This is a genomic window from Actinoplanes sp. NPDC051343 (genome assembly GCF_044455125.1).
GTDB lineage: Bacteria > Actinomycetota > Actinomycetes > Mycobacteriales > Micromonosporaceae > Actinoplanes.
Genome location: NZ_JBITEL010000014.1, coordinates 1 through 57,477 on the forward strand (window position 1 = coordinate 1; position 57,477 = coordinate 57,477).

The following is a 57,477-nucleotide window of genomic DNA, read 5'->3' on the forward strand; positions in this document are numbered from 1 at the left end:
CACGCTCACGCAGCTCGTCGGGGTACTTCTTCGGTGCCGGCATAGCTAAATCTTCTCCCAGGTTTCGATGTCTCCATCAAACCCGGGGCGAAACAATCTGCTCAGCGGCTTGTTCGCCGGCCCGGCCGGCGGGGCCACGGGTTGACCGGCTGCCGTTGTCGTTCCAGCGATCCGCGGCACTGGCCGTGAAGATGCTGAGGTGTTCCTAAGGTTCGCCGACGGAAGTATGAAGGCTGCCTTGTTGAGCTTGAGGTGTGGCGGGGCAGAACCCGCCACAACCCAACACGAGGGAGTCCCATGCGTACCAGAAGGATGTTGGCGACCGTCGCTGCGGCGACCGTCGCGGTGGTCGCCGTGACCGGTGGGTCCGCGGCCTCCGCCGCCACCGGGTCCCAGCCGGCCGGGAAGGGCTCGGTGGCCGTTGCGGCGAATGCGAAGCCCGGGCCGGACAAGGGCGACCAGGACAGGCTCCTGCGCAAGATCGCGGCGAGCCTGCACGTGAGCCTGGCGAAGCTGGAGAACGCGCTGCGCGACATGAAAATGACCAGCCTTCGGCTGGGTGCCGATCCGACCGACCCGCGGGTGGTCGCCGTGTTCGCCAAGGATCTCGGCATCAGCGACGCCAAGGCTCGGGCGGTGGTCAAGGAGATCGTCGGTCAGCCCGGACCGGGCAGGTCCGGCAAGCCGGAGAAGGGCAGCGACCAGGACGCCCTCCTGCGCAAGATTGCGGCGAGCCTGCACGTGAGTCTGGCGGCTCTGGACAACGCGCTGCGCGACATGAAGATTGCCAGCGGCAAGCTCGGCGCCGACCCGACCGACCCGCGGGTGGTCGCGGTGTTCGCCAAGGACCTGCACATCGGCGACGCTCAGGCACTCAAGATCCTCAAGGAGATCGTGGGTCAGCCCGGTCCGGTGAAGCCGCCGTCCGGTAAGACCCCGCCTGGAAAGACTCCGCCGAGCAAATCGCCGTCGCCCGCGCCGTCGGGTAAGGCGTGACGTCACAATAAGTCGTGCACGTTCTGATAGTCGACGACGATGAAGCGGTGCGGCGGGCGCTGATGCACGCGCTGCGCCGCGACGGCTACGGCGTGGCCGAGGCGGCCGACGGGGGTGCCGCGCTCGAGCATGCGGCGGCCGGCGGCCTTCAAGCGATCGTGCTCGACGTCCTGATGCCCGAGCCGAACGGCCTGGAGGTCTGCCGCATCCTGCGCGAACGCGGCGACGAGACGCCGATCCTCATGCTGACGGCCCGCGACCTGGTCGCCGACCGGGTCGCCGGGCTCGATGCCGGGGCCGACGACTACCTCGTCAAGCCGTTCGCCCTGGATGAGCTGCGGGCCCGGCTGCGCGCCCTGCTCCGGCGCGGCGGCCAGACCCGCGACACGCTCGCCTTCGCCGACCTGGAGCTCGACCTGGCCGCATGCCGGGCCCGGCGCGGCGAGCGCGTGCTGTCGCTGACCCGAACCGAGTACGCGGTGCTCGAACTGTTCCTGCGCAACCCGCGCCGGGTGCTCAGCCGCACCGCGATCTTCGAGGCGGTCTGGGGCTACGACTTCGGTCCCGGCTCCAACGCGTTGTGGGTCTACATCAGCTATCTGCGGTCCAAACTGGAGGCCGGCGGCGAGGCGCGGCTCATCCAGACCGTACGCGGCCTCGGATACGTGCTGCGGGAGGAGCCGTGACCCTCCGCGCCCGGGTCTCGCTGGTCTGCGGCCTGGCCGTGTTCGTCGCCCTGTTCGCGGCGGCGCTCGTGGTCTACCTGGCCGCCAACCGTGACCTGCACAACCAACTGGACAACTCGCTGGTGTCGACCGCGTCCAACGCGCCGGACTTCGCCAAGAAGCTCAAGCTGCAGGCCATCGAAACGGGCACGCCCTCACCCGACGGGGTGCTGGTCGTCGGTGACACGGTGCTCCAGTTCGTCTCGTTCGACGAGGTGAAGCAAACGGCCCAGCCGACCGTGCTCGGTCCCTCGAGCGGACTCGGTCCGCTGACCAATGAAGATGTGGAGGTCGCCCACGGCGGGCAGAGCCCGTACTTCTCCTCGATGACCTACCAGGGCCGACCGTACCGGATGTATACCGCGTCCTGGCTCCAGCCCGACGGACTGGTCCGGGTCGCCCGCCCCGAGTCGGCCGCCATCGTGCTGCTCGAACGGCTGGCTCTCATCCTGGCCGCGCTGATACTCGGCGGCACGCTCGCCGTGGCCCTCGGCGCCCGGCTGCTGGCCGGGCGGGTGCTGCGGCCGGTGCAGGCGCTGACCGAGACCGTCGAGCACGTGACCGCGACCCAGGACCTGGCGCTCGATCTCCAGGGGCGCGTGGACATGCACGGCCGCGACGAGATCGCCCGGCTGGCCCGGTCCTTCGCCGCGATGATGGCCACCCTCGACGACGCCGTACAGACCCAACGCCGGCTGGTCGCCGACGCCTCGCACGAGCTGCGCACCCCGCTGACCAGCCTGACCACCAACCTCGAACTCCTCGCCGAGGAGGGCGGCCTGGCCGACCCGCAGGCGCCGGCGCTGCTCGGCTCGGCCCGGGAGCAGAGCGGCGAACTCCGCGCCTTGATCAACGACCTGGTAGACCTGGCCCGCTACGGCCAGGCCGAGACCCACCGCGAGGACGTACGCCTGGACCTGCTTGCCGACGCCGTGCTCCAGCGGGCCGCCAAGCGTGCACCACGCACCCGCTTCGAGACCCACCTCGACGAGTGCTTCGTACACGCCGACCCCGACGCGATCGAGCGAGCAATCGGCAACCTGGTAGACAACGCGGTGAAGTGGAGCCCACCCGACGGCGTAGTCACCGTCACCGTCACCGCCGACGACCAAGAGGTAGCAGTAAGCGTCGCCGACGAGGGCGCCGGCATTCCCCCCGACGACCTCCCACACATCTTCGACCGCTTCTACCGTTCTCCGGCCGCCCGCTCAAAACCCGGCTCCGGCCTGGGCCTGTCGATAGTCCGCCAGATAGCCGACAACCACGCCGGCCGAGTCCTGGCCCACCCGACCCCCGCCGGCACCGAAATGCGCCTAATCCTCCCACTAGGTCCCGTCCCCTAGACCCCGGCGGCCGGGTACGGCGCGGAGCAAGAAATGAGCCCAGGTCGTCGACCAAGGCCCGCCCGAGCGCCCTCTTCCGCCCGTGAGCAGCCCGTTCGCTGCGGAACCAATACGGCCGAGCGGCCGCCCATGAGGCCACGCCGAGAAGGAAGCCGGGGCCGTCGCTGATGATTGCCACAGTCGCGCACGATTCCCGCTCCGGTGGACCGGACCGGCGTGTACGTCAGCGATAGCGCATAGCAATTCGCGGCTTCAAGTCCGTCCTGGTCGAACGCATGGCGGGTACGGCGTTCGTGGTATGTCGACGGGTCTGGCACCCCGGCGGCTGGGCCGGAGCCGTCGACGCCCACGCTCGATCGGCTGCCCGCCCTGGCCGCATCGACCGGTGCCGTCGTGATCTGTGACGGCGAGCCGCGCGTCTTGCCGCGGGCCGTGGAAACCACCGCTTACCGCATCGTCCAGGAAGCAGTGACGAACGCGTTGCGGCACGCCGGCCCGGCCCGGATAGAGGTGCGTATCGGATACCGTCCGGACGGACTGTCGGTGACCGTGCGCGACAACGGGCGGGGTGGCGTTCCGGCGGCCGGCAACGGACTGCGTGGCATGGCTGAGCGCGCCACTGGGCTGGGTGGGTGGCTTCGGGCGGGGCCGGCCGACGACGGAGGCTTCGAGGTGCGGGGGTGGCTGCCGGTATGACGGTTCGGGTCCTGTTGGCCGACGACCAGAGACTTGTGCGGGCGGGCTTACGGGTTCTGCTGGAGCGGGATCCGGACATCGAGGTTGTCGCGGAGGCAACCGACGGGGACGAGGCGATCGCCCTTACCCGAGCGCATCGGCCGGATGTCGTGCTGATGGACATCCGGATGCCCGGCACGGACGGTTTGACGGCCGCTCGGCGCATCCTCGCCGATGCGAGGTTGCCTGACGTACGCGTTGTCGTGCTCACCACGTTCGAGTTGGACGAGTACGTCTTCGCGGCGCTGCAGGCAGGAGCCAGCGGGTTCCTGCTCAAGGATCTGGAGCCGGACGAGCTGCGCCGGGCGGTACGCGTGGTCGCGGCCGGTGACGCGCTGCTGGCGCCCGCCGTGACCGCGGTAGTCAGCGGCCCTCCTATGGCGGATCCGGTGCGGGTACGCCGCTCGTAGCGTTCCGCTCATGTTTCTCATCTTGGGTCCGGCGCTGAATCTGCTCGCCGGCTTCTTCTGGCAGAACGACACTCAAGGCATCACCGCCGGCACGATCATCGTGTTGTCGACTGCGTGCTGGCTCATCGGGCTGATCGGGTTGTTCGAGCGGCTGCGGCCTACCGCTCCGAAGTACGTAGCTGTCGGGTTGCCGGTGGCGGTATTCGGCGCCGTCGGTGGGGGTGGCTTACGGAGTACAGAGTATTCATGAGGGACTGTTCGCCGTGTCCCACGCCGACGCGATCGAACGACTCGGCGAGCACCCGTTCGCCGCATTCGCGGTGTACTGGACGTGCGGGCCGCTGTTTCCCATCAGCATGTTCGTCTTGGGCCTGGTGATGGCGAAGATGCGGGCGGCGCCGCTTCCGGCCGGCATCATGATCAGTCTGGGTGCGGTCGTGTTCCCGCTGAGCCGCATCACCCGGGAGGCGTCCATCGCGCACCTGGCGGACCTGTTCCTGCTGGTGCCGTTCCTCTACCTGGGTCTGCGATCGATGTTCGGGTCCAGGGGCCTACCAGGGCCGCTCGGCGACCGCGATGCCGTGGGTTCCTAGCACAGCGCTCGCCGCACTGGTGAGGCGGGCTCCGCGTTCGTCACCGAAGGCGCGGCGGCCTTGCCGACCTATTTGGCCTTTGAGCCGTCGGGACCCACGGCGAACCAGGTGCCTTGCACGCCCTGACCCTTGAGGTCGCCAGGCTTGGAGTCCTTCGAGAAGCGGTAGATCGGGTGGTTGCCGACCGTCAGCTGGATCGTCCCGTCCGTACGCTGGATCGCGCCGACCTTGCTCGGTTCCACACCCGAGAGGTAGACCTTGCCGCCCTTCGCGACCGTGACCGGCGGCCACGTCTGGGCGCACGTGTCGTAGCAGTTCGACTTGGGGTCGGAGCCGCTGTGGTCCTTGTCGAAGCGGTACAGCGACGCCTGGTTGATGTTGACCAGGTGCGGGGCGCTCAGCGTCTTCGACGTCACTGCCGTGACCTGCACCCACCTCGGCGGCTCTTCCTGGATCGTGACGCCGGTCACGGTGCCGCCGTTGCCGGTCTTGCCGTCCTCGGCCGCGGTCTGGTCGACGACCCGGAGCGGACCGTCGGCGGGCGGGGCCGAGGTCGCCGCGGACGTCGCCGGTGCGGCCGGGGGCGGCGCCTGCTTGTTCGAACTCGAGTCACCGATCGTGATCGTCTTACCGCAACCGGAGACGAGCACGGCCGCACACAACGCCACCGCGGTGGCTCGCAAAGCACGGGTCATGGTGCATACACGGGATAGGGGGTCGAAAAGGTTCAGGTGAACCTTTGGCTGCTCCGGCCCCGTGTGTCCCTCAGCGCATTGGGAGGCCGGCGCGATACAGGAGGGCGAGATGGCGGAAGACGTCTTCATACCGGGCGATGACCTGCAACAGGCCGAGGACATGCTGAACTTCATCGACAACTTCATCGACATCGATCGGAACCAGTTCGACTTCGACGCCGCGTTCGGGCCGGGCCAGTTGCTCAAGTCGGCCAACAACTTCGAGAAGAAGTGGAACGACGGGCGGACGCAGCTGAAGAGGGAAGTCGGCGGGGTGAAGGACGCCGTCCAGAACATCCTCGACTCGTTCAGCAAGACCGATCAGGACGCCGCCAGCAACCTCAGCGATTCGTAAGGGTGACCGCCTTGACCACGACCGCGTCCGCGAACCGATTCCTCATCGACATCCCCAGCCTGTGGAACCAGGTCGACCTCACCGGTGAGCACCTGGCTCAGGTACGCGCACAGGCGCTGGCCGCGACCACCTCCCCGCGCGAGCGGATGGAGATCAACGACATGTTCCGCCAGGGGCGCGATATCAGCCGGGCCGCCCGCAAGCAGGGCGCGTTGCTGGCCGCCGGAACGGCGACGATGTACGACGACGGCCTGTTCATGGCGTACGGCATGGTGTTCGCCGTGACCACGCCGAAGGGTCAGGAACTGACCCTGCCGGTGCTCTCGGCCCAGCTGGGCGCCTCGTCGGACGGCTCAGCCCCCAAGGACCGGGTCATCGCGTCGGCCGAGGTGCCGCACGTCGGCACGGTAGCCCGGGTGACCGGCACCGAGACCACCCGCCTGACCGCCGACATCGACGTCAAGTTGCTGGTCATGCACACGATGATGCCGGTGCCGGGCCGCTCCGAGGATTTCCTGGTCGTCACGCTGGCCAGCCCCAACCTGCCGCTGAAGAACGATGTCTACGACCTGTTCGACGCGATCACCAGCACCTTCCGCTTCGTCACCGAGGACGGCCAGGCGATCAAGGCATGAGCCGAGGACGGCCCGCCGGCACCGACGGGCCGTCCTCGTCCAAAACTAAACCGCCGGCACCTGCACCGAGACCAGCCGCCCGTCGCCCAGATGCAGCAGGCCGCGGCCAGGCTGCGGCGCCTGGCCCACGTAGCCCCGGCTCAGCTTCACGCCGATGATCTCGCCGTCGCTCAGGCCCTGCGGCGAGAGCAGCATGCCGGTCCGGTTGCGTTTGACCTGCCCCATCCACCCGGCCAGGCTGAGCGCCAGCGACTCGGCGTTGCCACCCGCGATGATGCCCCAGCCGTTGCCCTGCGCGCCGCGCGCCAGCATGGCCAGGTCGCTGTCGATGTCGGCACCCATCAGCAACTCCGCGTCGTCGATGACGATCACCGCGTTGTCCTCGGGGATGTCGCCCAGCACCGAACGGAAGTCGGTCACCGTCACCTCGGGATCGTTGATCACCGCGGCCACACCGGGACGCCCCTCGAGCCCGCGTAGCGGTGAGCGGCGCGGGGCGAGCACGACCACGCCCGTGCCCTCGGCCAGCAGCGATTCCGCTGCCGCGAGCAACGCCGTGCTACGGCCCGTCCGCGGTGGCCCGGCGATGACGAACGTCGGCACGTCGGCCAGGTCGGGTCCGAGCGAGGTGAGGCTGTCGCCGCCGATTGCCACCAGCGGGCGCATCGGGCCCCGGTTGACGTGCAGCGCCATCGCGTCGGCGTACGAGATGAGGTCGGGCAGCACGTCGAGCCTCAGCGCCCGTCGGACCGCGGGAACCGCGGCCTCTCGCTTGGTCAGTTCGTCGCCGAGCGCGAGCAGCACCTGGGCCTGACCCGTGCCGGACAGGTCGTTGTCGAGGACCGCGATCTGCACCTCGCTGAGGTCCTTGGTCCGCATCGCGCGGCCGGGCGCCATGTCGGTCGGTGCCGAACGGGTCGGGATGCCGACCGACGAGTAGTCCTGCTTGTCGTTGAGGCGCAGCACGAACTTGTCCTCGGTGGTGCCGGAGTAGCGACCGCTGCCCAGCACCTTGTCACCGGCCAGGACCACGTGGACGCCGACGCCGGCGCCGTCGCGGAGTAGACGGACCATCCGTTCGATGAAGCTGCCGTTGTCGTAGTTGACGAACTCCCGGTCGAACACCTCGAACCGGTCGACCATCAGCACGATCTGCGGCAGCCGCTGCTCGGGCGCCTGCGAGCGGCGAAGCTCGGTCAGGTCGGCCGTTCCGTTCGCGCCGAGGATCGCCTGCCGGGACGTCAGTTCGGCGTTGAGGCGGTCGAGGAGCCGGCCCAGTCGCTCGACCTGGTTCTTGTCGACCACGGCGCCGGTGTGGGGCAGCGCGGTGAGGGCGTTGAGCGCGCCGTTGCCGCAGTCGACGCCGTAGAGGTGGACGTCGTCGGCACCGTGTGCCGTGGCGAGCGCGGCGGCCAGCGTACGCAAAGCCTGCGACCGTCCGCTGCGGGGCGATCCGACGATGTGCAGGTGGCCGGACCGGTCGAGGTCGAACGTCAGCGGCATCCGGCTCTGCTCGGCCGGCAGGTCGACCAGGCCCCACTCGACCGGAGGCAGCGCCGCGGCGCGGACCTCGACCGGCTGCGGGTCCGGTGGCCGGGTCCAGACCAGCAGGTTGGGCAGCGCGGGCAGCCAGGGGCTGGGCTGCCTGGCCACGCCGGCCAGTTCGGCCGCCTCGGCGACGGCGCTGACGAGGACGGCCAGGTCGGTCACGGCCTGGGTGGGTGACTGTCCCGAGCGGCCGGACGATGTCTTGGCCGGCAGCGGCCCGCCGAGGTCCTTCCAGGACACTGTGGACGCCTTGACCGCGATCGGCGTGTTCTCCGGCCCGGCGCCGCCCGGGCGCCGGCCGCCGACGCGGGCGGACTGGAACGGCAGCAGGACCGACGGGCCGAGCCGGGCGTACGCGCGTCCGGGGTTGGCCGACGAGATCTCGCCCGCGTCGGGCGCGTCGATGATGTCCCGGCTCTCGCTGGTGTCGGTCGTCCGCAGCGCGATCCGCAGGTTGGTGTTGGCCCGGATGTCCGGGGTGACCGCGCCGCCCGGCCGCTGGGTGGCCAGGATCAGGTGGATGCCGAGCGAGCGTCCCCGCTGGGCGATGTTGACCAGGCCGGAGATGAAGTCGGGCAGTTCCCGCACCATCGACGCGAACTCGTCGATCACGAGCAGCAGCCGGGGAAGTGGCGCCAGCGTGTTTCCCCCGCGGGCCCGTTTGTCGAGGTAGTCGATGATGTCCTTCGCCCCGGCGACGGCGAGCATGGTCTCGCGCCGCTTGAGCTCGGCGCCCAGCGACACCAGCGCCCGCTCGACCAGGTGGGTGTCGAGGTCGGTGACCAGGCCGACGGTGTGCGGCAGTTCGGCGGCCTCGGCGAAGGCGCTCCCGCCCTTGTAGTCGACCAGCACGAAGGTCATCTCGTCCGGCCGGTTGACCACGGCGAGCGTCGCCACCAGGGTCTGCAGCAGCTCGGACTTGCCGGAACCGGTGGTGCCGGCGATCAGGCCGTGCGGACCGTCGCGGACCAGGTCGATCGAGAACGGGCCGTCGTAGCCGGCGCCCAGCACGGCGGTGGTGCTGCGGCCGCCGAGCGACCACCCGGCGACCAGGGCCTGCGCGGAGGGCGGTTCGACATTCAGGAGGTCGAGCAAGCGTACGGATCCGGGCAGCACGCTGTCGTCGCCGTCCCCGACTCCGCGCAGCGGGGCCAGGGCCCGGCCGAACGGCTCGTACCAGCCGACGTCGGGCGAGTCGGTGCGGATCTGGTCCAGCGGGGTGCCGACGCCGGATCGCAGCGTCGACATGTTCCGCGGGCCGGCCTCGGTCACGACGACGGCTCCGCACTCCTCGGGAAGAAGCCGCTCCTCGTGGTCGAGACAGATCACGTAGACGCCGACCGACGGGCCGTCCCTCAACAGCGCGATGACACCGGGCAGCGAGCGCGCCCGCCGAGCCTGCTCGAGCACGACGAGCACGTCCGGGTAGCCGTTGACGCCGCCCCGGATCAGCTCCGGGCCGGCCGCCAGGCGGGCGGTGACCAGCTGGCCGAGCTCACCGACGCGCCGCGCCAGCGAGTCGACGGTGCTGCCCACCAGCGCGTACGCGTCCTCACTCTGCGTCTGCGCGTGCGGCAGCCACCGGGTCCAGGACCAGCCGCGCTCGCCGTCCGGTCCGGCCAGGATGACCGTACGGAGGTCGGCCGGGCTGTGCAGCGCCGCTGCCTGGGCGACGAGCCAGCGCGCGAGGTCGTCGGCCTCGGGACCGGTGATCCCGACGACACCGGCCCTGCGGATCGGCAGGGCGACCGGCACCTCGTTCAGGGCGGGCACCGTGGTCCGCCGGTGCTCCTCCTGCTGCGGGTCGTCGAGGCTGACCGACGACGGCAGGTCGGTGGTGCCGATGCGGACCGACAGGAAGTCGGGGTCCTGCCAGCGCCGCTCCCACAGCCGCTCGGACGGCTGCATGGCCATCTGCAGCAGCGAGGCCGGGTCGGGCAGGGAGAGGCGCAGGTTGTGCTGCTCGTCGGCCAGGGCGGCCTGCACGTCGGCCTCGATGGTCGCCTTCTTCTCCTCGTACGCCTTGAAGTCCTCGCGGTATTTGGTCATCGCCTGTTTGCGTCCGCCGAACTGGCTGACCAGCGCGGCGATGGGGGAGAGCAGGGCGATGAAGACGAACGTCCACTTGCCGGTGGCGATGATCGTCACGATCGCGCTGCCGATCGGCAGGAGCAGGATCGGCAGCAGCGGGATCGGCCGCTTGGACGGCTTGATCGGCGGGTTGGGCAGGCGGAACTTCGCTCCGGAGGCTGGCGGCAGGAACCGCGGCGGCCGGTTGAACTCGAGTCCGAGCCCGTCCGCGGCCGGTGTCAGCGGCGCCCGGTTGGACTGCCGCGACGTTAGTTCGAGCAGGATGTCGCCGACCGTGACGAGGTTGCCCTCGCGCCACTTCGCGCCGGCGTCCGCCTTCTTGCCGTCGAGCAGCGCGTGGTCGGCGGCCAGCAGCTCGGCCGTTCCGTCGAGCCGCACCCGCACCCGGGCCGCTTTGGCCGGGGTGGTGCCGTCCTCCGAGGCCAGTCGCACGCGGCAACTCGCAGCGCTGCCGATCTCGTAGTCGCCGGGCAGCAGCCGAAAGATGGTGCCGGCTCCGGGCCCGGAGACCACCCGGATCTCCGTACGCCCCTCGGCCTCGGGCTCGGCCGGCAGTGGTGTGCCGAGCCCGAGGTCGACGCCGTCCCGAATTCCGGCCGCGGCCAGCGTCGCCTGTGGATCCACCGGTTCCGAGCCCAGGTAGACCCGCGGTTCGGTGGCGCCGAGGCCGACCGCGCGAGCCAGTTCGGTCGCGAGGCTGCCGGCCGTCGCCTCCGGCTCGGTGTCGACGACGACGGTGGTGGAGTCTCCCTCCACCTGAGGATCTCGGACGCTGAGGTTGATTCGCACGGTTGACGACCTTCGCTCGGGATTTCGGGAGGGATCAGTTGAGGTTCGAGCCGAGCTCGTCGTCGGTCTGCGAGAACGCGTCGCCGACGCTCTTGACGTACTGGCCGATGCCCTGCAGACCCTGATTGACCTGGTCGAACCCCTTGGCGAACTCGTCGAAGAACGGCGAGAACTTCTGCTGCGCGGCCGGGGTGCTGTAGCCGTTGGCGAGCAGGCTGGAAATCTTGCCCTTGACCTCGGTCAGCTTGTCCTGCAGCTGCGAGAAGTCGTTGAGCAGGGCCTGCGACGTCGAGGCGGTCTCATCGGAGTTGACCTTGTAATCGGGCATGGTGATGCTCCCTTGTGGTGTTGCGGTTCATCCCCTCGGTCGAGGGGAGGTCTTTTCCGCGGCGTTCGCGCACCGCTCTTCACCGACGCTTGGGTCCCTTGGGGGCGGAGGCATGACCCCGGTGGGGATGGCGGCGGCGTCGGCTCCGGCGGGGGTGGCGGGTGCCGGGCCGTTTGATCCCGATCATGGAAGTCGGGTCTGACCTCATACCGACGACTCCGATGTTGGCCTGGCTCGCGTGCTGCCTCGCCATCCCTACCTCTCCCGGACCGGTCGGCGGCCACGCACCCGGCCGATGCGCACTACACGGAACCTCCCCGGCAAAAGGTTCAGAGATTTCTTCGAACCCTTCCGGCCCCCGCCCCCGTGTACTGGGCGAGCGAGGCACCACCGACGAGCTACCGAGGCGGGCATATGAAGAGGCGAAGAGTGTTGGGCGCCGCGGTCGCCGCGATGCTGGCCTGCTGGGTCGCACTGATGGCTGCCGCACCGGCGCAGGCCGCGCCGGGCGACCTGGTCAAGGTGTTCGTCGTGACCGATCCGGGCCAGACGCTGCAGACGATCGCGCAGGACACCCTCGGGAACAGCGGCCGAGCCGGGGAGATCTTCACGCTCAACAAGGGAAGGCCGCAGCCGGACGGCGCCGCGCTGACCGACCCGAACCAGCCTCTGCACGTCGGCTGGGTGCTGAAGCTGCCCGACGACGCCGCGGGCCCGGACGTCAAGCAGGCGCAGGAGTCCGGCACCCAGCACCAGACGGGCGCCGCCGCGCCGCCGGCCACGACCGGCACGGTGGTGGCGTTCCCGCTGACCGCCGCGATCGCGGTCGTCGTCGCCGTGCTGCTCGCGTTCGTAACCGCCGGGATCCTGAGCCGCCGCCGGGTGGCCGCCTCGTTGGGCCGGGTACTCGCCAAGCTCGGCGAGGCGGGCCGGCGGCGCCGCCTCCTGGCCGAGCGGCGCGCGCTCGCCCAGCGGTTCGCGGCCGACGGCGAGTCGGTGCGACGGGCGTACGAGACGATCGGCGAGGCGGCGGTCGCGGCCGAGAGCGACGATGGCCCGGTGCACGCGGTGCGGCTGGACCGGACCGGCGCCAGCGTATGGCTGTCCGCCTCGGACGCGCTGCGCGAACCGTGGGAGCAGGTCGACAGCACGCAGTGGCGCCGCCCGACCAACGGTTCGATCGATCGCCTGACCCCGGCCCAGATGCCGCGGGCCCGGGCCGAGCAGTCGACCGCCTGCCTCGTACGCGCGGGTAGCGACCCGGCCGGCGAACCGATCTTCGTGGACCTGACCCGGCTCGACGGCGTGCTGAGCGTGACCGGCGACCGTACGGTGGCACGCGACATCGTGCAGAACCTGCTCAGCGAGGTCTCCCGCCTGCGGCCCGATATGCCGGTCTTCTTGTTCCCGGTCGCCGCGGCCGGGTTGCCGCTCACCGTCCCGCCCGGTCTGAAGGTGCTTTCCCAGGTGCCGATGCCCCAACCGGGCGGTGAGCAGGCGAGCCCGGTACGCGGCACAGCCGCGCGTCATTCCGTACGCGGTCTGATCGTCGCGACCGGAAACCTCGACGAAAGGGAGGCCGCCGATCTGCTCGCGTTCTGCGGCAGCCGCGGTGGTGGCTGGACCGGCCTGGTCTGCGGTGAGGTCGGCGGCGGCGCTCACTGGTGGTGGCGTGCGGACGCGGCCGGCACGGTCGACATCCCGGTTCTCGGCGTGGACCTCACCGTTCCGGCGTGAATCCTCCTGCGGAGTTGGGCGAGCGCGTAGTGCTGACGGGACTTCACCGTGCCGACCGGCACGCCTAGCGCACGCGCCGCCTCCGCCGCGGTTCGGCCGCCCAGCGCGGTATGCAGGAGGACGGCGGTGTGCTCGGCCGACAGCTCGCGAAGAAGCCGAACTGCCTCGTCATAGGCGACGACGGCGTCGGCGTGATCCGGCTGCGCCATGTCCCGGTCCTGCGTCCCGATGCTCTCGTGCCGGGCCGACGCGCTGCGCCGCCAGTCGATCGCCAGGTTCCGCGCTACGGTAAGTAACCACCCTCGGACCGATCCCTCGTTGGCGTAGAGCGCTTCGATGTGGTGCCAGGCCCGGACCAACGTCTCCTGCACAATGTCCTCGGCGAGGTGGTGGTCGTCGAGCAGGGTGCGGGTATAGCTGAGCAAAGCCTTGGAGTGGGCCGATATCAGCAGCTCTAACTGCTTCTGGCGAGCAGCGACATCGTCAATAGGAGGGATCACGACAGAGGGAACGGCTAATCGCGACAGTGTCTCATTTCGCCCGAAAAGTGTGACCTGGATCTCAACCATGATCACGACGACCGGCAGGCGAATCGCCGCTCAGTGACATTGATCAAGCCGATGCGGGCCTCTAGGCACCGACTCGGCTGTTCCCAACGTCGCCGACGCCTGCACCCGAGCTCAATCGGCCGACGCCCCCGCGGCCCAGTAGCCGCTCGACCCGATGGCGGGCACCACAAGCAGATCAGGCTCCGGTCGATCCTTTGAACGGGATGCCTGGCCCCGGGTCTGCCGACCCCGCCGTGCCATCGGCGCCGGCATCCGCCGGCCCCGGGGGCTGGTCGCCGTCCGCCGGAACATCCTTCCGTGCGAGTACTTCAACGATGTTGAGCAGCCACTTCCGCATGGTGATCTCGTCATATGCGGGGTCGTAATAAGCGCCGGCGTCTTCGAGCCAGATCCGAGAAAGGTCCTCCTCGGTGGCGTCGGACTCGATCAGCGTGACGATCTCGGCCCGCAGGGCCTCGGCCACCTCGGCAGGCTCGCTGTCGCGGAACCTTTCCACAATCTCAATAGGATCGTCAGCCTCTTCCTGGAAATCCTGGTGGAAGTAGGACTGAGCAAGGTGCGCAATGTTTGTGTACAAGTTTACGGCTCCGGGTACGAAGTGATGATTTTGAATCCGCCAGGGGCGGTGGGATCCTTTTCCAGGACGGTCGTTACTTTGGACACGCCGATCTGGCTGATTGTGCCGGGGGTCGGATTGTTTATATTTCTCGGTCCCAATCGAGTGATTCCATCGGTCGGAGGTATCGCATTTTGGATGGTAATCCTTGCCGGCCCTCTGCCGGGCGCGCCGGGGGCGCCGAGGAAAGTGGCAATCGTCGCCTGATTGGCTGAAATATTATCAGAGGTTGCCCTTTCGGCCACCGTGAGGTCATTGAACGTTGAAGCGGTCGGGATGGGCCTTACCGCTTTAACGCCCGGAGCCGCCGGCGTTCCGGTCAGGCGCTGGTCCAGATCAGCTGGGGTCTTCCCCACATGTCTGGCGATTGCATGCCCGCCCTGCAATTCTTGCGCATTGAGATCGATGCCCCCGTTGGCATTCAGGGGGATTCCCAGATGAGTCGGCACAGTTCCCGGCGGCGGGGGCAGCGCCGGGGCCGGGGTCGGTGGCGAGGGATTTGACGTGGACGGAGGTGGTGCGGCGGCCGATCCAGTTCCGCCGGGCAAGCTGCGGGAGCCGGTGCCGCCCTGTCCAGACTTGACGGGGATGCCGCCCGGCCCAGTTGACGATGCCGACTTCTTCCTGCCTCCACCACCGCCGGTCAGGATGCCGGCCGCACCCGCGCCGGCGATCTGCCTCGCGTCGAGCCCGTCACCGTTGAGTGCCTCGGTGGCAGCCTCGTCGGCCGCCCCCTCACCGAAGTTCTTGACCACCGCCCCGGCGAACTTCCCGCCGACGCTGTTGGTGAGCGGCCCGATCGTCTTGCTGGCGGTGATCGATGCCTTGATTCCGGCGATACTGCCCTTGGCCGTCTTAGCGAGGTTCGGCACGATCTTTGCCACGACCCCGGCTCCGGCCTTGAAGGCCCCGCCGGCGAGCTTCAGCACCGAGGCGCCCGGGATGAGCCCGACCAGCCCGACGAGGAAGTCGCCCAACTTGAAGTTTCCGCTGGTTATGGCAGCTATCTGAGTGATCGCGAACAGCGCGGCGCCGAGGATCGCGCCGACGACCGGGAAGAACACCGAGACGATGGCGATGAGCGCGCCGAGGAGGATCTGCACGAACGGGAAGTCGGCGAAGAAGTCGGCGATCTTCTGGAAGATGTTGCGTTCCGGGATCGCCTCGCCGGCCGCGTGATCGAGCGCCTCGGCACAGGTCCGCGCGGCTGCATCCCGCATACTCTTGGCCTGCTCGGCCAGCCCTTTGGCTGCCGAGAGCCGGCTGTTCGCGTTGTCGATGTCGTTCTGCTGCTTGGTCGCGGCCGCCTTGTCGTCATCAGTTGCATCTGCCGCCAACGCGGGAACCGTCTGAGACGCCTGAGCGGCTACCCCCTGCGCCTGTTCGACCGCCTCGTCGAAGGTCTCCTGCGCCTGGCTCAACTGCGGGATGTACGCCCGGTAGGCGTCGGCAGCGTCTTGATAGGACCGGGCGGTCTTGGACAGCTTGTCCGGCAGGTCGTCGCCGACCTTCTTCCGCAGGGCGTCCATCGCCGCACCACGGCCGGTCGAGATCGAGCCGTCCTTCCTCAGGACATTGAGCGCTTTCTCAGCCGCGTCCCCGATGTCGCCGTAGCGCTGCACCACACCTTGGATCTGATCGGGATCACCGGGCACCGGGTCTGAGCTCATGCCGACCAACTCGAAGTCCGCGGACGTCGCGTGCTTTCGCGCCATGCTTCACCTCTCGCCGGGTCGGCCGTAGACGCGAGTAACACGGGACGGAGTCGCCGAAAGGTTCAGATCATCAACGCGGATGCCGGGCGCGAGGCTCCCGCTGTCGAACGATCACATCCACGACACCGACAGGTCCGGTCAAGGGGTCTGGCGTCGAACTGCCGGCACCCACGTTACGAAGAGACCTACCCGACACGCGGGCGGCCGGGTCTTTATCAGCTGTCCGTCGACGCCACCCGGCCCGGCGACAACACCCCCGGATCATGCGTACGACAGGGGGCAAGAGCCATACCGGACCGGTGACCGAGATCCCCAGCTGGGGACTCATCAGGTAACGGAGCACCCGCCTGGCAACGTCCTTCCGAACGCAGCCAGACAGGATGCAGACCGTACACGCTGGCATATCGCACTGCCGCTCAGCACAGGTCGCACGACGGCGGGGAACGCGGACGAAACCGCAACCAGTCGGTCCTCGGCGCGAAAACGCCACCGGTCAGGCCGAACCAAGAATGCGCCAGGCTGCCGTCAGTGGAACGTCTACGCCTTGTCCCGGGCCGACCCAACCCGCTCCGCGGCCAATGCCCGCTGACGTTCCGCGAGCCATATGTTCGAGAGCTCACCGAAGTCGGCCGATTCGTTGACGTGGGGGAATTCCTCATCAGGAACCGGCACGCCGAGGAAGTCGCAGAGCGGCTGCCAGCCCTCGCTCACCTCGAATATCAACAACTTTTCAGCTGACACGGTGGCTTTCACCTCGGCGATGTGCCGGTTGAAGACCTCGACGGCCTCATCCTCGTCCATCTCGTTCAATGGTCGGTCGCCGCCGACGTCGAAGATGCGGGGCAGCAACTCCTCGAACGTGAAACGGCCGAACGCGATGGCGTCCGGATCCGGCTCCCCTGACTGCGGCGGGGGTTCGGGAAGGGCGAAAATGGTGCGCTTGGCGCTTTGGTACCAGCTGTGCGGGTCCCGAACGGTCAGCACGACTTTGGCCTCAGGCCACGCCTCCATCTGCTCGCGCCAGTAGACACAGCCAGGGAAGTCCACCGTCGTCCGATATCCCTCGAACACCTTGCGGACGTCCACCGGGTCACTGGCGAACGCCTCCTGCCAGAGTGGCATCTGCCGAGGTTTTGTAACCACTTCGACCATGTGGTGACACGGACCGAACCCAAGTGCCTCAAATGCGGCGCGCAAAGATAAAGTCCCGGTACGGCCGAGTCCTGCGCCGATAATATCGATGCCCATTGCAACCTCTCGTGCGGAGAGCCATTCCCTGCGCGCGCCACAATATGGCAACACATCGATCTCGTTAGTATCTTGAGTGCTAGATCACTCAGGTGATCCCTGAGATCAAGTTGTTCGGGGTTGGTGCCTCGGATGCCCGGGTCGACGGGGTGTGACTGATCGCTTTTGTTGAGCGGCTTGCCGAGCGGGGACAGGCGCCGTGGCAGCCGTCAGCTGGCGATGGTCTTCCAGAAGTCACACCGGTGTTCCTGGGCGAGATCGGCCGGTTCCGTCTTCCCCGGTTGCAGCGACTGGACGTGCTCGCCTGTTCCAAATCGGGGCCAGGGCGCCGCGCCGTCGCCGTTCGGGTCGCCCATGTAGGCGAACTGGGCCCAGTAGCGCACCATCGTGTCCGCCAGTTGGTGCTGAGCGGGTGTGGCCGGACCGGGGAGCTGCTCGTCGGCGAAGAGATACTGCAGCTCGCTCCCGTGGAACGCCCCGGTTGGGAAATTGGGTTTCTTGAGGGTGCTGAACCAGGGGGCTTGGTCGTCGTCGAACTCGTAGGCGTAGGTCGGCACTTGCCGGTCCAGGGTCCGATCCCGGTCGAGGGCCGTGCACCCCCAGGCCCAATCGCTGATGACGGCGGACAGCGCCTCACCAGGGGACTGGAAACGGTCGGCGGGGTAGCGGGCGAGGACGCGGGCCGCGTCGGTGGAGGTGAAGAGCGTCCGGATCTGCTGCCGGTAGCCTGCGTCGGTCGTGGTCTGGCCGGTCACGGCTTCGATGGCCGCGGTGAACAGGCGATGTTCGTCTCGAGTGGTTCCCTGGATGATGGGGACCCGGTTGAAGCGACCGGTGGCGAACGCCTGTTCCGGGGTCATGGGCAGTATGCCGGCGCCGACCGTTGGTCCGGACCCGAGTCCGTAGTCAGACCACTTGACGAGTTCCGCCACGGGTTCGGCGCGTAGACAGGCCGCTGCTGTCCGGAGGTCGGAGCAGCCGACCTTGGCCGCGACGTCAAGCCCGTGCCGCTCACGCTCCGCGCGCGGCAGCGGGAACCAGGTCGGCGGACCCGGTGACCATTTGCGTCCTGTGCACTGGGCGCTTTGCAGGATCGCCTTTTGGAAGAGGCCTGCTGACCCCGGCGCCACGAGATGCGCGCAGACGCTGGTACCGCCGGCCGACTCGCCGAAGAGCGTGACGTTCGCCAGGTCGCCGCCGAATGCCGCCGCGTTGCGCCTCACCCACCGCAACGCGGCCTGCTGGTCCTCCAGGCCGAAGTTGCCCGACAGGTGCTTGGACAGACCGTGGTCGAGCGCGGGATGGTCGAGGAATCCGAAGACACCGAGCCGGTAGTTGAAGCTGACCACGATAACCTTGCCCATGCCGGCGAGGCGCTGTGCGTCGTAAAGGCTCCCGGCGCCGTTGATGAAGCCGTTGCCGTGAATCCACACCATCACCGGTAGGTTGCGGCCGCTGCTGCGCAGAGGCGTGGTGACGTTCAGATAGAGGCAGTCCTCACTACTGCTCTGCTGGTCGATGAGCCCTGCTGCCTGTGCACACCGGTTCCCGGGTTCGGTCGCGGTCCGTACGTCTGACCAGGGCGCAGCCGGCTGGGGCGACGCCCAGCGCAGCCGCCCGACCGGCGGGGCGGCGTAAGGGATCCCCTGGAACATCCGGGTGTCCGTGCCGAGGCGGCCTTCGACCACGCCGGCGTCCGTCCTGACGACGGTGGCGGGACGGCCTTGGCCACCCTCGCCGTGATGTGCTGCCTGCGAGCATCCGGCTGCGCCGCTGATCATGGCGCCGCAGAGCAGAGCGGTCAGCAGGGCCCGTAAGCCCGGCCGCATGGTGACCTGCGACCTGCGATGCCCTGGTGAGAGATCCTGACCTATGAGGTTCACCGACGTTCACATCCTCGAACTATTAGTGTGGGGTCCACACTAATATAAAGTGTGAGGCACCCACAAAGTCAAGGCCCCGTAGAGAAGACATGGAGATGAGCCCGATGCCGACAAATGAGGATGAGCGGCTGCCACCTGGCCTCGCCCAGGCGTGGGGGCTGACCCCCAAGCCAGGGCGACTCGGCCGGAAGCCCTCGCAGAGCGTTGAGGGAATCGTCGAAGCAGCTGTCGGGCTGGCCGACGCGGAAGGCTTCGCGGCCCTGTCCATGCCGAACATCGCCAGGCGGGTGGGGCTCACCGCCAACGCGATCTACCGGTACGTCAGCTCGCGGGACGAACTGCTGGTGCTCGTCGCCGAGACCGCATGGGGCCCGGCGCCGGACTTGGAAACCGGCACGGACCAGTGGCGAGCCGCGGCCGCCAGGTGGACCAGGGCAATGATCGAGCGATGCGACACTCACACATGGCTGCCCGACCTGCCCATCCGCGGGGCGCCCGCAACCCCGAACCTGCTGCGCTGGACGGAAGTGCTGTTGGGAGCGCTCACCGGCGCCGGGCTGAGCTCTGCCGAATCGCTACGGTGTGCGCTGCTGCTTGACGGCTACGCGCGGCGCATCGCCATTGCCCGCCGCGACGTGCGCAACAGCAGCGCGGCGCCGGTTCAATCGGCCGCCGTGACACGGTTCCTTCAACCGCTCCTGCACGAGCACGGATATCCCATTCTGGCGTCCATGATGATGCACAACGAATACGACGATGCCATCGGCGACGACGACGTGGACTTCGGCCTGACCCGGATCCTGGACGGAATCGAGGTCCTGGTCGCTCGACGAACGCAAGCCCGCTGAACTCCGGCTCAACAAGCAGGAACTCGGCCCGCCGACCGCTGGTACGGCCACGCGTTTGGACAACCCTTGACGAGCCCCAGTCGACCCCGCCGGCAGCGAAGCACCGGCCGGAGCCTGGGAGGGCAGCAGGACTCGACTTCTCCTGGACTTCGTCGACGCGACGATACCGTCGGGGCATCCGGACCTACCGAATTGCGTGCGTCCGCGCCGAGGATGAGAGTCCGAAGTTTGCGTATCGACACGATGCAGACGTCAACCCTTCATCGCCTCCGATGGGGTCGCGTACGGGGTTCGCGAGGTGGCGTGGCCCGGGCTCGTTCATTGCGTGTCGGGGTATGGCCCGGGCGTCACTGAGTCGGTACGGGTGCTGCGCTGCGCGACGACCGCGTCGGCGATGCCGCGTAGGAACCGTCGGACGGTCTCCAACTCGGCCTCGTCGTATCCACGCATCGTGGCGATGATGCGGTCGATGAGCGGACCGAAGAAGGACCAGCCGAGATTTATCGCGCGTTCCTGCACGACTACGTGTACCCGCCGGCGGTCCTGAGCGTCGCGGATCCGCTGGACGTGGCCCGTGCGCTCGAGCCGATCGAGCAGGCCCGTGATTGTCGCCGAGTTCAACCTGAGCTGGTCGGCGAGCCAGCCCGGCGTGGCGTTAGTACCCGCTCGGGTGGCGTCGAGGAGATGGATGAGTGCGCGCAGGTCGGTGGGGTGCAGGCGGTTGGTCTCGGCGAACTCGGCCGCGAACAGGTCCAGTTCCATGGTGACGGCGCGCAGCAAGTGAACCATCTGCAACCCGCGGTCGTCTTCGCCGCGTCTGTCCGGATTGTCGTCGTCCACCCCGGCAGTCTAGCCAATGGTTAGGCGGCCAAGTATTTTGGTCACCGAGACAATTGATGACGAGGTGATCGCATGTCTCCGACATCGGCCGCCCAGCGGAAGTTCTTCCAGGCGTACGACACGCTGTTGGCGCGATGGCCGATACCAGTGGAGTCCGTGGATGTCCGTTCGGCGTACGGCATGACCCGTGTACAGATGTGCGGGCGGGCAGACGGGCCAGCCCTGGTTCTGCTGTGCCAGTTCGGCGCAACGTCGACGGTGTGGTTCGCGAACGTGGGAGACCTCGGCCGCGAGTACCGCATCTATGCCGTCGATCCGATCGGACAGCCGGGGCGCAGCGTTGCCGGTAACCGGCCGATCACCGACGTATCCGACCTCATGGACTGGCTCGACGGCGTGCTTTCCGAGTTGGGCCTGGAGAGCGTCTCGCTGTGCGGGCACTCATACGGCGCCTGGTTGTCGTTGAACTACGCGATGCACGCGCCGCAGCGGGTACGCCGCCTGGCGCTGCTCGACCCCACCGACTGCTTCGCCGGCCTACGGCTGGACTACCGTCTGCGCGCGGTACCGCTGCTGCTGAGGCCGAGTCCGGCGCGCTGGCAACGGTTCGTGGACTGGGAGACGCATGGCGCCATTGCTCCGGACCCGCAGTGGTCCAGGCTTGCCGGACTGTCCAACGCCCGGCCAGGCCGGGTCCGCTTCGTCGCACCTCACCATCCCGATCCGCAGCGGTTGCAGGCGTTGCGGGTACCCACGCTCCTGGTCATGGCCGAGCGCAGCCGGGCACACAACCTCGCACGCGTCGAAGCGAACGCGCGACGGCTGCTGACCGACGTCACGATCACCGTCCAGCCGGCGGTGGCACACCAGTCGATGCCCACAGCTGAACCCGACGTCCTCAACGGGGAATTGCTCGCATTCCTGCATTGATCGCCTGCGGCTCCAGGGTGACCCGAGCGCGCCGGGTCGCCGGACGACGGATCATGGTCCGGCCGGCTGGCGCAGTCGGCGCGGTCGCACCGCACCACGCTAACCCGACACCCTGCCGGCAAACCAACGCCGCAGACACGCGACAACGCACTCAGCGGCCCTGAGGCATCCGGATCTGGCGATTCGCGTACCGGCGCCCTCGGGCCCGCGCAACGGCGCCAGACGTGTTGGCCCGCGTCCCAGCGCGCGTCGACCGGGTGCTGGCGTCGAGTGAGGGCAGGATCGGTGGTTATGAAGTCCCAACGTTTCGTCGTCACGGTTACCGCCCGGCCACGCGGCAAACTGCTGGTGCCCGTCCCGTTCAACCCCGACTCGTCTGGGGCATCAAACAGCGCCACCACGTTGCCGGCCCCGTTAACGGCGCCCGAGTGCGCACAGTCCTGGAACCGACCGGCGACGGCTTCGGGTTCACCCTCGGCCCGAAATCACCGAGCGCCCGTGGAGTCGCCGTCGGCACCGAGGTTACGGTGGAGATCCCGAGCGTCAGAAAGCGGCTGTTGCGGCGGCGGTCAGACCGGTGACCTTAAGCCGGACGATGCGCGTGACGGTCCTGCCGAACAGCAATAGCAGCGATCCGGCGACTCTGGCCTTCAGGGGTAGAGCGGCGTCGTGGATGTAGCGGCGCAGTTGCGTCAGGTCTTCATGCTCGCCCAGAAACAGATGGGCTGCCCTGGCGCCGGTATCGAGACCTCCTCGTCGTGTGGGTGATCGGCTCAGCCGTCGCGGCCAGCGCGGGCAGGACCGTGCCCGGGTACCGGTAGGCCCAGCGCAGGACCGACAGTGGTCGGCGTGCGCCGATTAGCAGGCTGGCGAACGGGCGCAGCGCCTCCGGGATGGTGCCGTCCGGGGCCGGCCAGCCGCTCGGATACCTTCTCGCAGCGGGCGCAGCGGGCGCAGCGGGCGCAGCGGGCGCAGCGGGCGCAGCGGGCGCAGCGGGCGGCCGAGGCGAGATCGGTGACGGTTCCGCAGACGTGGCCTCGGTAGTCGAGTTCGCTGCCGGCGCATGGTCCGCACACCGGCCGGCCGCCGTCGGGCCTGCGCCGCGGTATCGGGGTATACGTTGCGGCGGCGCGGAATCGGCATCGCGTGTTCAGTCCTCGAGCGACGGGCGCCGCAGCCGCGTACACGGCGCCGCTGACGGGGGCCGCCGCCCTTTGTCCCGCGACCCTGCGGACCTGCCGCGGCGCGGCCACCGGTTCGATCAAGTCGTTCGGCGTGCACTGCAGGATGTCGCACAGCGCGACCAGCGTGTCCGACTCAGCCGCTGTGGCGACTGTGTCACCAGCCGGTAGACCTGCTCCCGCGACAGGATCACGCCGCGTTCGGCCAGCAGTGGTACCAGATCTGACGTCTGAAACCAGCCCCGCCGCGTCATGTCACTTAATGGACACCGGTTTGCCGTGAATATTTATTGATGTTTGTAAATGTTCGGCATATCGTGCGATCAGGACCATGGATCTGAAGCCAAAGTAGCTCTGGAGGGGAAACAGGTGCGAATCAAGGTTTACAGAGCAGTCCTCGCGGGTTTGATCATTCTGGGAGGCCTCTTTTGGGCCAATCCCGCTATGGCGGCCGACCCGCCCTACACTGACGGAACGCTGAACGCCAGGAGCGGTGGCGGTGTGACCGCCACAGGATTCACGAGCGGTTGGAACAAGGGCACAGTATCCGTCGATACCGCTCTCTACAACAACAATATCCTGAAGAACACGACGAAGAACGACTGCGCCGCATCGACCGCATGCCATAATAATCCGACACCAATTGTATCTTGCGGCTGCCCTGGCCAGTGGATCCTGTACGTCGACGCCTACGGCCCCCGGACGAACGGCGTCACCAGTGACCACGCCAAAAAGGAGGTCCTCGCGAGTATTGTTGATGGCAAGCTGGTGCTGAAAGTGATCTCTGAGACACATACCAGGAATTAGTTCGGCAGTTGACGGATGGACTCTCGCGGCACCTCCGGCGCAACAAATTCGGGTGTCGCGGGTGTCCATGCTAGTGTCCCGAGAATCTATGTCAAAGGCGGAGGTGCGCGTTGAAGACTGTGGACTTTACCGTTTGGGACGCTCCTAGGTTTGGATCGCCTCGCATCGACTGCGTCAGTACCCACTGGTCTGATCGTCGGCTTATAACCGTCTCGATTGGAAGGTCAGACGGCGACGAACGCAAAAGCCCGCCAGACATCACCATAGCGTCCATGGATGTCTCGATAGCTGACACGACACGGCAAGGCCTCACGCTGGGTCCGCTATTTCTGTATATTGAGCGCTTGGCAAATGCGCAAGAAGTGAGCCATGCGGAAGCTACCAACTTGCTCGTTCAATTGTCGGAGCAGCCGGGAGTCCCAACCACGCTAACGGTGGAGGGCTCCCTGGTCCCGGCTCGTCGGCACGACATTCTGGCGACGGGCGATTGGGCGATTACCACACTCGCTGCGGACGTTGCAGTATGCGTGGCCGGTAACCGAGGAGTCGCGGTTCCCCAGTTGGATAAGGCCACTATGAATCTCTGGGAAGACACGCTGCTCGAGCAAATCGCTGACATACACCGAACATGGCGTCAACGTGATGCCGCCCGACGTTGACAGCGAACATCACTCCCGGTAACGCAGCTGCGAACACTTCAGGTATTACGGCTGGCATTCGGCTGACTATCTGCATCCGGCGTCAACCGAGGTCGCTTTAGCTGGCCGATAATAAAGAAGCCCGATTTACACCGCCGCGGTCAGGGCTGCGTATCGCAGAATCTGCGCGAGCAAACAACGCGACGCGGATTCCACATGGGCGCCGGATAACCGACGTTCGGTCACGCGATCGAGATTACATTAGCCGACCGGCGCCTCACGAGTTCGTCGAGCAGGCCTCGTTGTCGTGGTGCAGCGCGGCAATCGATGACCGCCAGTACGTACAGCCTCGCGCCGGTCAGCGTGATCGCCTCGAGGAAGTCCACGGCCAGCAGCGCCTCGGCCTTCAAGGCCTGCGACCGGAGGGCGCCCAGCGCGCGGAGCCCGTACCGCGGCAGGGCCGCGACGCTGCCGCGTGGCACCGGGCATGCAGGTGACGGTGCCAGCGCAGGGCCGTGTCCGGGCCGGACCAGCATGAGGCAGCTTGAACGTTCCGGAAGAGTCCCGTGCCGGCATGTCCGCGCCCTCGGCCGAGCGTCCGCCGGTGAACCGCGATCATGCCGGGCCGCCGGCGTCAGTCGGGCTCGCTCATCGCCGGTTCGTCCGGGAGGTCCGCCAGCACTGACGCGTCCACCTCGCGCAATCTGACATGAGGCAGCACATCGGCGATGCCGGCCGATCCGCCGCCGGGTATGAGCGTCAGCATGGTCCCGTCGCGCAGGCAGGACATCGCGCGTTCCAGGCCATCGCCGGCACTGGACACGCGCCAGCGACGATCGCTGCCCGGTCCGCAACCTCCATACCGGACCGATGCGGCCTCGACCACCCCGTACAGCCGACGGCCAGACGGACCTCGCAGGGCCGTCCTGATGCTGTAGCGTCCGGCCCACGTGCCGGTCAGCTGATAGCCGGGCACCTCCGGCACGATCAACGGCAAACCGACTGCCTGGAACTTCTGTGCCCGCCATCGATGCTGGCACCCCCATGTGGTCAACGTCGCGGCGGCGCAGGGCAACACCAGCGTCGCGCTTACCCAGCGCCGCCAGCTGCGGCCGACCGGCGCGTACGCCAGTAACACATGCACCGTGACGGCGGCACCGCCCCAGAGCAGAGCGGCCTCCACGCGGTTGCGCTCCGCCCCGAGCACCAGCGGGACCACTGCCATGGGCACCAGCAGCAACGGTACGAAGACATGCCATTGCGGCCGGCGGAGTCCCGGCAGGCGACCGCCGATCCTACCCGCCGCAGCGACAAGCGTGACCGCGGCGACGACCGCCATCAATGAGCCGGCCAGCCCGATCGACGCGTCGCGATCCGCATAGTCATGGACCTGATATCTACTCAAGCAGTGCAGCACGGTGACGATCGCGCCCGCGGTGATCAGGCCATAAGTCGCCCCGCCGGCCGCGGCCTGCCCGGCACCCACCCCGACGTCCATCCTGCCATGGTGCCCATGGCGTCACCGCCGCGCCAATCCCTCGACCGGTAGCCGTCGTCGCGTTGAGTGGGGCTGCTGGAAGCCTTCCGGCAGGTGGTCAGTCGACAACCGGCGTTGCCTCGTTGGCCGCTGGATCCGGGTCGTGCCTGGATGTGCCTTCGGCCTGTCGGGGCCGGGCGGGCGTCCGCGCGACGATCTGCTGCAGCGCCTCGGCGTGGGCGAGGAAGCGGCGCAAGCCCTCATCGGTAGCGCGGACCCTGGTTTCGGAACCCGGCCGAGGTAGGTGCGCCGTTGCTCGATCTGTCCGTCGTTCTTGAGAGTGGTGAGCTGTTTGGAGAGTGCGGAGTCCGACAGCGACACCTCGTCACGCAGGAAGGCGAAGTCGCACCAGTCGACCGCGCACAGCACAGACATGATCGCCAGCCGGGTCGGGTCGGACAGCGGGCCGTTGAGCTCTGCGGTCATCGGGTCGAGATCAGCCGCTGGCTCAGCGCGAACAGGGCTGTGAAGACGGCGCCGTAGAGCAACCCGGCCACGGTATTGGGGTAGGCGCCGAGATGGCTGGTGAGGCTCGCGGCGTACTGCGCGACCAGCCAGCCAGCCAGCCGGCCGCACCGCCGAGCACCGCGATCGCGGCGAAGGCGCGGGGCGCGAAGGACTGCCGGGGCTGCACCCCGCGCCACCTGCCGAGCGGCGCTGAGCCGGTCGCGAAGGTCGCCACCAGGACGGCGACGAAGGCGATGAGGATCAGCAGTGCGATCAGCCGGGCGCCGCCGAGCGAGACGAAGTCGTTGGCTGCGCTGCCGGCAGCGACGAGCACGAACATCGTGGCGTAGACCCACCATGGCAGGCGGGCGTCGTGCCTACGAACTCCGCATCGGCGAGCGAGCGCAAGATGCCCGCGGTTGAAGTGTCGGCCGGAAAGAACGTCTCGATCGCGATCTCGTCGAGCGTGACGTCGCGAGGCGAGCCGAAGACGGTGACGGCGTAGAGGAACGACAATTCCCCGTACGACGTGGCGAGCTGAAGTGGCACGACAAGATCGTGTCCGGCCTCTATGGACGGGAAGGCCGGCGAATCGGGCGGGGCGTAGCGCCCGAGTTCGGCGAGTAACTCCTCGAGCCCGTCCGACGCGGTGCGGTCGAGCTGCCGACGGACCCGCCGGAGCATATGGGCCCGCCACTGCTCGAAATTGCGGACCTGTGATGCCAAGCCGGACGGGTGCAGCGTCAGCCGGAGCATGTTGACCGGCGGTCCAGCCAGCTCGTCCGGCAAGTCGGTCAGGAAGATCCGCATGGTGCGGTTGGCCGCCAACAGATCCCACCGCACATTCACCGCAACGGCGGGACTGGGCTCCAAGGCGGTGAGCACCGCCCGAACCGCCTCCCGCGCGGCGCCCAGATCGGCCAACGGGCGCTCGGAATGGACGGGCGCGAATCCGGCGGCCAGGTAGAACCGATTACGCTCGCGCAGCGGCACATCCAGCTCGTCACAGATCCGCTCGATCATCTGCCGGCTGGGATTCGACCGGCCCGTCTCGATGTAGCTCAAGTGCCGCGCCGACACGTCGGCGGCCGACGACACATCCAGCTGCGAGCGACGACGCCGTTCACGCCACTGCTTCAACAGCATCCCGATGGATTCGTTCGGGCTCGCGGTGGCGGTAGTCATGACCGCGACCATGCCGTCAGGCTGGTCGTGAGGCAATGACCTCCGACGTTATTGCGGCTCGTTTGCCGCATCCCGCAAGGTGTGGTCATGACGGATATTATCGATCAATATGTCGCGTTCTGGAACGCTGCTACCGCAGAGGAGCAGCACCATCTGGCGGCGGCCACGTTTGCCGACGCAGTCACCTACGACGCACCGGTCCAGGTCATGCGAGGCGCCGACGAGCTGATCGGCTTTCGGAATCAGTTCGCCGAGCACATGCCCGGCTATTCGTTCCGGCCCCGTAGGCAACCGGAGAGACATCACCGCCACGCCCGACTGCAGTGGGAGCTGACGGTGGACGGCACATCGTTCGCCACCGGCACCGACGTACTCGAGTTTGACGAAGGCGGCCACATCCGAGCGGTCGTCAGCTTCCTGGACCGCGCACCGGAGGGATTCCAACTCGCCGATCATTGAGTCGAACAACCCAGGGCCCACCTTGTCGTCGGGCAACCGGCTTCGATCGGCGAGGGCTTCGCCCGGCGCAGGTTGGGGCCGGCGGCGTACAGGCCGGTCAAGGTCGTGCCCGGATGCGCGGCGTTGCTGGCGATTCCCTCCCTGCCGCTCACCCACGGGTGAGCTGAGTGGGAGCTGGCCGATGAGCGGGACGAACCGGCGGGCGAAGGTTGCCGGCTACCAGCGGACGCTGTCCGGGCTCGCCGGGCGTTCATGGGGTGGCGGTGCCGGCGTCCCACGTCGATACCGCGATGCCGACCCGGTTGCGTACGCCGAGTTTGCGCTGGATGGCGGCGAGGTGGTTCTTCACCGTACCGGCGGCGATGAACAGTTCGTCCGCGATCTCGGCGTTGGTCCGGCCCCGCGCGACCAGGCGGGCGATTTCCTGTTCTCGTGCGGTGAGGAGTTCGTGGCCGGCTGCCGGACGGCCGGCTGCGGCGGGCGCGACCGTCAGATGCCGCAACAGGCGGAGGGTGACTTGTGGGCTGATGAGGGCGTCGCCGGCCATTGCGGCGCGTACGGCTTCGGCAAGCAGTGCCGGCCCGGAGCGCTTGAGCAGGAATCCGCATGCCCCGTTGCGTAACGCCGCGTGGACGTACTCGTCGAGGTCGAACGACGTCACGACGATGACCCGTAGCGGATCGTCGGCCTGGCTCCCGGCGAGGATGCGGGTGACCTCCAGACCGTCCACCCGGGGCATCCGGATATCCGCCAGGATGACGTCGGGTCGTAGGTGCTGAGCCTGTTCCACCGTGGAAACACCGTCGGCGGCCTCCGCGATGACGGTCATGTCTGGCTCGGAGTCGAGGATGATGCGGTAGGCGGCCCGGATGCTCTCCTGGTCGTCGGCGATCAGTATCCGGATCGGGCGGTCGACCACGGTGTCAACGGGCCGTCGAATCGGCGGTGTACCGTGCGCGCACCGGAAGCACCGCCGTGACCTGCCAACCGGTCGGCTCGGTGGGGCCGGTGCTCAGTGTGCCGCCAAGTGCGCCAACTCGATTGGTGAGACCGGCGATGCCTAGCCCGCTCCGACCCGACGCACCGCGCCGCGTCCCGGCGAGCCGGCTGGGGTCGGAAGGACCGGCACGGCGCCGGGTGGGACGCTGAGCGGTGCCGTCGTCCGCGATCTCCACCCGGACGCCGTCGCCCGGCTCACGTGCGACGGTGACCCGAACATGCGTTGCGTCGCGGGCGTGCCGGCGCACGTTCGTCAGCGCCTCCACCACGATCCGGTACACCGTCGCGGAGACCTCGGGCGGCAATGTCGGCACGGTGACCTGGGCCGTGGCTGGGCCTTCATTCTGGGCCGGGGTGCGGGCCAGGCCGGGTTCGATGTCGAGGCGAGCGGCGACCGTGCCGGTGGCGGTGAAACGGTCAACGAGTTCGGGCAGATCGTCGACAGTGGGCTGTGGCGAACGCGGCGCGCCGTCCGCCGTCGTTTCGGCCAATCCACCGAGGCTCTCGGCGTGGTGCAGCAGGTGAACGGCGCGGTCGACCGTCTGCAACGCGCGCAGTGCTGTGCCCTCGATCCGGCGCAGCAGCATCCCGACGTCGGCGCCAAGCCGGTCACCGTCCCCGTCGCGTGCCCGGGCGCCGAGAAGGACCTGTCCAGCCTGTGCCTGCAGCAACATCTCGTTGATGTCATGGACGACGAAATCGTGCAAGTCGTCGGCCAGTTCCAGTTGCTGGGCACGCCGGGCGGCCATCACCCCACGGGTGCGCCTCTCGTCCAGAGCGCGAAGGTACAGCCCGACGGCGACCGCGAGCATCGCGAGCATTCCCCAGCCGGCATAACCACCGACGGACTCGGCAGACCACGCCGGCAGGCCGAAGCGCAGCAGCCACAACGGCACGGCCAGCCCGGCCAGAGTGCCCGCCGTGACGGCGACGCGGGCCCGGGACCACCGCAGCGTCAGTACGGTCAGCACGAGCAACACGACGACCTCGGCCACGCCCAGCCTGGTCGCGGTGGTCATGCCCTGCGGATAGGGATCGCCACGCGCCAGCACCACCGCGTCGAAAGTCAGCGACAGCAGCCCGGCAGCCGCCGCGGCGATACCCAATCGATCCCTGGCCGCCATGCCGGGAGCCTATGCCGACATTGACGACCGCGCCTGTGCCGAACGGCACATCCGGTACGCACAGCGGCCGTCGACGCCTGCCGAACGACCCATACTGCGGCACGTCAACCGTCATCGACTCTGGTTGGCATGACACACATACCTACGGACGTCGACGACACCTTGACCGCGGTGGTCACACAGCCGGCGGCCCCATCGTGGGGCGCCGGCTGGCCTCGCTGGATCGGCTGGGCCACGGCAGCGTGGTCGCTGACCTACGCCGCGCTTGGGCTCTTCTGGTGGCGCGGCGGCGCCGGCTTCCCGTTCGGCGTCGAACACGACCCGGGCGGAAAGGGGACGTCGCTGCTCGAACACGCGCGGCCGGAGACGACGGGGCCGGTGCTCGCCGGGGTGGGGCTGGGCGGCGCGGCGTTGGCGGTGCTCCTGAGCCGCACCCGGCGCCGCGGGCTCCTCGGCAGAGCGCTGGCCGGCATCAGCTGGGTCATGGCCGCCGGCCTCGCCGTGGTGATTCCGGACTATCGGCCGTTGCTGGCGATCGTACGGGCGCCCATGCTGCTGGCAGGGGCCCCTTTCGGCTGGCCGCAGGAGGTTCGGCTGGCCGACTTCTTCGCGTTGTTCCTGCCATGGCCGGTGCTGAACCAGATCTTGTTCATCGCCGGTGGGTCGCTGTGGGCCGCGACGGTGGTTGCCGCCCGTCGTCGGGTCCGCGGGGGGTGCGGCAACTGCGGCCGTGACGATGCCGCGCGCGGCTGGACCACACCGGCCGCCGCGGCGGTCTGGGGCCGCTGGGCCGTCACGGTCGCAGTGATCGTCCCCGTCGGATACGCGTTGACCCGGTGGGCATGGGCGCTGGACATCCCACTCGGCGTGTCACGGGCCGGGCTGCACAAGGAGGCGATCGAGAGCCCGGGCATCTGGCTCGCCGGCGCCATCCTCGCCACCATGGCGGCGGGCGGCGCTCTCCTGACGATCGGACTGCTCCGCCCGTGGGGTGAGGTGTATCCTCGCTGGATCCCCTATCTGCGTGGGAAGCGGGTCCGCCCACGCACTGCGATAATCCCCGCGTCGATCGTCGCCCTGTTGGTCACTTCGGCCGGGTTGATGTTCCTACGGTGGCTGGCCCTCGGCCGAATCCACTTGGCCGCCGACACCTGGGGACTGTTCGTACCGGAGTTCTTCTGGCCGGCATGGGGCGGCGCCCTCGGCGCGGCCACACTCGCCTACCACCTCCGCCGCCGCGGCGCTTGCCGGTATTGCGGACGAGGCAACGCCACAACGCGGCCGTCCGTAGCCGGGGCTACCGGCGGATGATCGGCGTCGCGCTGCTGGCCTGGCTGGTGGTAGGGGTGATCGACGATCTCCAGCTGGGCCGGCGCGGCGTGGTGGTTACCGCCACGGTTGAGGACATCCGCGGCAATGACCGGTTCCACGACTGCCTGGCGTCCGTCGCCATCGACGGGGTGGCGTATCGCCAGTGGGCACACGCCATGCCGGACGCCGCCTCCGCCACCCCGATCTACCCGCGCCGCAACTCGGCGTTCTGCCTCCGCAATGCCTTGTTCTCCGCGACCAAGCGGGCGTTTTCCGCAGCAAGCAGACCGATGCGCCGGGAAAGCTCCTGCAGACCGGGCAACCCCTGAAATTCAACCCACCATGGACGTACCCGAGTGATCCTGTGGCTGCGCCGCCGGGGTCCAGCCGCCGCCGACGGCACCTCCGGACTGGTGGCCTCCCCGTAGATCCCTCCACCGGCGGTCGGCCGCCGATCCTCGTCTGCGACCGATGGCACGAGCTGACTGGCATCGTCGGAATCCTGCCGGCCACAGAAGCCGGCCGTCCCGCGAGGCATCTGCCGCGTCGGATCTTCGTTGGACCCCCGTGGTGTGGTCGGCAGTTCAGACGGTGGTGGGCTACCCATCAGGATTGCGCGGTGCATCCGTTGAAGCGTTTCGCTGGGATCGATGCCGAGTTCCTGCGCCAGGACGGTCCGTAATTGCCGGTAGGCCTCCAGTGCCTCGACGCGCCGACCTGTCCGGTGCAACGCCGGGATCAACCGAAGCCAGAGCAACTCTCGCGTCGGGTTGCCAGCGATCAATTCCCGTAACTCGGTGATGGCGTCACCCACATATCCGATCTGGACGCGCAAGTCGATATGCCGCTCCACGGCGGTCAGCCACTCGTCGGTCAGTCGGGGCCGGACATCCCGACCGAGCCAGGCGTCGTTCATGTCAGCGAAGGCGCGACCACGCCACAGACCCAGGGCTTCCTCCAGCGTTACCAGCTCGGCCTGCGGGGAACGCGCTGTTCTACTCGTACGGACGAGCTCACGGAAGCGGCAAAGGTCAACCACGTCGGCTGCGACGGCAATTCGGTAGCTGCCGCCGCGCGTCGTCTCGATGAGATCATCGCCCAGCAACCGTCGAAGCCGGGCAACGTAGGTGTGTATTGTGCCGCGCACCTGCTTCGGCATGAGCTCCGGCCAGAGCCGCTCGGCCAGTTCATGCACGGAGACGGACCGGCCGAGTGCGAGGACCAGCAATGCCAGCACGCTACGCAGTCGCCCCGCAGGGACAGCAACGCTACGTTCGCCGAGGGTCACCTCCAGCGGCCCCAGGATATTGAACCGGACGCCACCTCGTTCGCTCATTCCCCCTCCTTGCGAGCGATCACAGCGGCATACTCGATCGCGCGGCGGCCGTCGTGGGACCGGCGCCCTCCCGCGAACGCACCGCCTTGCCGGGGCTGTCTGCGCTCTCCCCGGCTCACCAACCGGGGAAGCGGTACGGACCAAGCGGTTCACCTTGCGGTGCCGGGGAAGTCATGTCACGACCGTAGGAATGCGCGGGTTCGGGTGCATCCGGCGCGAGATGGGTGTTCCATCTCCGACTTTAGGATGAGAACGGCGCGGCGATCCGGCCTGGCGTCCGGGCACATATCCAGGAACGCGGGACGACTCGGTAATCGATTCGGGCGAAGCTCCAGGTAGGACAGCAAGCCGACCGAACCGCGTCCAGCACATGGCTTCGTGTTCGGCGCCGACATCGCCGACGCGCTCGCTGCCGTCGTAGCCGAGCCGGCAGGACATCAGGCCGGCGGCCAACGTCGGCCTCACCACCGTCTCAACATTTGAAAGGGATTTGAAAGCCGTCGTGGCTACCGTACGCCGCATGTCATTTGGCCATCGAAGTATCTTGGTCCGCGCTATGACCGCCGTGGTGATCGTGCTGGCGTCGCTGGCCCTTGCAGCGGCCCCGGCACGTGCCGCAGCGGGCAACCACAATATGACTCCACAGGCGACCAACTGGCGTCAGTGCCTCGACATCGGGGCGAACACACCCGGCACCTATGTAGGTCTATCCGAGTGCAACGGCGGTCTCAGCCAGGAATGGTGGTGGAACTGCAAAACGGTCGATTTCCAGACGGTTTGCCAGGTTAGCTCGGCATCCAGCGGCTACCGCCTGTGCTGGGATCTGCGTTCGTACGATACGGGCTCGGTGGTCATTCTGAATGGATGTGACGCCAGGCTCGCCAGCCAGCTCTGGGACATTGACGACTACAAGATGGTGAGCGTGGGTAGCAGCCGCATCAAGTGTCTGGACCTGCGTTCGTACGCTCGGGGCACGCCGGCTGGGCTGAACTGGTGCGATGGCACCGTGGCCAGCCAGAAGTGGTTTTGGCGCTGGACGTCCTGACCCGCGGCACGGTTTGCCGGTCCAGTGGTGTGGGAGCTCCGCGCCACTGGGCCCCGCCGCCCCTTCTGTGATGTCGGTGTGACGGCGCCGTTCGCGCCACCGCGGTCGGCAGTCGATGACCGCGAACATGCTGCCGAGGTGGCTTGCCGCCGCGCCTTCGCGGTCCGTCCTGCCCGGTCGAAGACCGACCCGGCAGCGGCCCGTGCGTCCTGCTCATCGGAAGGCCGCGACCCGGACGTCAGCCGCGCGAGACCGGTCATGCAGTCGACCACGCTCGCGCGGTCGGTCCAGTCCGGCTCCGGACGCCCGAACGTAGCGGATGCGCGTCTCCCGGGACCTGCACGATCTGCTCGGCCAGAGCCTGTCCGCAATCTCCCTCAAAGGTGACCTGGCCGACCGGCTGCTGTCGCTGGATCTCGCCCTGGCCCTCGCCCTGCAGGAGGAGATCGCCGCAGCTCAGAACCTGCTGGTGGTGGCCGGTGTCGAGGCGCGGATCTACACCACCGGTGCCGGCCTCGACCTGCCCGAAAAAGCGCAACCGGTGCCGGCGTGGGCGGTCCGCGAAGGTACCGAACGCGACGGCTACCCGCAGATCGTGGTCCGCATGTGCATGGTCGGATCTTGCCCAGCGCTTGGGCAAGTCCACGATCCGGCCGGAAGTCAGGGTGGGAGCCTGGACTCAGCACGCAGCCGTAGCCGCCCGCCGGGATTCCGCCGCCCGGCGGGCGGGTGCCGTGGTCCGTGTACGGGCGTGGGTGTACCGCCCGTACACGGACCCGTCTCAGTGCCCGGGGCGGATGCAGTTGATCCCGGCGGGAACGCTGCCGGTGTAGTACTGCAGCACGGCTTTGAAGTCGGCGCACCGTGCGTTGTCCTCCGCGGCCGACCACGCGTACCCGATGTCCCGGCTGACCAGACCCATGTCGAGGGCGTCGGCGTCGGCGTTGAGCGGCCGGGCCACCGTCCAATACCATCGGGCCACCGGCGCACTCCAGGCCAACGTGGCGGCGTCGTCGGGGTTGTTCACCAGGTCGTGCCCGAGGTTTTCGCCCGCGGCCCGGTAGTTGTCCACTCCCGTCAACTGCAGGTAGCCGCGACCACGGTAGGTGCTCGGGTCACTGGTCTCTGTGGCGTTGTAGCGGAAGCCGCTCTCGTTTCGCACGGTGGCCAGGAACGCCGCCACTCGCGGTGGCGTGGTGATGCCGCCCCGCTGCATCTCGGCGTTCAAAGACGGCAGACCATCCCGTACGACCTGCGTGTCGTACGTCGAGCCGAAGATCGCCCGCAGGTCTTCGATGGACACCGTGATGCCGGGCGGCCGGTCGACGATGACGAGTTGGACGGTGCTGTCGGCCAGGCCGACGGCGGTTATTTCGGTGGCGTGGGCCGGGGCATTGTTGGCGCCGGGCACTGTCTGGAAGCCGGTCCAGGTGTCGTTCGGCCGGCGGACCTGGTGGTATACCACCCCGTCCGGGCCGATGTCGGCGAGCAGAGCGGAACCGTCGGGTAGACCCGCGACCGTCACCTTGCTGCCTTTGGCCGCGGCATTGCCGGGCGCCGGGACGGCCTTGAACCCTGACCAACTCCCGTCCGGGCGCCGGAGCTGGTAGTACACGACACCATCGGGGCCGACATCGGCCAGCAACACCGAACCGTCCCGCAAACCGGCGGCGGCAAGTTCGCTGCCCCGCGCCGTGGCGTTACCGGGAGCCGGAACCACCTGGAAGCCGGTCCAGGTGTCGTTCGGTCGCCGGATCTGGTAGTACAACGCTCCGTCGGGACCGATATCGGCCAGGAATGCCGAACCGTCGGGCAGACCCGCCACAGCGACTTTGCTGCCTTTGGCCGCCGCATTCCCCGGCGCCGGAACGGTCTTGAACCCTGACCAACTGCCGTCCGGACGCCGCAGCTGGTAATACACCGCGCCATCCGGGCCGACATCCGCGAGCAGAACCGAGCCGTCCGGCAGACCGGCAGCGGCAACCTCACTGCCGCGGGCCGCAGCATTGCCCGGAGCCGGCACTCCCTGAAAGCCGCTCCACGTACCGTCGGCGCGCCGAACCTGGTGATACAACACGCCATCCGGGCCGATGTCGACCACCAGCACCGCGCCGTCATTCAACACCGCAACCGCGGCCTTGCTGCCCTGGGCACCCGTCCCGCCCGGAGCCGGCACCGCCGACAGACCCCGCCACGAACCATCGGCGTTACGGATGTCGTGAGAAACGATTCCGGACGATGCGAGCACGGCCGGTGCCGCGGAAGCCACGGTGGCCGGCACCAGGCTGGCGGCGACCGTCACGGCGACGACGGCAGCCAGACCGATCTTGTGCACGTTCCTTTCCCTCATTTGGGTGCCACGATGACGAGTTGGACGGTGCTGTCGGCCAGGCCGACGGCGGTTATTTCGGTGGCGTGGGCCGGGGCATTGTTGGCGCCGGGCACTGTCTGGAAGCCGGTCCAGGTGTCGTTCGGCCGGCGGACCTGGTGGTATACCACCCCGTCCGGGCCGATGTCGGCGAGCAGAGCGGAACCGTCGGGTAGACCCGCGACCGTCACCTTGCTGCCTTTGGCCGCGGCATTGCCGGGCGCCGGGACGGCCTTGAACCCTGACCAACTCCCGTCCGGGCGCCGGAGCTGGTAGTACACGACACCATCGGGGCCGACATCGGCCAGCAACACCGAACCGTCCCGCAAACCGGCGGCGGCAAGTTCGCTGCCCCGCGCCGTGGCGTTACCGGGAGCCGGAACCACCTGGAAGCCGGTCCAGGTGTCGTTCGGTCGCCGGATCTGGTAGTACAACGCTCCGTCGGGACCGATATCGGCCAGGAATGCCGAACCGTCGGGCAGACCCGCCACAGCGACTTTGCTGCCTTTGGCCGCCGCATTCCCCGGCGCCGGAACGGTCTTGAACCCTGACCAACTGCCGTCCGGACGCCGCAGCTGGTAATACACCGCGCCATCCGGGCCGACATCCGCGAGCAGAACCGAGCCGTCCGGCAGACCGGCAGCGGCAACCTCACTGCCGCGGGCCGCAGCATTGCCCGGAGCCGGCACTCCCTGAAAGCCGCTCCACGTACCGTCGGCGCGCCGAACCTGGTGATACAACACGCCATCCGGGCCGATGTCGACCACCAGCACCGCGCCGTCATTCAACACCGCAACCGCGGCCTTGCTGCCCTGGGCACCCGTCCCGCCCGGAGCCGGCACCGCCGACAGACCCCGCCACGAACCATCGGCGTTACGGACCTGGTGCTGGACGTTGCCCGTCCGGCCGCCGGCCATCCGGGCCGCCACGTCGGCACGCATCACGTCCAGATCCACGAACGCCGGATCCTGCTTTCCCGTGGTGCTGGTCTCGCGGTGGCCCCGGGCGTAACTGGCGTCCCGGCCCAGGTAAGTCAGCACGGCCGCGGTGGCGGTGACCGAGTTCTGGTACTGGGCGTCGGTCATGTGCTGCGGGTCCGCCGCGCTCGGGTCACCCTCATAGTCGATCTCCCAACCGATCAGCATCGTGTTGCCGTCCCCGGCCGGAATCGGTCCACTGGCCCGGGCCGCCCCGGCGTGGTTCGCCCGACCGGCGGCAATCAGATGAAAGACGCCGTTGTAGTCGACCAGCGCGTGACAGAGTGGACCTTGCAGGTCAGGCCGGCCGTTGATGACGGTGCTGAGGCTGGGCGCGGGGTTCGTCGGGCTGGACCGTGCCGCTGTGTGGTGCCACAGCACGCCGAACGGGTCGAATGCGCCGCTGACCGAGCGGTCACGCCAGTTGCCCTCCTCGACCACCGGCAGACCGGCCTGTCGAAGCACGTCGATGAGCCACGGTATAGCCATCAGGACTCCCGCAGATCGCATAGACATTCGAAGGTGCGCTCCGCTGCCTGCGGCGGGCGAGCATTCGCCGGTGCCACAGCCGGGAGCGCCACCACGACCGGCAGAGCCGCGGCAACGCGCAGGAAGCGGCGCCGTGACAGCCGTCGTTTGGTCGTTTCCATACATTCACCTTCCACAAGGAATGGGACCGATGACCGATCGGAACACACGTCACTTTCAAAGCGCTGTCAGTAGCTAAATGCCCACGTCGTCCCGAGGGCGTCAGCGTGCCGCGTCGATGTGGCGAAGGCTGGCCACTGTGCTCTTCTTCGACTTCGCTGCGGCTTCGCCCACCAAGCGCAACCTCGCCCGGTTCGGCTTCTTCGACCCCCGGTCGAGGGAGCGCTTCATCGACCGGCACGACGTTGCCCGCGCGACCGTGGGTCAGCTGCGCCTGGCAGCCGGCCGGCACATTCCCGGCGAGGCGCTCGCCACCCTGCTGGGCGGGCTGACCATGCGCAGCGCAGAGTTCCGCGACCTATGGGCCAAGCGCGACGTCCGCGAACCCACCCACAGCGTCAAGCGGTTCCGGCACCGCCATGTTGGACGAACACCGCGAAAGGTAACGATCTTCGGTTTCCAGGTTGTCATTATTGGGGGACAAGTTCCGGCAGCACCCGGCTGCCGGGCCTGGGGTGGCGCAGCGGTTGACGTGCTGTCCTATCCGCCACGTCACTGGAACGGCCGCACCTCGATCTTCCGATCGCAGATTTTCGACGCCTCGGTGGCGAGATCGAGCGCCACGTCCGGATCGGGAACGACCCAGACCCAGACCCAGACGCCGGCGAGGTACTCCTTCGACTCCACGAAAGGTCCGTCGCTGAACATCGCCTGCTCGCCCCGGTTGTCGATGGCCGTGGCCGCGGCGGTATCCGCGAGTCCGCCATTGTCGTGTGTCAGGTCGGGTAGAGGTCGGTCGAGGCGATCTGTGCTTCGATGTTGGCGACGCGGGGATCGGCGAGCTCGCGCATGATTTTAAGAGCGGCCTGCCAGCACTGGCGGGCTAGACCGGGGTGGTTGGCCGCTTGCAGCGTATTGCCCAGGTCCACGAGCAGATTGGCTTCCTGGCGGCGATGACTCAGCCGTCGCAATGTGACGGTCGCCAGCCTCAATGACCGTACCGATTTGCCGTAGTAGCCGCCTGCGGCGTACGCCAGGCCGAGGTTCTGCTCATTGCACGCACCTTCCTCGGTCACACCGAGCTCATGGAACAGCACAGAAGCTTGTTGGTGGCATTCGATGGCTCGGTGATATTCACCGGCGGCGCTGAATGCCTGGCCCAGGTTGTCGAGGTTCTGCGCCACCCCCCGACGGAATCCGCTCTGTTCGCACAGGCGCAGCGCCTCGCCGCACAACCGTTGCGCCTCCTCGGCCTCGCCGGCGCTGGCGTGGACCAGGCCAAGGTTTCCCAGCGTCATGGCCTCACAGGTTCGATCGCCGATGGCACTGAAGCGTGCCAGCGCCTTGCGGAAATAGTCCTTGGCCCGAACCCAGTCCCGCTGATCCCAATAGGTGCAGCCGAGGGAGTTCAGCGTGTATCCCTCACCAGCGGACTCGAGCGCCGACTCAGCCGCCTGCCTTGCCATTTCCAGGAACTCGATGCCTTCGCGCCAAGGAATACGGCGATCGAGGAAGGTGGTCATCGCGATGACCGTGCGCCAGGCATGGCCGGGCCGGCCATGCGATGCGGCCCAGTTCACCACCGAACGCAGGCAGTCATACTCTCGCTCGAACCACGCCATGGCCTGATGCTGGTCGGCGAAGACGGGTACCGCCATGGTGGGCGTGTACGGATCGAGGAAGTTCCGCCGACGGGTGGGCATCAAGGCGGTATCGGCACTCACTGCGGCGTGCAGGCACCAGTCCAGAAGCCGGCGTATCGCCGCCTCCGACGCGGACGCGGCGCCGTCGCACACCATCCGGTCCGTGGCGTACAGCCGGATCAGGTCGTGCAGTTCGTAGCGATCTCGCTGCCGGCGCTGAACCATGTTGGCCTCGACCAGTTGATCCAACGACTGCTGGGCTTCTCGGACCGGCAGGCCGGCCAGCGCAGCGGCGCAGTCCAGCCCGATGTCGGCGGCCGGGTGCAGGCCGAGCATATCGAACATCGCGGCAGCATTTGATCCCAGCGCCTGGTACGACCATGACAGCGCGGCCCGCAGGTCGGTGTGCGGATCGCTTTCCCCGGTCACGAAGTTGTCCAGGCGAGCTTTCTCGTCTTCCAACGCGTGTACGACGTCGGACAGAGTGCCGGAGCGGTGCGCGCGTTCAGCGACAATGGACAGTGCCAGCGGTAGCCCACCACATATCTCGACCAGTCGAGCCGCGGCGTCCGGCTCGGCCGATATGCGCCGTGCGGACAGCACCGCGGACAAGAAACTGATCGACTCGGCGACCGCTAGCGAATGTAGCGTCACGCGGAGAGCCCCGTCACGAACCGACAATCCACGCAGCTGGTTTCGACTCGTGACGATCACCAGACAGTCCATGCCGGGTAACAATGCCCGCACCTGGTCGGAGTTCCGTGCATTGTCGAGCATCACTAGTACGCGCAGGCCGGCCAATGTCGTACGCAAAAGGGCGGCCCGCTCGTCAGCGTCGGGCGGGATCACTCCGTTGCTTATCCCCAGGCCCCGCAGCAGGATGGCTGCCGCAGCCGCCGGTGTGATCGGCTCGCCGGGGCCGTGCCCATGCAGGTTCAGATAGAGATGCGCATCCGGATATCGATCGGAAACCCGGTGCGCCCAGTGCAGCGCCAGACTCGTCTTGCCCATGCCGGGCGCTCCCTCGATCGACACGATCGTGGCGCCCCGCCCGTCGGCCGAATCGGCCGCCGCCAGCAAAGCGTCAAGGTCGGCCAGCTCGGCGGTCCGGCCGCTGAAGTTGACGATGTCATGCGGCAACTGCCGTGGTGGCCGGCGGTCCGGGACGGGCCCCGGCGCCGTCGGCGGCGCGGTCACACCGTCCTGAAGGAGTGCCCGCTGCAACTGCTGAAGCTCGGCGCTCGGGTCAATTCCCAACTCGTCGCCCAGTATTCGCCGAACCTGCTGATAGGCGTCCAACGCTTCCGCTCGCCGACCGGCCTGGTGCAGAGCGACAATCAGCCGGAACCACAGCGATTCCCGAGTGGCGTGCTGGTTGGTCAGATCACGCAACTCGGCGACCAACTCGCTGGCGTGACCACTCTTCAGCTCCAGGTCGATGCGCCGTTCGGTGGCGGCGAACCATTCATCGACCAGCGGCGGAACGACCTCGCGATCCAGCCACGGCGATTCGACACCGGTGAACGGGCGACCGCGCCACAACGCGAGCGCCGCCCGCAACAGCGCCAGCTCCTGATCGGCCGCCTCAGCGGCCCGAGCCTGACGAAGCAGGCCATGAAACTGATGTATGTCTATGTTGCCACTGGGGACAGCAAGCAGGTACCCGCCACCCGAAGTGGTTCGGATCAGCTCGTGACCGAACAATCGACGCAGTCGAGCCACATAGGTATGAACGGTGCCCCGCACATGCGCCGGTGCCCGGTCCGGCCACAGTTGACCGGCCAGGACATCCGTGAACACAGGTCGTTCCGCTGACAAGATCAACGACACCAGCAAGGTTCGCAACTGACCCGAGGGCACCACCGTGATGCCACTCTGACGATGCCCGGCCTCCCAAGCGCCGAGCACCTTGAAGTAGACATCGTTGCGGATGCCCTCACGAGCACTGCGACGAAGGTCGACCTCTTGGTGAATTGAAATGGCATCTCCAATGATGTGTGTAGCACCTCAGCTAGCGTGCGGCGGAAAGCTTCATCGGCCGGCCAACCGCTTACCCGCGTATGCGCCCGAACTCAGCACGACCGAGAAACAACAGCCAAGATTCTCCCGGCGTCAAGCACCGGCAATCAGCCGACGCTGTCGGCCGCGCGATCGTGCTCCGTATTGACCCACCACGCGGAGCACGGAGCCCTCCTCCATGCCCGCCCGGCGGCTCTGCCGCCTCCTGCTCGTTATAAGGCGTTGCGCGACAGAGTCTAGAGCCGGCGCATCACCAGTCGCCTACCCTTGGATCGGCCGTGAAAGGGTTTTGAAAGCCTCAGATGGCGACATCCATTACTGCTGGGCGAGTTGCTGCTGGCATTCGGATCGGACTGCCGCGGTCACCTCTACCTCCAGGTCGTCCAGGTCTGATGTGAACGTGCGGATGTGCATCACGTCGGCGAAGGTCCCTCCGTGCGGTCTGAGGATCGCGCGGATGATCTCGAAGATGCGTTCCGCCTGAGCGGCGGCGTCGCCTGGCGCGACTAACTGCCCGGCGTCGTCCACGGCGACCTGCGCGGCCTCGACGAATTTTCGAGCCGGCGCATCGCCGTCGACCGCACGAACTACTTCGTACGCATTGGCGGGGCCGGGCCGCCGATTCTCCTGCTGCATGGCTTCCCGCAGGCGCATCGAGGTGTTGCCGAAGATCCGCTTCGTCTGATGTTGACTGGTCGACGAGGCAGCCCCGTGCATCCCTCCCGCAACGGTTCGAGCCGGTCGCGGTAGACGATCCCGACTACGAGCCCGATCGTGGCGCTGACATCAGCGAGGGCCAGTGTCCAATGAATGCCAGCACGCTGCATGGACAGCCCGGCGAGCGCCGAGCCGAGTGCGAGGCCGCCCGCGTTGGCACTGATCAGCCACGTATAGGCCTCGGTCAGGGCTTCAGCAGGAGCGAGATCGTCGAGCAGCAGATACGCCGAGATCATGCTGGGTGCGTAGGCAAGTCCAACGAGCACAAGCAACCCGCCGAGTTGTATGACCGATGCTGCTGCCGGTAGGGGAGCAACCATGGCTGCGAAGATGGCAGCCAGCCACACGTAGCGGCGGCTGGGTCCGGTCTTCCAGGCTCGGGCCCCGTAGTACAGACCGCTGAGCATGCTGCCGGCCGACATGATGGCCAGCAGCACGCCACCGGTCGACGCCCGGTCCTCGGCGAGAGCGGGAATGGCAACGTTGAGGACTCCGATGACGGCTCCGGTGGAAGTGAGCATGCACACCAGCACTCGCATCCCGGGTGTGCTCAAGGCGCCAGACAAGCTCATGCTGGAGCCCGTTCGCCGGCCGGTGGAGCGGGAGGCGGGCGCAGTGACGAACGCTGTGGTGCCGACCGAACCGGCGACTCCGGAGATGACGAGGACCCAGGCGGGCGAGGCAACCGTCAGCAGCAGCGAGGCGGCCAGCGGACCGGCCACAGAGATCAGATCTTCAACGAGTGCCTGGAGTGCGTAGGCCGCCGGCAAATTTTCGGCGGAATCGACCACCACCGGCCACAGCGCCCGCATAGACCCGCCGAGCGTCGAGCTCGTCGCACCCGTCATCGCCGCGAACACGTACATGGCCGGCGCGCCCCGATGGGTCAGCGCGGCCGCGACGAACCCTGCAAGGGCGCCAGTCTGGAACAGCGCGAGGGCGGGCAAGACCCGTGACTGTCCCCATCGGTCGACGGCCCGCCCCCGAAACGGTGCACTCGCGGTGGTTCCGATCATCAGCGCTGCCAGCGCCGCCCCGGCTACAGCGTAGGAACCCTGCTGCTGATGAACGAGAAGCACGATGCCCAAGGGCCGCATGCCGTTCGGCAGCCGACCGACGACCATGGCAGACAGCAGGCGCGGCACCTGGCGACCTCGTAAAACATTGCGATAGCACCCCAAGGCCATCACTCGACACCAACCGACGTCATCACAACCTCCCTGAAGGCACTGAAAAGTGACCTCAGGGCTTTTGTCCCGTCAGTTGCGACGCCGGAACGCCCAGCGCTGGCACCGCTCGGTCACGGACCTCCAGGAGCGTCAACCCACCTGAGAGCGGAACCCTAGGTGCAACACCAGCACCATATCAGCGAGCCGCGTACGTCAGGATGCCTGCACTCGTCGAAGAGGGCGAGAGCTTCGGCGGGGTCCCGGCTCACCAGGCGTCCCGAGCCGGCCGCCGTCTCATCTTCGCCCATTTGTCGGCTCGTGCCCACTTCCGCTCCTCGAAGGCGCGGACGGCCTCGTCCAGATCTGCAGGACCCGGGTATCGACGTTGCCGAGGGAGGTCTCGGCCCGGTGCGTCGTCGGACCACAATCCGAACGCCCCGCCCGGGCGTAGACGGCTGCCGAGCCGGCGCAGTCCGGTCGTGGTGTAGAGGTCGGTGCGGGTGGGATCCAGGATTTTGGTCATGCCGGAGCCTGCCAGGTCACGGGTACCTCGGTGGATGCCGTAGATGAAGGCGTCGTCCTTGTAGGGCAGCCGGTCGGCGGGTTTGGCCAGGCGCAGCGTCGGAATCCGGCGGAAGAGGGTGTCGAAGACAATCTGCAGCTCCAGGACGTGATCGCCGGCCCGGATGGTCACGTCGTCGATCTCCACGTCCTCGACGGCGATGCGGGAGTTGGCGAACTCGGCGATCGTGTAGACCCGCAGCAATTCCTCGATCGCGGGGAGCGTCAGATGGCCCAGGGTGCGCGGGGGGCGTCGGTCGGCTTTATGGGCAGACGGGCCCAGACCACTTTCCCGGTCGGGGTGGACCGGCTTCCCCAGCCGTGACTGACCGCGTCGATCAGCAGCATGCCCCGGCCACCGAGGCGCCGCAGATCCGGTGCCAGCAGCTCGGGCAGGTCAGGGCTGTGGTCGAAGACTTCGACCAGCACGACGTCGCCGCGATGGCTGAGTGCGACTTCGCCGCCGTCACCGGTGTGCCGGATAACGTTTTGTACCAGTTCGGTGATAACGAGCAAGGTGTCGTCGACCAGCTCTGCCGTCTGCCAGTGAATCAGGTGGCCTCGGGCCACCTGTCGGACTGTAGCGCTGTCGGTACCGTGGTCGAAGGGTAACCGCAGCACCTGCATGACCGAGTTTCTACCCTATGCGCGCACGGGTACACCGCGGTGGTCCGTTGTCGGGTCGATGCGGGCTCAAGCCAGGGTGTCATCGATGCCGGCGGCGGCGCGCTGGGCCGGGCCGCGTCTTCGGCGCTGCCCGCGCCGGACGACATCTGTATTGTCCCGGGCTGGTGGGGACGAGCATTGACGTCCAGAGCGGAGTGGCGGGACGGCACAAGCGACAGGAGCCGGGTTCATGATCGACGTCAATACCTGCGTGCTGGGTGGTGCGATGATCCAGGTGTCGGTGGTCGGTGAGATCGATATGGGTACTGCGCCACGGCTGGACGACGCTTTGATGGCCGCGGTCGGACAGGAAGCAGCGATGGGCGTGCAGGTCGACTTTTCCGGCGTGACATTCTGCGACTCCACCGGGATCGCCTCGCTGGAACGGGCCTACGCGGCAGCCACGCAGCGGTCGGCGCCGTTCCGCCTGGTAAACGTGCAGCCCGCCGTCGCCCGGGTCCTGGCAATCGTCGGCATCCTTCAGGCCCTCACCGATAGCGAGTGACCTTGACCGGTTGTATCCCGAGGTTCGTAAGCTGCTGCCGGGCCTTGAGGACCGACGTCTCTGCGCAGAGTTGCATGCCACGAAACCCGGCGACGAACGGTTCGACGCGACTGGCGGCCCAGAACTTACCGACTGCTCGATCCGGCAGCCAGTCGAGGCGGCCGTCGGCGCCTACTCCGAGGTCCGCTGAAGTGTCAGCAGGTTGTTGTCGCGTACCGCTCGCAGGGACAGGGTCCGGTAACCCTCTTCGTCGAACAGGACGGTGAGCCGGTCGTCCTCCTCGCGCATCACGATCCCGTCGCCCCATTCGGCATGCCGAACGCGTGACTGCACCGCGAAGCCCGTCTCACCGGTTGGCAGCTCCGGGGCAGTGCCGGCCGCGCAGGTGTCACAGGCGCCGCACGGCTGCTGGGGGGCGCTGCCGAAGTAGCCCAGCAGGAACTGTCGCCGGCAGCCGGTGGTCTCGGCGTATCCGCGCATCATCTCGACCCGGGTCAGCTCGACACGCCGCTGCTGCGCGGCGACCTCGGCCGCGGCGGCGACAGCCTGCTCGACGCCGGTGTGGCCGTCCCAACGGAAGCCGCGGCGGGTCGAGATGACTGTGCCGCTCTGCTGGAACAGGTTGAGTGACCGGGTCACCCGGGCGCGGCTGACGTCGAGTTCGGCGGCGACGTCGGTGGCGGTGACCGAGTGGTCGTGGCGGCGCAGTGCCCGGCCCAGCCGGGCGAGCAGCTCGTCGTCGACGGTCCCGGAGGTGAAGAACCGCGGCAGCCGCATGTCCTCCGGGCGGTAGAACAGCAGCGCGTACGCATCGTCGCCGTCGCGGCCGGCCCGCCCGATCTGCTGATAGTAGGAGTCCAGGGACTCGGCCGGCCCGGTGTGCAGCACGTAGCGCACGTCGGGTTTGTCGATTCCCATTCCGAACGCGGAGGTCGCCACCACCACGACGTGCGGGGAGGTGAGGAAGGCGTCGTGGACCTCGCGACGTTGCGCGGCCTTGAGGCCGGCGTGGTAGGGGTATGCCTGCACGCCGGCGTCGCGCAGCGCCTGCGCGTACGCCTCGGTTTCCCCGCGGGTCTGGGTGTACACCAACCCCGGCGGGTCCAGCCGTGTTGCGTGCTCGATGACGGCGCGTTGCTTCTCCGCGGGGGTGATCTGCCGGTAGGCGCCCAGCCAGATGTTCGGCCGGTCGAAGCCACCGATCACCTGCTCGGGTTGGCGCATCCCGAGCCGGGCGCCGATGTCCTCGCGTATCGGTGGAGCGGCGGTCGCGGTCAGCGCGAGCACCGTGGGGTGACCGAGACGTTCGACGGCCTCGCCCAGGCGTAGGTAGTCCGGGCGGAAGTCGTGACCCCAGGCGGAGACGCAATGCGCCTCGTCGACCACGAACAACGACGGGTGCGCCGTGGCCAGCCGATCGAGGACCTCCGGTTTGGCCAACTGCTCCGGGGTGAGGAACACGAACTCGGCGTCGCCCTGCCTCAGCGCCTGGAAAGCCTGGTTGTCAGCGCTGTCGGACGTCGACGAGTTCACCACGCGGGTGTCGGGCGCCAAGCTGGCGGCGAGTCCTTTCATCTGGTCACGCTGCAGGGCCAGCAGCGGCGTCACCACCACGGTCGGCCCGTCGAGCAGCACGGCCGGCACCTGGTAGACCGCGGACTTGCCGAATCCGGTGGGAGCTACGAGCAGCGTGTCGCGGCCGGCCATCACGTGGACCATGGCGGCGGCCTGCAGCGGATGCAGTTCCTTCCAGCCGTACAGCCGAGCGGCCACCGACCGCAACCGGCGCAGATCACCTTCCGTGTCGGGGTCGACCTCCATGGCGTTCATTGCCGCCGCGTACCCACCGGCGAGGCACTTCTGCTGTCCGAAGCTGACCAGCAGGTCGGCCAGGTGCCCGAGGGCGTGTGCGTCGGTGACCGGGTCGTTGACCGCCGCGAGAGTTTCGGCGCGCGTACCCGGTGCACGGGCGCGCGTCCGGTCACAGGAACCGCTTCAGGACGCCGGCTGCCGCAACGCTCAGCGAGGTTCCGTTGTCCGCGGCTCGCGCGCACAGCTCGGTGTAGGCGTCGTCGGTGCGGTCGGGGGTGCTGCCGGCGAGGACGTCCAGGGCAAGCTGGATGGTGGCCCGCACGGACAGGGCGCCGGCGTATCCAGCGAGCAGTTCCTCGGCTCCGGGGTCGGACACCGGTGGGCCGCCAGCATCCAGATCGAGTTCACGGCTGCCGGCATACCGTTCTGCCATCGCGGCGATCAGCGGTTTCATCGCGGCGTCGTCGCGGCCGTAGAGGTTGAGCACGGCGATCGTCGTGCCTCGCCCGTTGTAGAGCGGGATCGAGATCGAGGCCCGCAGGCCCAGAGCCGGCGCCACCTCGTGGAAGCCCGGCCAGTCCATCGTTGCCGCGATGTCGGGCACGCCGACCGGTTCGCCGGTCTCCAGAGCCTGGAGGCAGGGGCCGGCCCGGTCGGCGAACTGCGCTTCGTCGACGGCCAGTGCGATGTCGCTGCTGGCCGCGACGGTGGTGTATTCGCGCCCGTGCAGCGTCGTGATCGATGCGTAGTCGGAAGCGGCGACCCGGTCGGCGGCCAGGGCTGCGATCGCGGCGAGGCGCTGCTCGACGCCCGAAGCGTGGGCCGGTGTCTCCGCCAGGGCGACGAGGGCTTCGGCCAGCGGGCCGTGACGCCCGGGCGATACCCGTTCGGGGTGCGGCAACGTCGACATGATTCCATCCTGTTCTCAGCGACCGTTGACCACGGATACCCGGTCGGCGCCGACCTACGCGACAAGCTGCCGCCGGCCACCGTACGTGTCGCCGAGCCGGACGGAAGCAGCCGCGACCACGTCTATTCGCGCCCGGAGTACCGGCGTGACCCGGCGGTCGTGTCCGTCTTCCAATGAGTGGTACTCGAGCGGTACGGCACGGCGCCGTCGCAGGGCATGCCCGCCGTAAGCCGATCTTCCAGGCAGAGGGCCTCGCCCATGCCGCCTGCGAACGGAATGGGAGTCCCATCGCGGGGTATGCGGCTGGCATGAGCACAGACGTCTTCGCCGACTAGGTCCAGCTTGGGCCGGACGGGACACCGGACTGACCCGCGGCCAGCAGTTCAGGGAGGGCGTATGCCGATCATCGAGGAACCGGGGCACGCGCACGGCGCACCCGAGGAGAACTCGGGGCATGGCCGGTTGAGCGTTCGTCTCAGCGCGCCCGTACGACCGGCGACCCGCACCGGCCTGGTGCCGATCGTGGGCTCCGACGGCGGGCTGCCGGCCTTGACGTACGTGCCTGAGCCGGTCGACGCGGGGCCGTACCGGCTCGTGATCCTTCTGCATGGCGCCGGCGGCTCGGCCCGGCAGGGCCTGGAGCTGATGCTCCCGGTGGCGCAGAGCCGGCGGCTGCTGCTGGTGGCGCCCAAGTCGGCTGGGACCAGCTGGGATGTCATCTCCTCCGGGTTCGGCCCGGACGTCCGGCGGCTCGATCGGGTGCTGTCCGAGGTGCTCGGCGGCTATCCGGTCGACCACATGAGTATTGGCGGCTTCTCCGACGGCGCCTCGTACGCCTTGACGCTCGGGCTCACCAACGGGGACCTGTTCGACAGCGTGCTGGCGTTCTCTCCCGGCTTCGCCGCCCCGATGGTGATACACGGCGCGCCCCGAGTCTTCATTTCGCACGGCGACGGCGACCGGGTGCTGCCGATCGACCGGTGCAGCCGGCGGCTGGTGCCGCGGTTGCGCAGATCTAGCTACGACGTGACGTACGAGGAGTTCCACGGTGGTCACGAGGTGCCGGACGACGTCGTGCGACGCGCGTCGGCGTGGTTGCCCGATACGGTGACGCCCGACCGATGAGTCACTCTGCTCTGCGCCTCCGCGGACGGCACACTGATGCAAGGTGTTGCCGACCGAGTTGGCCCAGGCGGGGATGGGCAGGCTCGCCGCCGCCGACGAGGCGGTCAGCGTGGTGAAGAAAACCATGCTGACCGGCCTTGACGCCCGCCGCGCAGCGGCGACTGTGCACGGACCTCGCGGCGTGCGCGGCCGCCCTCGGCGATCTGGCGCGAGAAGCCGGCGAGGACGCCCCCGCGGGATGAGGGCGAGAGGCTCGATCCCGCCCTGGTCCGGTCACCGCGGTGGAGCTGATGGCCGGGCCGGAGCCGGGAGCTGCCGGGCCCGGGCCGTCAGGCGGGTGTGGCCCGCAGCTCCGCGATGCCGAGGAAGCCCGACGGCGTCTCCGGCCGGCTGCTTGTCATCTCCAGCCGCAGCGCAGTCGTGCGCACCGCCGGGAACGCGATCGTCGCCGGGCCGGTGGCCGACGCGGGCCAGGTGACGCGGACGCCCGTCACCGGGCGCCAACGCGCGCCGTCCCACGCCGAGACGCCGATCGTGGCCGGTCGCGCGTGCTGGGCGTCGGAGAGGAACCAGGCCTGTAGGCCGCCCACCCGCCGGGCCGGGGACCACGACAGCGATACCCAGTCGGCGGGGCGGGCCGCGCTGATCTGCGGCAACAGGGGAGTGGCCGGCTGGACGTACGCGTCGGACCATGCGGTGGCGGTGTCCCCGTCCACCATCGCGGCCGGGGGTGTCTCCTCGGCGCCGGAGAAGCTGGCGCCGACGCCGGGCACACGGCCGGGGACCGGTGTGGTCGGCGCGCCGGGGGTGAACCACGTGACCGGCGCCGGTCCCTGCTGCGAAGGGGGCCCGAGCGGCGGCAGCGCGAGGACCGACACCCGGCCGGTGCGCAGGCCCGTACCGGAGACACTCACCGAAAGCGCGCCGGGGCCGGTCGGCGTGACCATCGCCAGCGCCTTGCCGTGGAACGCCGTACGGTATGCCGCCTTGTAGCTCTCCGCGCTTTCCTGCCGGCCGTTGTCCACGCCGACCAGCCGGCCGCCGCGAACCGAAAAGGTCAGCAGGTTGCCGGCCGTCGGCACGACGACGCCGCGGCGGTCGACCACGTCGGCGGTGACGACGGCCAGCGAGCGGCCGTCCGCCGGCACGGCATGGCGGTCGACCGTGAGCCGGACGGCCGCCGGTGTCCCGGCGGTCTCCACCTGGTCGCGGGCCACCACGTGGCCGTTCTGCCGGGCGACGGCCACCAGGCGGCCGGACTGGAACGGAACGTTCCAGGTCAGCCGCAAGTGACCGGAGGTGCCGTCGCTGTCGATGTAGCTGCCGGTCGGTGTCGTCTTGTCGTCGCCGGTCCGCTCGGTGGTCTCCAGGTAGGGACGGTCGTCCGCGGTGACCTTGTGGTCGAAGTGCCGCACGCCGAGCGAACGCCCGTTGAGGAACAGCTCGACAGTGTCGACGTTCGAGTACGCCCAGACCTGCACCGTGTCGCCGGGTTGGTGTGCGGTCCAGTCCATCGGCACCAGATGCACCATGGGCTGCCGGGTCCACTGGCTCTGGAACAGGTAGTACTGGTCCTTGGCGAAGCCGGCCGTGTCGGTGGCGCCGAAGAACGACGTCTTGACCGGGTAGACGTCGAACGGCGTCGGCTCACCGATGTAGTCGATGCCGGACCACAGGAACTGGCCGAGGAACCACACCCGGTCGCGGTCCTTCTTCAGCGAGTATTCACCGCTCATCGTCCACGACTCGAGGTTGTTGTCGTAGGACGACGCGGCGCGGTGGCCGGGCGTGTGGTCCTCGCCGGTGTTGAGCTGTTCGGGCTGGTCGTACTCGCCGCGGGTGGAGGTCTCCGACGACGACTCCGATTCGAAGAAGAACGTGTGCGGATAGCGGGCGTGCAGCGCGTCGACCGAGGTGGCGGTGTTGTAGTTCAGGCCGACGCCGTCGAGCATCAGCAGGATCTGCTCCAGCGGCGAACCGGGGGCGGGCACGCTGCGGTACTTGTCGGAGCCGATGACGACCGGACGGGTGGGGTCCTGGGCCCGCACGTCGTCGATCAGCCGGCGGGCGATCGGCACCGCCTCGGGCTGCCACGAGTTGGGGATCTCGTTTCCGATCGACCACATGATCACGGCGGGGGAATTGCGATAGTCGCGCACCATCTCGGTGATGTCGGCGTCGGAGTCGGCCGGGAAGAACCGGGCGTAGTCGTAGGGCACCTTGGCCACGTTCCAGACGTCGAACGCCTCGACCATCAGCACGATCCCGAGCTGTTCGGCGGCCTCGACGAGTTCCGGGGCGGGCGGGTTGTGCGAGGTGCGTACGGCGTTGACGCCCATGCCCTTCATGATCTTCAGCCGGCGTACGATCTCGTCGCGGTTGACCGCCGCGCCGAGCGCGCCCAGGTCGTGGTGCAGGTTGACGCCCTGCAGCTTGGTCCGGCGCCCGTTGAGGAAGAACCCGCCCTGCGGGTCGAAGCGGGTGGTGCGGAAGCCGGTGCGCGCGACGTAGGTATCGACCACCCGGCCGGCGACCCGCAACTGCGTGGTGACGCTGTAGAGGTACGGGTCGTTCACGTCCCACAGGTGCGGCCGGCCGATGCGCACGTCGACGCTCGCCTGCCCGGTCGACGTGGTGGTCGAGGCCGAACCGGCGACGCGCCCGCGCGCATCGCGCAGCGTGGAGGTCACCCGCACGGGTGTGCCGTTCGCGCCGTCGATGGTGGTGGCCACGCGCGCCACGCCGTGCGCGACGTCGGGCGTGGTCACGGCCATGCCGTTGCGTTGCACGCGGACCGCCCCGGTGGCCACCAGCCGCACGTTGCGGTAGATGCCGCTGCCCGAGTACCAGCGGCTGCTGGGCACCTGGTTGCGTACCTTCACCGCGAGCAGGTTGGCGGTGCGGCCGTCGGTGTGCGCCCCGGTCAGGTCGAGACTGAAACCCGTGTAGCCGTAGTGGTGGACGCCGAGGAGGTGGCCGTTGAGGTACACCTCCGAGTCCATGTAGACGCCGTCGAACTCCACGCTCAGGTGCTTGCCCGTCAACGTGGTGGGGAGGGTGAACGTGCGCCGGTACCACCCCAGGCCGCCCTGGTAGAAGCCGGTGCCGGAGGTCGTCGCCGGGCCCGGGGTGGGGTTGAGCTCGATGCTCCAGTCGTGCGGGACGGTGACCCGCCGCCAGCCGGAGTCGTTGTAGGACGGGTCGGCGGCGTGGGCGTACGCCCTGGTCGGGTCGGTCACGCCGGCGGAATTGACGAGGGCGAAGCGCCAGCCGGTGTCGAAGTCGTACGTGCCGCCCTCGTGGTGGGCGACGGCCACGTCGGCGCCGGTGAGCAGCGGCCCGGGCGCCGGGGAGTACGCGGCGGGCGCTGCGGGCGGGGTAGGGGTGGCGGACGCCGCGGCCGGGGCGACGGCCAGCGCCGTGATCGCCGCCAGGCCCGCCGCGAACAGTCGCCTCGGGGATGCCTTCACGCTGACCACTCCTTCACCGTGCCGACGTGCTGGTGCCGACCTGCTGGTGCCTCGCCGCGACCGGCAATGAATCTACGGGCGCCGATAGATCAACTCAACTGGGGGAGGTCGTCGCCCGGGCCGTGCAGCCGCCGCTGCACGGCCCGGACATCGTCAGCCGGCCGCCACCCGGCGCAGCAGGGTGAAGGCGCGGGACGTCGCACCGCTCGCCTGCGCGTGATCGGCGTCCGCCAGCGTGGCGGCCCAACCGGCCTTCGCGTGGCCGGCCACGACCTGTGCCTGAGCCGCGTCGCGCACCAGCGAGAGGATGGCGTCCGGCAGCGCCGCCGAACGCCCGGACCCGCTCAGAGCTCGCTCGGCGGTCCCGAGCGTACGGGCGTCGGTGCGCAGCGAGCCGTCGGAGCGCCAGTTGCCGGCGGCCAGCAAGGCCCGGACGGCCGCCGTGGGCCGGGCTCCGGCAGCCGCCGCGAGCCGGTCGCGCCCGCGGTCGGTACGCAGTCCCCAGCCGTACGGGTAGAGAGGCTGGTAATTCGGGTCGCCGACGTTGATGGGCACCTGTGCGGTGGTGCGGGGCCACGTCATCGACAGGCGGCCGGTGAACGGGCGGCGCCCGAACAGCACGTCCGCCACACCGGTGCCCTCGCTGCCGGGCAGCCACGACGCGACCAGTCCGTCGATCTCGCCGAGCTGGTCGGTGAGCACCTGCGGCCGGCCGGAGACGACCAGCACCACGCACTTGGCCACGGCCTTGCAGACGCGGTCGACCACGGCGCGGTCGCCCGGCTGCAGCGTCAGCGACTTCGGCTCCTGCTGCTCCGGTGACCCGTACGGCCACGCCGGGCCCCCCACGTCGCCGTAGCCCTCGGCGTACGGGGTCTCGCCGACAACCACCACGCCGACGTCGGAGCCGGCGGTCGGCGCCGTTCCGTCCGCGCTGTAGGTGACCCGGGCCGCCGGCGCCACCTGCCTCATGCCGTCGAGAATCGTCGTGCCGGGAATGACGTGGCTGCCGCTGACGCCCTGCCACTGCAGCGTCCAGCCGCCCGCCTGGTTGCCGATGTTGTCGGCGTTGCGCCCGGCTACGTAGACGTGCGCGTTCGCCCGCAACGGCAGCACGTGGCCCTGGTTCTTCAGCAGCACCTGCGACTCGGCGGCGGCCTGCCGGGCGAGCGCCCGGTGCGAGGCGCTGCCGACCTGGCCGACGTTCGCCGTGGAGGCGTACGGGTGCTCGAAGAGCCCGAGCTGGAACTTGATCCGCAGGATGCGCCGCACCGCGTCGTTGATCCGGGCCATGCCGACCCGCCCGGCGCCGACCTCGGCGCTCAGCAGGCTCTCGAACTGCCCAGCGGTGTTCGGCTCCATGAACATGTCGCTGCCGGCGTTGACGCCGACCCGCACCTTGTACGGGGTCAGGTCGCCGGAGGTGGGGTTGCTCGGGTCCGGGATCTGGTGGATGGCGTTGTAATCGGTGATCACGAAGCCGTCGAAGCCGATGGCCCGCTTGAGGACGCCGTTGATCAGCTGGCCGTTGGCGTGCATCTTGATTGGGTTGCCGACGCCGTCCTCGGTCCAGTCGACGCTCGAGTACGACGGCATCACGGAGCCGACGCGGTGCCCGCGCACCGCCGCCACGTACGGCGAGAGGTCGATCCGGGCGAAGTCGGCGGGGTTCGTGACGGTCACGCCCTGATCGATCTTGTACGAGTCGGTGGTGGACGTGCCGTACTCGGTGTCGCCGTCCCCGGCATAGTGCTTCACCGTGGCCAGCACCCGGTCGGGCCGGCCGAGGTCGCGCCGGTCGGGACCCTGGAGCCCGTCGACCGAGGTCTCCATCCGGATCACCAGCGCCGGGTCCTCGCTGAAGCTCTCGTACGTGCGGCCCCAGCGCTCGTCGCGGGACACGCAGACGCACGGCGCGAAGTCCCACGGGATGCCGGTGGCACGCATCTCCACGGCGGTGTCGTGGTACACCTGTTCGGTCAGCGCGGGGTCGCGGGCCGACCCGAGGCCGACGTTGTGCGGGAAGATCGTCGCGCCTGCCACGTTGCCGTGGCCGTGCACCGCGTCGATGCCGTAGATCAGCGGGATGTGCAGCCGGGTGCTCAGCGCCTGCTGCTGGAACTGGTTGACCATGGCCACCCAGGCGGCGGGCGTGTTCGGCGTCGGCGTGGAGCCCCCGCCGGAGAGTACCGAGCCGAGGTTCCACCGGCCGATCAGCGTGGGGTCGCTCGCCACTGCGGAGCGCTCGGCCTGGGTCATCTGGCCGATCTTCTCGGCCGGCGTCATCCGGCCCAGCAGGTCGGCGACCCGCCGGTCGACCGACAGGCGGGGGTTCTCGTACGGGAGCGTTCCACGGCCGGCGGCGGCGCCGGTGCCCGGAAACAGGGGCACGACCAGGGCGGCGGCGGACAGGACGGCGAGCCCTCGTCGGGCGTGCCGGATAAGGGGTTCACGTGGTCGCATGCCGGTCCTCCTCGGTGGTCGGGACGGCCGGCGCGCACACGCGCCGGCCGGGCTTGACCTCATCCCGCCGATCGTGTGTGGCGTCTTCGAGGACCGTCAATGCAAACCTGTCGTTTCCGTCAGCGCCTGAAATGCCGCCCGTTCGTACCGCGGGCCGGCCGCGAAAAGGCATTTCGCGGAGGGCGTGGGGCAGGTGTGCAGCGCTCCGGATCTGCGCTCGCCACCGGGTCGGGGCCTCAAGCTGTTTCGCTGATCGTCGCCCGCAGCAGGCGGTCGGCCAGCTCGGTGCGGCGGTAGAGCACCGAGCGGCCGTGCCGCACGCTGACCAGCAGCCCGGCCGCCCGCAGCGCGCGCAGGTGCTGGTTGACGGCCGGCGCGGTGACTCCGAGCCGGACGGCCAGCTCGGTCGAGGACGCCGGCGCCTCCAGCCGCACCAGCAGACCCGCGCGGTGGGCGCCGATCAGGCCGGCCAGCGCTCCGGGCGCGGGCAGCGGTTCGGTCTCCCACAGGGTGCCGCCGCCCCGCGCCAGGTAGATGATCATCGGCGGCTCGTCGGGCGAGACGGGCGTCGACACCGCACTCGTAAAGTTCGACGGTACGAGCGTGAGCCCGCCCTCGGTGACCCGCGTGTACGTGACATCCGAGCGGACGCGGACCTCCACGACATCGCCGGTCATGCTGACCCGCTCGGAGAGCCCCGCGAACATCCTCGCGAGGCCGTGCTGCGCGATCTGCCGCCCCCGGTACGTCACGTCGCCCTCCAGCAGCGCGCGCATCCGGGGCCAGTACGGCGCGAAACATAGTTCCCAGTAGCCCTGCAGTGCGTCGACGATCCGGCCGAGAACGTGCGGTCCGCGTAGCTGCGGCGGAATGTCGTCGCCGTGTAGCAGCCGCAGGTCCCGTTCGACCCGGCCGGGCGGGGTCGCGGCCACCTCGGCCAGCTCGTCCTCGATGCGGGCGAGCGGCGAGTACGGGTGCGGGGTGAGGAAGTCCGGCGTCCAGAGCACGTCCGTGATCAGCGCGTTCAGCATCTCGGCGTCGAGGCGGTCGCGTAGCTGCCGGGTGCGGCGGATCCACGGCAGCTGCAACGGATAGCGGCCCGGGTCGCGCCAGCAGCGCAGCGACAGGGTGAGTTCGTTCAGCGGCGAGATCGCGAAGCGCACGCCGCCGAGGTCGCTGGCGCCGAGCTCGTACCGCACGGGCATGAAGCAATACGCTACATCGGTCGCGTCGCCGGGCAGGGCGCCGGTGCACTGAGCGGGTGCATCCCGTCGAAAAGGCACTGATCGTCTCGACCACGACCGGCTCGATCGCCAAGGGGCTGATGTTCAGCGTCAGCTCGCTCTACTTCACCCACGTGGTCGGCCTGCGCCCGGCCGTCGTCGGAGCCGGCCTCACCGTCGCGGGCGTCGCCGGAATGGTCGCATCGTTCGCCGCCGGCTACCTCGCCGACCGGCTCGGCGCGCGGCGGATCCTGCTCGCCGCCACGCTTGCGCAGGGTGCGGCGCTCGCCGCGTACGGAATCTGCCGTGGGGTGACCGCCTTCCTGCTGGTGGCGTGCGTAGCCGTCGGCGCGCAAGGCGCGCAGCGGACCGCCCAGGTGACGCTGCTCGCCCAGGCCTTCCAAGGGGCGGAGCGGGCGAACGCCCGCGCACGGCTGCGCGTCGCCACCAACGTCTTCGTGGCGGTCGGCTCGGCCGCCGCCGCGGGGCCGCTCACCCTCGGAACCAAGATCGCCTACGAGGCGTCCATGCTCGCCGCCGCCGCGCTGGTCCTCTGTTCACTCCTGGCGTTGCGCACGCTCCCGACCGCCGCTGCCACCACCGCCCCGCACCCGGCCGCGCGCCGGCCGCCCCTGCGCGACCGCCGCTATCTGGCCGTGGCCGCGCTCAACGGCGTCATCACTATCCAGTTCGGCGTGCTCACCGTGGGCCTGCCACTGTGGGTGACCGGGCACACCCGCGCCCCGGCCGCAACCGTGGCCCTGCTGCTCGTGCTCAACACGGCGCTGGTGGCACTTTGCCAGGTCCGGTTCACCCGCCGGATCGCCGACGTACCGTCGGCGGGCAGGGCCGTCTTCCGCGCGGTCGTACTCCTGCTGCTGGCGTGCCTGCTCTATGCGGCGGCCGCTTGCGGCAACGCGGCTGTCGCGGCCTGCGTGCTCGTGCCGGCCGTGGTCGCGCACAGCTTCGGCGAGATCCTGTCCGAGGCGGGCGGCTGGCAGCTCGCCTTCGACCTGGCCGACCCGCGCGACGCGGGCGCTTACCAGGGCATCAGCCAGACCGGGTTCGCGATCGGCACCGCACTCGCCCCGGCCACCGTCACCGCAACCGCGATCGCTCACGGCACCGCCGGTTGGATCGCGCTCGGCACACTCTTCCTGGCCGCCGGCGCCGCCACCGCCGCGATCGCCTCCCGCGTCACGCCGGCCACCGCGGGGGCCCGCTGTTCCGGCTAGGAGCGCGCACGGGTCCTGCGTGTGAGGCCGATCGCGAGCACAGCCGTTGCCACGAGGGCGGCAGTGGTGAGATACCAGCCGATGCCAAGGCGGCCGGCCGCCTCCGGCTCGACGAGGTTTCCGGCGCTGTCCGCAACGAATCTGCCGTGCCCATCCGTTCCGGGAACGGGCGCGAGCTGGATGAGCGGACCTCGCCGATCGCGTTCGCGGCGAAGCGGCGGGATCCCGC

48 protein-coding genes and 4 pseudogenes are annotated in these 57,477 nt (G+C 68.7%); 21 read left to right on the forward strand and 31 right to left on the reverse strand.

The window, feature by feature from the left end:
- Positions 1–297 precede the first annotated feature (297 nt).
- From ACIA5C_RS36970 to ACIA5C_RS37000, 7 genes and pseudogenes are all read left to right on the forward strand, one after another.
- Positions 298–996, forward strand: a complete 699-nt coding sequence (locus ACIA5C_RS36970; protein ID WP_396063530.1) for a hypothetical protein — start codon at positions 298–300, stop codon at positions 994–996.
- A gap of 14 nt (positions 997–1,010) precedes the next feature.
- Positions 1,011–1,682 (forward strand): response regulator transcription factor, encoded by a 672-nt coding sequence (locus ACIA5C_RS36975; RefSeq protein WP_396063532.1) that lies wholly within the window; start codon positions 1,011–1,013, stop codon positions 1,680–1,682.
- On the forward strand, positions 1,679–3,064 hold the full coding sequence (locus ACIA5C_RS36980; RefSeq protein ID WP_396063534.1) for a sensor histidine kinase: 1,386 nt from the start codon (positions 1,679–1,681) through the stop codon (positions 3,062–3,064). The genes ACIA5C_RS36975 and ACIA5C_RS36980 overlap by 4 nt, the downstream gene beginning before the upstream one ends.
- Positions 3,065–3,496: 432 nt before the next feature.
- Positions 3,497–3,760 carry a sensor histidine kinase gene (locus tag ACIA5C_RS36985; RefSeq protein WP_396063536.1) on the forward strand — a complete coding sequence of 88 codons (264 nt, stop codon included), beginning with the start codon at positions 3,497–3,499 and terminating at the stop codon, positions 3,758–3,760.
- Positions 3,757–4,173: pseudogene (locus ACIA5C_RS36990) on the forward strand (response regulator transcription factor); the annotation flags it as partial. The gene ACIA5C_RS36985 and the pseudogene ACIA5C_RS36990, both read left to right, overlap by 4 nt.
- Positions 4,174–4,219: 46 nt before the next feature.
- Positions 4,220–4,459: a hypothetical protein gene (locus tag ACIA5C_RS36995; RefSeq protein WP_396063538.1), complete on the forward strand. Its 240-nt coding sequence runs from the start codon at positions 4,220–4,222 to the stop codon at positions 4,457–4,459.
- 13 nt (positions 4,460–4,472) lie between these two features.
- Positions 4,473–4,802 (forward strand): hypothetical protein, encoded by a 330-nt coding sequence (locus ACIA5C_RS37000; RefSeq protein WP_396063540.1) that lies wholly within the window; start codon positions 4,473–4,475, stop codon positions 4,800–4,802.
- Between the two features lie 68 nt (positions 4,803–4,870).
- On the opposite strand, the gene ACIA5C_RS37005 is transcribed toward ACIA5C_RS37000, so the two are convergent.
- Positions 4,871–5,497, reverse strand: coding sequence for a hypothetical protein (locus tag ACIA5C_RS37005; RefSeq protein WP_396063542.1), 627 nt, complete (start codon positions 5,495–5,497; stop codon positions 4,871–4,873).
- A 109-nt stretch (positions 5,498–5,606) separates the two neighbouring features.
- Between ACIA5C_RS37005 and ACIA5C_RS37010 the strand changes: the two genes are divergently transcribed.
- Complete coding sequence (locus ACIA5C_RS37010; protein WP_396063543.1) at positions 5,607–5,891, forward strand: hypothetical protein; 285 nt, start codon at positions 5,607–5,609, stop codon at positions 5,889–5,891.
- Between the two features lie 11 nt (positions 5,892–5,902).
- Complete coding sequence (locus tag ACIA5C_RS37015) at positions 5,903–6,526, forward strand: hypothetical protein (protein ID WP_396063545.1); 624 nt, start codon at positions 5,903–5,905, stop codon at positions 6,524–6,526.
- Between the two features lie 45 nt (positions 6,527–6,571).
- On the opposite strand, the gene ACIA5C_RS37020 is transcribed toward ACIA5C_RS37015, so the two are convergent.
- Both ACIA5C_RS37020 and ACIA5C_RS37025 read right to left on the reverse strand, forming a co-directional pair.
- Entirely contained in the window at positions 6,572–10,954 is a 4,383-nt protein-coding gene (locus ACIA5C_RS37020) for an FtsK/SpoIIIE domain-containing protein (protein ID WP_396063547.1), read from the reverse strand.
- A 34-nt stretch (positions 10,955–10,988) separates the two neighbouring features.
- Complete coding sequence (locus tag ACIA5C_RS37025) at positions 10,989–11,282, reverse strand: WXG100 family type VII secretion target (protein ID WP_396063549.1); 294 nt, start codon at positions 11,280–11,282, stop codon at positions 10,989–10,991.
- Positions 11,283–11,696: 414 nt separating this feature from the next.
- On the opposite strand from ACIA5C_RS37025, the gene ACIA5C_RS37030 reads away from it, so the two are divergent.
- Positions 11,697–13,019, forward strand: coding sequence for a hypothetical protein (locus tag ACIA5C_RS37030; protein ID WP_396063551.1), 1,323 nt, complete (start codon positions 11,697–11,699; stop codon positions 13,017–13,019).
- Here the strand turns inward: ACIA5C_RS37030 and ACIA5C_RS37035 are convergent.
- The 5 genes from ACIA5C_RS37035 to ACIA5C_RS37055 all read right to left on the reverse strand — a co-directional run bounded on the left by ACIA5C_RS37035 (position 12,941) and on the right by ACIA5C_RS37055 (position 18,948).
- Positions 12,941–13,588, reverse strand: coding sequence for a sigma-70 family RNA polymerase sigma factor (locus ACIA5C_RS37035; protein WP_396063553.1), 648 nt, complete (start codon positions 13,586–13,588; stop codon positions 12,941–12,943). The genes ACIA5C_RS37030 and ACIA5C_RS37035 overlap by 79 nt on opposite strands.
- Before the next feature lie 175 nt (positions 13,589–13,763).
- Positions 13,764–14,165, reverse strand: coding sequence for a contact-dependent growth inhibition system immunity protein (locus ACIA5C_RS37040; protein ID WP_396063555.1), 402 nt, complete (start codon positions 14,163–14,165; stop codon positions 13,764–13,766).
- Positions 14,166–14,167: 2 nt separating this feature from the next.
- The gene (locus tag ACIA5C_RS37045; RefSeq protein WP_396063557.1) at positions 14,168–15,919 is read right to left on the reverse strand and encodes an RNase A-like domain-containing protein; all 1,752 of its coding nucleotides are present in this window, start codon (positions 15,917–15,919) and stop codon (positions 14,168–14,170) included.
- Positions 15,920–16,456: 537 nt separating this feature from the next.
- Complete coding sequence (locus ACIA5C_RS37050) at positions 16,457–17,167, reverse strand: sulfotransferase family protein (RefSeq protein ID WP_396063559.1); 711 nt, start codon at positions 17,165–17,167, stop codon at positions 16,457–16,459.
- A gap of 209 nt (positions 17,168–17,376) precedes the next feature.
- On the reverse strand, positions 17,377–18,948 hold the full coding sequence (locus ACIA5C_RS37055) for a carboxylesterase/lipase family protein (protein WP_396063561.1): 1,572 nt from the start codon (positions 18,946–18,948) through the stop codon (positions 17,377–17,379).
- A 191-nt stretch (positions 18,949–19,139) separates the two neighbouring features.
- On the opposite strand from ACIA5C_RS37055, the gene ACIA5C_RS37060 reads away from it, so the two are divergent.
- Positions 19,140–19,898 (forward strand): TetR/AcrR family transcriptional regulator, encoded by a 759-nt coding sequence (locus ACIA5C_RS37060; RefSeq protein ID WP_396063563.1) that lies wholly within the window; start codon positions 19,140–19,142, stop codon positions 19,896–19,898.
- 318 nt (positions 19,899–20,216) lie between these two features.
- On the opposite strand, the gene ACIA5C_RS37065 is transcribed toward ACIA5C_RS37060, so the two are convergent.
- Positions 20,217–20,738 (reverse strand): MarR family winged helix-turn-helix transcriptional regulator, encoded by a 522-nt coding sequence (locus ACIA5C_RS37065; protein ID WP_396063565.1) that lies wholly within the window; start codon positions 20,736–20,738, stop codon positions 20,217–20,219.
- 72 nt (positions 20,739–20,810) lie between these two features.
- Here ACIA5C_RS37065 and ACIA5C_RS37070 point away from each other — a divergent pair, with 72 nt between their 5' ends.
- Both ACIA5C_RS37070 and ACIA5C_RS37075 read left to right on the forward strand, forming a co-directional pair.
- Complete coding sequence (locus ACIA5C_RS37070) at positions 20,811–21,668, forward strand: alpha/beta fold hydrolase (protein WP_396063567.1); 858 nt, start codon at positions 20,811–20,813, stop codon at positions 21,666–21,668.
- Positions 21,669–23,218: 1,550 nt separating this feature from the next.
- Positions 23,219–23,656 (forward strand): hypothetical protein, encoded by a 438-nt coding sequence (locus ACIA5C_RS37075; protein WP_396063569.1) that lies wholly within the window; start codon positions 23,219–23,221, stop codon positions 23,654–23,656.
- 880 nt (positions 23,657–24,536) lie between these two features.
- Here the strand turns inward: ACIA5C_RS37075 and ACIA5C_RS37080 are convergent.
- From ACIA5C_RS37080 to ACIA5C_RS37100, 5 genes are all read right to left on the reverse strand, one after another.
- Positions 24,537–24,776, reverse strand: a complete 240-nt coding sequence (locus ACIA5C_RS37080) for a hypothetical protein (RefSeq protein WP_396063571.1) — start codon at positions 24,774–24,776, stop codon at positions 24,537–24,539.
- A gap of 152 nt (positions 24,777–24,928) precedes the next feature.
- Complete coding sequence (locus ACIA5C_RS37085; RefSeq protein WP_396063573.1) at positions 24,929–25,792, reverse strand: hypothetical protein; 864 nt, start codon at positions 25,790–25,792, stop codon at positions 24,929–24,931.
- Between the two features lie 21 nt (positions 25,793–25,813).
- A complete protein-coding gene (locus tag ACIA5C_RS37090) occupies positions 25,814–26,257 on the reverse strand; it encodes a transcriptional regulator (RefSeq protein ID WP_396063575.1) in 444 nt (147 codons plus the stop codon).
- Positions 26,254–26,475 (reverse strand): hypothetical protein, encoded by a 222-nt coding sequence (locus ACIA5C_RS37095; protein WP_396063577.1) that lies wholly within the window; start codon positions 26,473–26,475, stop codon positions 26,254–26,256. The genes ACIA5C_RS37090 and ACIA5C_RS37095 overlap by 4 nt, the downstream gene beginning before the upstream one ends.
- Before the next feature lie 76 nt (positions 26,476–26,551).
- Complete coding sequence (locus ACIA5C_RS37100; RefSeq protein ID WP_396063579.1) at positions 26,552–27,463, reverse strand: helix-turn-helix domain-containing protein; 912 nt, start codon at positions 27,461–27,463, stop codon at positions 26,552–26,554.
- Positions 27,464–27,550: 87 nt separating this feature from the next.
- Here ACIA5C_RS37100 and ACIA5C_RS37105 point away from each other — a divergent pair, with 87 nt between their 5' ends.
- The gene (locus ACIA5C_RS37105; protein WP_396064070.1) at positions 27,551–27,922 is read left to right on the forward strand and encodes an isomerase; all 372 of its coding nucleotides are present in this window, start codon (positions 27,551–27,553) and stop codon (positions 27,920–27,922) included.
- Positions 27,923–28,172: 250 nt separating this feature from the next.
- On the opposite strand, the gene ACIA5C_RS37110 is transcribed toward ACIA5C_RS37105, so the two are convergent.
- Both ACIA5C_RS37110 and ACIA5C_RS37115 read right to left on the reverse strand, forming a co-directional pair.
- Entirely contained in the window at positions 28,173–28,841 is a 669-nt protein-coding gene (locus ACIA5C_RS37110; RefSeq protein ID WP_396063581.1) for a response regulator, read from the reverse strand.
- 4 nt (positions 28,842–28,845) lie between these two features.
- Positions 28,846–30,045 carry a sensor histidine kinase gene (locus ACIA5C_RS37115; RefSeq protein WP_396063583.1) on the reverse strand — a complete coding sequence of 400 codons (1,200 nt, stop codon included), beginning with the start codon at positions 30,043–30,045 and terminating at the stop codon, positions 28,846–28,848.
- 129 nt (positions 30,046–30,174) lie between these two features.
- On the opposite strand from ACIA5C_RS37115, the gene ACIA5C_RS37120 reads away from it, so the two are divergent.
- Positions 30,175–31,356 carry a hypothetical protein gene (locus ACIA5C_RS37120; protein WP_396063585.1) on the forward strand — a complete coding sequence of 394 codons (1,182 nt, stop codon included), beginning with the start codon at positions 30,175–30,177 and terminating at the stop codon, positions 31,354–31,356.
- A 205-nt stretch (positions 31,357–31,561) separates the two neighbouring features.
- On the opposite strand, the gene ACIA5C_RS37125 is transcribed toward ACIA5C_RS37120, so the two are convergent.
- Entirely contained in the window at positions 31,562–32,692 is a 1,131-nt protein-coding gene (locus tag ACIA5C_RS37125) for a BTAD domain-containing putative transcriptional regulator (protein WP_396063587.1), read from the reverse strand.
- A 556-nt stretch (positions 32,693–33,248) separates the two neighbouring features.
- On the opposite strand from ACIA5C_RS37125, the gene ACIA5C_RS37130 reads away from it, so the two are divergent.
- Complete coding sequence (locus ACIA5C_RS37130; protein ID WP_396063589.1) at positions 33,249–33,737, forward strand: ricin-type beta-trefoil lectin domain protein; 489 nt, start codon at positions 33,249–33,251, stop codon at positions 33,735–33,737.
- Between the two features lie 319 nt (positions 33,738–34,056).
- Positions 34,057–34,146 (forward strand): annotated as a pseudogene (locus tag ACIA5C_RS37135) (histidine kinase); the annotation flags it as partial.
- Positions 34,147–34,518: 372 nt separating this feature from the next.
- Here the strand turns inward: ACIA5C_RS37135 and ACIA5C_RS37140 are convergent.
- On the reverse strand, positions 34,519–36,072 hold the full coding sequence (locus ACIA5C_RS37140) for a glycoside hydrolase family 19 protein (RefSeq protein WP_396063591.1): 1,554 nt from the start codon (positions 36,070–36,072) through the stop codon (positions 34,519–34,521).
- 11 nt (positions 36,073–36,083) lie between these two features.
- Positions 36,084–37,571: an N-acetylmuramoyl-L-alanine amidase gene (locus ACIA5C_RS37145; protein ID WP_396063593.1), complete on the reverse strand. Its 1,488-nt coding sequence runs from the start codon at positions 37,569–37,571 to the stop codon at positions 36,084–36,086.
- Between the two features lie 277 nt (positions 37,572–37,848).
- Between ACIA5C_RS37145 and ACIA5C_RS37150 the strand changes: the two are divergent.
- A pseudogene (locus tag ACIA5C_RS37150) lies at positions 37,849–38,151 on the forward strand (transcriptional regulator); the annotation flags it as partial.
- A gap of 131 nt (positions 38,152–38,282) precedes the next feature.
- On the opposite strand, the gene ACIA5C_RS37155 reads toward ACIA5C_RS37150, so the two are convergent.
- The 7 genes and pseudogenes from ACIA5C_RS37155 to ACIA5C_RS37185 all read right to left on the reverse strand — a co-directional run bounded on the left by ACIA5C_RS37155 (position 38,283) and on the right by ACIA5C_RS37185 (position 44,466).
- Positions 38,283–38,417: a hypothetical protein gene (locus tag ACIA5C_RS37155; protein ID WP_396064088.1), complete on the reverse strand. Its 135-nt coding sequence runs from the start codon at positions 38,415–38,417 to the stop codon at positions 38,283–38,285.
- A gap of 89 nt (positions 38,418–38,506) precedes the next feature.
- The gene (locus ACIA5C_RS37160; protein WP_396063595.1) at positions 38,507–41,218 is read right to left on the reverse strand and encodes a BTAD domain-containing putative transcriptional regulator; all 2,712 of its coding nucleotides are present in this window, start codon (positions 41,216–41,218) and stop codon (positions 38,507–38,509) included.
- A gap of 489 nt (positions 41,219–41,707) precedes the next feature.
- A complete protein-coding gene (locus tag ACIA5C_RS37165) occupies positions 41,708–42,028 on the reverse strand; it encodes a RidA family protein (protein ID WP_396063597.1) in 321 nt (106 codons plus the stop codon).
- The gene (locus ACIA5C_RS37170) at positions 41,980–43,254 is read right to left on the reverse strand and encodes an MFS transporter (RefSeq protein ID WP_396063599.1); all 1,275 of its coding nucleotides are present in this window, start codon (positions 43,252–43,254) and stop codon (positions 41,980–41,982) included. The genes ACIA5C_RS37165 and ACIA5C_RS37170 overlap by 49 nt, the downstream gene beginning before the upstream one ends.
- 289 nt (positions 43,255–43,543) lie before the next feature.
- Positions 43,544–43,801 (reverse strand): hypothetical protein, encoded by a 258-nt coding sequence (locus tag ACIA5C_RS37175; RefSeq protein ID WP_396063601.1) that lies wholly within the window; start codon positions 43,799–43,801, stop codon positions 43,544–43,546.
- Positions 43,798–44,065 (reverse strand): annotated as a pseudogene (locus tag ACIA5C_RS37180) (cytochrome P450); the annotation flags it as partial. The gene ACIA5C_RS37175 and the pseudogene ACIA5C_RS37180, both read right to left, overlap by 4 nt.
- Positions 44,065–44,466 (reverse strand): ATP-binding protein, encoded by a 402-nt coding sequence (locus ACIA5C_RS37185; protein WP_396063603.1) that lies wholly within the window; start codon positions 44,464–44,466, stop codon positions 44,065–44,067. The gene ACIA5C_RS37185 and the pseudogene ACIA5C_RS37180, both read right to left, overlap by 1 nt.
- A 229-nt stretch (positions 44,467–44,695) precedes the next feature.
- On the opposite strand from ACIA5C_RS37185, the gene ACIA5C_RS37190 reads away from it, so the two are divergent.
- A complete protein-coding gene (locus ACIA5C_RS37190) occupies positions 44,696–45,010 on the forward strand; it encodes an STAS domain-containing protein (RefSeq protein WP_396063605.1) in 315 nt (104 codons plus the stop codon).
- A 171-nt stretch (positions 45,011–45,181) separates the two neighbouring features.
- Here the strand turns inward: ACIA5C_RS37190 and ACIA5C_RS37195 are convergent, their stop codons facing one another.
- Together ACIA5C_RS37195 and ACIA5C_RS37200 are read right to left on the reverse strand one after the other, a co-directional pair.
- On the reverse strand, positions 45,182–46,840 hold the full coding sequence (locus ACIA5C_RS37195) for a RecQ family ATP-dependent DNA helicase (protein WP_396063607.1): 1,659 nt from the start codon (positions 46,838–46,840) through the stop codon (positions 45,182–45,184).
- Between the two features lie 151 nt (positions 46,841–46,991).
- Complete coding sequence (locus tag ACIA5C_RS37200; protein ID WP_396063609.1) at positions 46,992–47,732, reverse strand: GAF domain-containing protein; 741 nt, start codon at positions 47,730–47,732, stop codon at positions 46,992–46,994.
- A 396-nt stretch (positions 47,733–48,128) separates the two neighbouring features.
- Here ACIA5C_RS37200 and ACIA5C_RS37205 point away from each other — a divergent pair, with 396 nt between their 5' ends.
- Positions 48,129–48,857 carry an alpha/beta hydrolase gene (locus tag ACIA5C_RS37205; RefSeq protein WP_396063611.1) on the forward strand — a complete coding sequence of 243 codons (729 nt, stop codon included), beginning with the start codon at positions 48,129–48,131 and terminating at the stop codon, positions 48,855–48,857.
- Between the two features lie 329 nt (positions 48,858–49,186).
- Here the strand turns inward: ACIA5C_RS37205 and ACIA5C_RS37210 are convergent, their stop codons facing one another.
- The 3 genes from ACIA5C_RS37210 to ACIA5C_RS37220 all read right to left on the reverse strand — a co-directional run bounded on the left by ACIA5C_RS37210 (position 49,187) and on the right by ACIA5C_RS37220 (position 55,995).
- Positions 49,187–52,327: a glycoside hydrolase family 2 TIM barrel-domain containing protein gene (locus ACIA5C_RS37210; RefSeq protein ID WP_396063613.1), complete on the reverse strand. Its 3,141-nt coding sequence runs from the start codon at positions 52,325–52,327 to the stop codon at positions 49,187–49,189.
- A 153-nt stretch (positions 52,328–52,480) separates the two neighbouring features.
- Entirely contained in the window at positions 52,481–54,790 is a 2,310-nt protein-coding gene (locus tag ACIA5C_RS37215) for a glycoside hydrolase family 3 protein (protein WP_396063615.1), read from the reverse strand.
- Between the two features lie 236 nt (positions 54,791–55,026).
- Entirely contained in the window at positions 55,027–55,995 is a 969-nt protein-coding gene (locus ACIA5C_RS37220) for a helix-turn-helix domain-containing protein (RefSeq protein WP_396063617.1), read from the reverse strand.
- Between the two features lie 56 nt (positions 55,996–56,051).
- Between ACIA5C_RS37220 and ACIA5C_RS37225 the strand changes: the two genes are divergently transcribed.
- Positions 56,052–57,248, forward strand: a complete 1,197-nt coding sequence (locus ACIA5C_RS37225; protein WP_396063619.1) for an MFS transporter — start codon at positions 56,052–56,054, stop codon at positions 57,246–57,248.
- Positions 57,249–57,477: the final 229 nt, after the last annotated feature.

Excerpts from the sequence above, each read along its gene's own strand:
- ACIA5C_RS36970 (WP_396063530.1), top strand. The coding sequence starts at position 298 with ATGCGTACCAGAAGGATGTTGGCGACCGTCGCTGCGGCGACCGTCGCG.
- ACIA5C_RS36995 (WP_396063538.1), top strand. The coding sequence starts at position 4,220 with ATGTTTCTCATCTTGGGTCCGGCGCTGAATCTGCTCGCCGGCTTCTTC.
- ACIA5C_RS37005 (WP_396063542.1), bottom strand. The coding sequence starts at position 5,497 with ATGACCCGTGCTTTGCGAGCCACCGCGGTGGCGTTGTGTGCGGCCGTG.
- ACIA5C_RS37010 (WP_396063543.1), top strand. The coding sequence starts at position 5,607 with ATGGCGGAAGACGTCTTCATACCGGGCGATGACCTGCAACAGGCCGAG.
- ACIA5C_RS37025 (WP_396063549.1), bottom strand. The coding sequence starts at position 11,282 with ATGCCCGATTACAAGGTCAACTCCGATGAGACCGCCTCGACGTCGCAG.
- ACIA5C_RS37030 (WP_396063551.1), top strand. The coding sequence starts at position 11,697 with ATGAAGAGGCGAAGAGTGTTGGGCGCCGCGGTCGCCGCGATGCTGGCC.
- ACIA5C_RS37035 (WP_396063553.1), bottom strand. The coding sequence starts at position 13,588 with ATGGTTGAGATCCAGGTCACACTTTTCGGGCGAAATGAGACACTGTCG.
- ACIA5C_RS37045 (WP_396063557.1), bottom strand. The coding sequence starts at position 15,919 with ATGGCGCGAAAGCACGCGACGTCCGCGGACTTCGAGTTGGTCGGCATG.
- ACIA5C_RS37050 (WP_396063559.1), bottom strand. The coding sequence starts at position 17,167 with ATGGGCATCGATATTATCGGCGCAGGACTCGGCCGTACCGGGACTTTA.
- ACIA5C_RS37055 (WP_396063561.1), bottom strand. The coding sequence starts at position 18,948 with ATGATCAGCGGCGCAGCCGGATGCTCGCAGGCAGCACATCACGGCGAG.
- ACIA5C_RS37060 (WP_396063563.1), top strand. The coding sequence starts at position 19,140 with ATGGAGATGAGCCCGATGCCGACAAATGAGGATGAGCGGCTGCCACCT.
- ACIA5C_RS37070 (WP_396063567.1), top strand. The coding sequence starts at position 20,811 with ATGTCTCCGACATCGGCCGCCCAGCGGAAGTTCTTCCAGGCGTACGAC.
- ACIA5C_RS37085 (WP_396063573.1), bottom strand. The coding sequence starts at position 25,792 with ATGGACGTCGGGGTGGGTGCCGGGCAGGCCGCGGCCGGCGGGGCGACT.
- ACIA5C_RS37090 (WP_396063575.1), bottom strand. The coding sequence starts at position 26,257 with ATGACCGCAGAGCTCAACGGCCCGCTGTCCGACCCGACCCGGCTGGCG.
- ACIA5C_RS37100 (WP_396063579.1), bottom strand. The coding sequence starts at position 27,463 with ATGACTACCGCCACCGCGAGCCCGAACGAATCCATCGGGATGCTGTTG.
- ACIA5C_RS37105 (WP_396064070.1), top strand. The coding sequence starts at position 27,551 with ATGACGGATATTATCGATCAATATGTCGCGTTCTGGAACGCTGCTACC.
- ACIA5C_RS37115 (WP_396063583.1), bottom strand. The coding sequence starts at position 30,045 with ATGGCGGCCAGGGATCGATTGGGTATCGCCGCGGCGGCTGCCGGGCTG.
- ACIA5C_RS37120 (WP_396063585.1), top strand. The coding sequence starts at position 30,175 with ATGACACACATACCTACGGACGTCGACGACACCTTGACCGCGGTGGTC.
- ACIA5C_RS37125 (WP_396063587.1), bottom strand. The coding sequence starts at position 32,692 with ATGAGCGAACGAGGTGGCGTCCGGTTCAATATCCTGGGGCCGCTGGAG.
- ACIA5C_RS37130 (WP_396063589.1), top strand. The coding sequence starts at position 33,249 with ATGACCGCCGTGGTGATCGTGCTGGCGTCGCTGGCCCTTGCAGCGGCC.
- ACIA5C_RS37145 (WP_396063593.1), bottom strand. The coding sequence starts at position 37,571 with ATGGCTATACCGTGGCTCATCGACGTGCTTCGACAGGCCGGTCTGCCG.
- ACIA5C_RS37165 (WP_396063597.1), bottom strand. The coding sequence starts at position 42,028 with ATGCAGCAGGAGAATCGGCGGCCCGGCCCCGCCAATGCGTACGAAGTA.
- ACIA5C_RS37175 (WP_396063601.1), bottom strand. The coding sequence starts at position 43,801 with ATGACCAAAATCCTGGATCCCACCCGCACCGACCTCTACACCACGACC.
- ACIA5C_RS37185 (WP_396063603.1), bottom strand. The coding sequence starts at position 44,466 with ATGCAGGTGCTGCGGTTACCCTTCGACCACGGTACCGACAGCGCTACA.
- ACIA5C_RS37190 (WP_396063605.1), top strand. The coding sequence starts at position 44,696 with ATGATCGACGTCAATACCTGCGTGCTGGGTGGTGCGATGATCCAGGTG.
- ACIA5C_RS37195 (WP_396063607.1), bottom strand. The coding sequence starts at position 46,840 with ATGAACGCCATGGAGGTCGACCCCGACACGGAAGGTGATCTGCGCCGG.
- ACIA5C_RS37200 (WP_396063609.1), bottom strand. The coding sequence starts at position 47,732 with ATGTCGACGTTGCCGCACCCCGAACGGGTATCGCCCGGGCGTCACGGC.
- ACIA5C_RS37205 (WP_396063611.1), top strand. The coding sequence starts at position 48,129 with ATGCCGATCATCGAGGAACCGGGGCACGCGCACGGCGCACCCGAGGAG.
- ACIA5C_RS37215 (WP_396063615.1), bottom strand. The coding sequence starts at position 54,790 with ATGCGACCACGTGAACCCCTTATCCGGCACGCCCGACGAGGGCTCGCC.
- ACIA5C_RS37220 (WP_396063617.1), bottom strand. The coding sequence starts at position 55,995 with ATGCCCGTGCGGTACGAGCTCGGCGCCAGCGACCTCGGCGGCGTGCGC.